At 62.4% G+C, this 56,869-nt stretch carries 52 protein-coding genes, 2 tRNA genes and 3 pseudogenes (1 of these 57 cut by a window edge); 11 read left to right on the top strand and 46 right to left on the bottom strand.

The features are described from left to right. Positions 1-122 precede the first annotated feature (122 nt). From EGJ22_RS07220 to rnr, 8 genes are all read right to left on the bottom strand, one after another. Positions 123-2,426, bottom strand: a complete 2,304-nt coding sequence (locus EGJ22_RS07220; RefSeq protein WP_029887881.1) for a YgiQ family radical SAM protein — start codon at positions 2,424-2,426, stop codon at positions 123-125. 309 nt (positions 2,427-2,735) lie between these two features. Beyond that, complete coding sequence (gene dnaB, locus EGJ22_RS07225; protein WP_009681285.1) at positions 2,736-4,133, bottom strand: replicative DNA helicase; 1,398 nt, start codon at positions 4,131-4,133, stop codon at positions 2,736-2,738. Positions 4,134-4,246: 113 nt separating this feature from the next. After that, positions 4,247-4,693, bottom strand: coding sequence for a 50S ribosomal protein L9 (gene rplI / locus EGJ22_RS07230; RefSeq protein ID WP_003249568.1), 447 nt, complete (start codon positions 4,691-4,693; stop codon positions 4,247-4,249). 20 nt (positions 4,694-4,713) lie between these two features. Continuing rightward, a complete protein-coding gene (locus EGJ22_RS07235; RefSeq protein ID WP_029887882.1) occupies positions 4,714-5,577 on the bottom strand; it encodes a hypothetical protein in 864 nt (287 codons plus the stop codon). Positions 5,578-5,610: 33 nt separating this feature from the next. Continuing rightward, positions 5,611-5,841: a 30S ribosomal protein S18 gene (gene rpsR, locus EGJ22_RS07240; RefSeq protein WP_003249563.1), complete on the bottom strand. Its 231-nt coding sequence runs from the start codon at positions 5,839-5,841 to the stop codon at positions 5,611-5,613. 28 nt (positions 5,842-5,869) lie between these two features. Beyond that, entirely contained in the window at positions 5,870-6,295 is a 426-nt protein-coding gene (gene rpsF / locus EGJ22_RS07245) for a 30S ribosomal protein S6 (protein WP_003249557.1), read from the bottom strand. Positions 6,296-6,603: 308 nt separating this feature from the next. Next, positions 6,604-7,350, bottom strand: coding sequence for a 23S rRNA (guanosine(2251)-2'-O)-methyltransferase RlmB (rlmB, locus tag EGJ22_RS07250; RefSeq protein WP_029887883.1), 747 nt, complete (start codon positions 7,348-7,350; stop codon positions 6,604-6,606). Further along, the gene (gene rnr, locus EGJ22_RS07255; RefSeq protein WP_029887884.1) at positions 7,347-9,926 is read right to left on the bottom strand and encodes a ribonuclease R; all 2,580 of its coding nucleotides are present in this window, start codon (positions 9,924-9,926) and stop codon (positions 7,347-7,349) included. Before rnr ends, rlmB begins: the two co-directional genes overlap by 4 nt. Before the next feature lie 272 nt (positions 9,927-10,198). On the opposite strand from rnr, the gene EGJ22_RS07260 reads away from it, so the two are divergent. The 4 genes from EGJ22_RS07260 to EGJ22_RS07275 all read left to right on the top strand — a co-directional run bounded on the left by EGJ22_RS07260 (position 10,199) and on the right by EGJ22_RS07275 (position 13,210). Further along, positions 10,199-10,285: transfer RNA gene (locus tag EGJ22_RS07260), tRNA-Leu, on the top strand. Positions 10,286-10,372: 87 nt separating this feature from the next. Beyond that, positions 10,373-10,459, top strand: a tRNA-Leu gene (locus tag EGJ22_RS07265). A gap of 172 nt (positions 10,460-10,631) precedes the next feature. After that, the gene (locus tag EGJ22_RS07270; protein ID WP_009681291.1) at positions 10,632-11,645 is read left to right on the top strand and encodes an extracellular solute-binding protein; all 1,014 of its coding nucleotides are present in this window, start codon (positions 10,632-10,634) and stop codon (positions 11,643-11,645) included. Next, a complete protein-coding gene (locus EGJ22_RS07275) occupies positions 11,645-13,210 on the top strand; it encodes an iron ABC transporter permease (RefSeq protein ID WP_029885896.1) in 1,566 nt (521 codons plus the stop codon). Before EGJ22_RS07270 ends, EGJ22_RS07275 begins: the two co-directional genes overlap by 1 nt. A gap of 64 nt (positions 13,211-13,274) precedes the next feature. Here EGJ22_RS07275 and EGJ22_RS07280 read toward each other — a convergent pair whose 3' ends face one another. From EGJ22_RS07280 to EGJ22_RS07380, 22 genes and pseudogenes are all read right to left on the bottom strand, one after another. Next, a complete protein-coding gene (locus tag EGJ22_RS07280; RefSeq protein ID WP_033690019.1) occupies positions 13,275-13,649 on the bottom strand; it encodes a hypothetical protein in 375 nt (124 codons plus the stop codon). Between the two features lie 155 nt (positions 13,650-13,804). Then, the gene (locus EGJ22_RS07285; RefSeq protein ID WP_104148211.1) at positions 13,805-14,182 is read right to left on the bottom strand and encodes a hypothetical protein; all 378 of its coding nucleotides are present in this window, start codon (positions 14,180-14,182) and stop codon (positions 13,805-13,807) included. A gap of 80 nt (positions 14,183-14,262) precedes the next feature. After that, a pseudogene (locus EGJ22_RS07290) lies at positions 14,263-14,616 on the bottom strand (hypothetical protein); the annotation flags it as partial. Between the two features lie 9 nt (positions 14,617-14,625). Further along, positions 14,626-14,952, bottom strand: a pseudogene (locus tag EGJ22_RS07295) (Hcp family type VI secretion system effector); the annotation flags it as partial. Between the two features lie 107 nt (positions 14,953-15,059). Beyond that, complete coding sequence (locus EGJ22_RS07300; protein WP_009681295.1) at positions 15,060-15,434, bottom strand: hypothetical protein; 375 nt, start codon at positions 15,432-15,434, stop codon at positions 15,060-15,062. Positions 15,435-15,664: 230 nt separating this feature from the next. After that, a complete protein-coding gene (locus EGJ22_RS07305) occupies positions 15,665-16,039 on the bottom strand; it encodes a hypothetical protein (RefSeq protein WP_009681296.1) in 375 nt (124 codons plus the stop codon). Then, positions 16,036-17,007 carry a hypothetical protein gene (locus tag EGJ22_RS07310; protein ID WP_029885898.1) on the bottom strand — a complete coding sequence of 324 codons (972 nt, stop codon included), beginning with the start codon at positions 17,005-17,007 and terminating at the stop codon, positions 16,036-16,038. The genes EGJ22_RS07305 and EGJ22_RS07310 overlap by 4 nt, the downstream gene beginning before the upstream one ends. A gap of 9 nt (positions 17,008-17,016) precedes the next feature. Beyond that, complete coding sequence (locus EGJ22_RS07315; protein WP_029885899.1) at positions 17,017-17,505, bottom strand: type VI secretion system tube protein Hcp; 489 nt, start codon at positions 17,503-17,505, stop codon at positions 17,017-17,019. A 249-nt stretch (positions 17,506-17,754) separates the two neighbouring features. Beyond that, a complete protein-coding gene (locus EGJ22_RS07320) occupies positions 17,755-18,207 on the bottom strand; it encodes a DUF2867 domain-containing protein (RefSeq protein WP_009681299.1) in 453 nt (150 codons plus the stop codon). 186 nt (positions 18,208-18,393) lie between these two features. Then, positions 18,394-19,278: a methyl-accepting chemotaxis protein gene (locus EGJ22_RS26875; RefSeq protein ID WP_370593776.1), complete on the bottom strand. Its 885-nt coding sequence runs from the start codon at positions 19,276-19,278 to the stop codon at positions 18,394-18,396. Further along, a pseudogene (locus tag EGJ22_RS26880) lies at positions 19,252-19,992 on the bottom strand (HAMP domain-containing protein); the annotation flags it as partial. The pseudogene EGJ22_RS26880 and the gene EGJ22_RS26875, both read right to left, overlap by 27 nt. Before the next feature lie 585 nt (positions 19,993-20,577). Continuing rightward, positions 20,578-21,870, bottom strand: coding sequence for an adenylosuccinate synthase (locus tag EGJ22_RS07330; protein ID WP_009681301.1), 1,293 nt, complete (start codon positions 21,868-21,870; stop codon positions 20,578-20,580). Between the two features lie 56 nt (positions 21,871-21,926). Beyond that, entirely contained in the window at positions 21,927-23,114 is a 1,188-nt protein-coding gene (locus EGJ22_RS07335; protein ID WP_029887993.1) for an ATP phosphoribosyltransferase regulatory subunit, read from the bottom strand. A gap of 301 nt (positions 23,115-23,415) precedes the next feature. Further along, the gene (gene hflC / locus EGJ22_RS07340) at positions 23,416-24,285 is read right to left on the bottom strand and encodes a protease modulator HflC (protein ID WP_009681303.1); all 870 of its coding nucleotides are present in this window, start codon (positions 24,283-24,285) and stop codon (positions 23,416-23,418) included. Further along, positions 24,285-25,466, bottom strand: a complete 1,182-nt coding sequence (gene hflK, locus EGJ22_RS07345; protein WP_029887992.1) for an FtsH protease activity modulator HflK — start codon at positions 25,464-25,466, stop codon at positions 24,285-24,287. Before hflK ends, hflC begins: the two co-directional genes overlap by 1 nt. 96 nt (positions 25,467-25,562) lie before the next feature. Next, the gene (gene hflX / locus EGJ22_RS07350; protein ID WP_009681305.1) at positions 25,563-26,864 is read right to left on the bottom strand and encodes a ribosome rescue GTPase HflX; all 1,302 of its coding nucleotides are present in this window, start codon (positions 26,862-26,864) and stop codon (positions 25,563-25,565) included. A gap of 12 nt (positions 26,865-26,876) precedes the next feature. Then, positions 26,877-27,137 (bottom strand): RNA chaperone Hfq, encoded by a 261-nt coding sequence (gene hfq / locus EGJ22_RS07355; protein ID WP_003258160.1) that lies wholly within the window; start codon positions 27,135-27,137, stop codon positions 26,877-26,879. Positions 27,138-27,231: 94 nt separating this feature from the next. Further along, entirely contained in the window at positions 27,232-28,203 is a 972-nt protein-coding gene (gene miaA, locus EGJ22_RS07360) for a tRNA (adenosine(37)-N6)-dimethylallyltransferase MiaA (protein WP_029887991.1), read from the bottom strand. 1 nt (position 28,204) lies between these two features. Further along, the gene (mutL, locus tag EGJ22_RS07365; protein ID WP_029887990.1) at positions 28,205-30,103 is read right to left on the bottom strand and encodes a DNA mismatch repair endonuclease MutL; all 1,899 of its coding nucleotides are present in this window, start codon (positions 30,101-30,103) and stop codon (positions 28,205-28,207) included. Beyond that, the gene (locus EGJ22_RS07370) at positions 30,100-31,530 is read right to left on the bottom strand and encodes an N-acetylmuramoyl-L-alanine amidase (protein WP_009681308.1); all 1,431 of its coding nucleotides are present in this window, start codon (positions 31,528-31,530) and stop codon (positions 30,100-30,102) included. Before EGJ22_RS07370 ends, mutL begins: the two co-directional genes overlap by 4 nt. Positions 31,531-31,541: 11 nt before the next feature. Next, on the bottom strand, positions 31,542-32,015 hold the full coding sequence (gene tsaE / locus EGJ22_RS07375) for a tRNA (adenosine(37)-N6)-threonylcarbamoyltransferase complex ATPase subunit type 1 TsaE (protein ID WP_009681309.1): 474 nt from the start codon (positions 32,013-32,015) through the stop codon (positions 31,542-31,544). Continuing rightward, positions 32,003-32,863 carry an NAD(P)H-hydrate dehydratase gene (locus EGJ22_RS07380; protein ID WP_009681310.1) on the bottom strand — a complete coding sequence of 287 codons (861 nt, stop codon included), beginning with the start codon at positions 32,861-32,863 and terminating at the stop codon, positions 32,003-32,005. The genes tsaE and EGJ22_RS07380 overlap by 13 nt, the downstream gene beginning before the upstream one ends. Before the next feature lie 65 nt (positions 32,864-32,928). Between EGJ22_RS07380 and queG the strand changes: the two genes are divergently transcribed. Continuing rightward, positions 32,929-33,993, top strand: a complete 1,065-nt coding sequence (queG, locus tag EGJ22_RS07385) for a tRNA epoxyqueuosine(34) reductase QueG (RefSeq protein WP_064314473.1) — start codon at positions 32,929-32,931, stop codon at positions 33,991-33,993. 123 nt (positions 33,994-34,116) lie between these two features. Here queG and EGJ22_RS07390 read toward each other — a convergent pair whose 3' ends face one another. Together EGJ22_RS07390 and orn are read right to left on the bottom strand one after the other, a co-directional pair. Next, a complete protein-coding gene (locus EGJ22_RS07390) occupies positions 34,117-34,728 on the bottom strand; it encodes a trimeric intracellular cation channel family protein (protein WP_003249516.1) in 612 nt (203 codons plus the stop codon). Between the two features lie 91 nt (positions 34,729-34,819). Then, entirely contained in the window at positions 34,820-35,362 is a 543-nt protein-coding gene (gene orn, locus EGJ22_RS07395) for an oligoribonuclease (RefSeq protein WP_009681312.1), read from the bottom strand. Between the two features lie 152 nt (positions 35,363-35,514). On the opposite strand from orn, the gene rsgA reads away from it, so the two are divergent. Next, on the top strand, positions 35,515-36,546 hold the full coding sequence (gene rsgA / locus EGJ22_RS07400; RefSeq protein ID WP_009681313.1) for a small ribosomal subunit biogenesis GTPase RsgA: 1,032 nt from the start codon (positions 35,515-35,517) through the stop codon (positions 36,544-36,546). Between the two features lie 76 nt (positions 36,547-36,622). On the opposite strand, the gene motB is transcribed toward rsgA, so the two are convergent. After that, positions 36,623-37,633, bottom strand: coding sequence for a flagellar motor protein MotB (gene motB / locus EGJ22_RS07405; protein ID WP_064314475.1), 1,011 nt, complete (start codon positions 37,631-37,633; stop codon positions 36,623-36,625). A gap of 3 nt (positions 37,634-37,636) precedes the next feature. Further along, positions 37,637-38,488: a flagellar motor stator protein MotA gene (motA, locus tag EGJ22_RS07410; protein WP_029887862.1), complete on the bottom strand. Its 852-nt coding sequence runs from the start codon at positions 38,486-38,488 to the stop codon at positions 37,637-37,639. A 130-nt stretch (positions 38,489-38,618) separates the two neighbouring features. Between motA and EGJ22_RS07415 the strand changes: the two genes are divergently transcribed. The 3 genes from EGJ22_RS07415 to asd are packed head-to-tail and all read left to right on the top strand — an operon-like array spanning position 38,619 to position 41,881. Further along, positions 38,619-40,154, top strand: a complete 1,536-nt coding sequence (locus EGJ22_RS07415; RefSeq protein WP_029887863.1) for an HDOD domain-containing protein — start codon at positions 38,619-38,621, stop codon at positions 40,152-40,154. Positions 40,155-40,198: 44 nt separating this feature from the next. Continuing rightward, positions 40,199-41,008, top strand: a complete 810-nt coding sequence (locus EGJ22_RS07420) for a rhodanese-like domain-containing protein (RefSeq protein ID WP_029887864.1) — start codon at positions 40,199-40,201, stop codon at positions 41,006-41,008. A 9-nt stretch (positions 41,009-41,017) separates the two neighbouring features. Beyond that, positions 41,018-41,881 carry an archaetidylserine decarboxylase gene (asd, locus tag EGJ22_RS07425; RefSeq protein ID WP_029887865.1) on the top strand — a complete coding sequence of 288 codons (864 nt, stop codon included), beginning with the start codon at positions 41,018-41,020 and terminating at the stop codon, positions 41,879-41,881. 130 nt (positions 41,882-42,011) lie between these two features. On the opposite strand, the gene serB is transcribed toward asd, so the two are convergent. Beyond that, on the bottom strand, positions 42,012-43,226 hold the full coding sequence (gene serB, locus EGJ22_RS07430; protein WP_009681320.1) for a phosphoserine phosphatase SerB: 1,215 nt from the start codon (positions 43,224-43,226) through the stop codon (positions 42,012-42,014). Between the two features lie 134 nt (positions 43,227-43,360). Here serB and EGJ22_RS07435 point away from each other — a divergent pair, with 134 nt between their 5' ends. Beyond that, on the top strand, positions 43,361-44,827 hold the full coding sequence (locus tag EGJ22_RS07435) for an AhpA/YtjB family protein (protein WP_029887866.1): 1,467 nt from the start codon (positions 43,361-43,363) through the stop codon (positions 44,825-44,827). 147 nt (positions 44,828-44,974) lie between these two features. On the opposite strand, the gene EGJ22_RS07440 is transcribed toward EGJ22_RS07435, so the two are convergent. From EGJ22_RS07440 to EGJ22_RS07480, 9 genes are all read right to left on the bottom strand, one after another. Further along, entirely contained in the window at positions 44,975-45,685 is a 711-nt protein-coding gene (locus tag EGJ22_RS07440; RefSeq protein ID WP_009681322.1) for a membrane integrity-associated transporter subunit PqiC, read from the bottom strand. Between the two features lie 172 nt (positions 45,686-45,857). Further along, positions 45,858-48,116: a DNA topoisomerase IV subunit A gene (gene parC, locus EGJ22_RS07445; protein ID WP_029887867.1), complete on the bottom strand. Its 2,259-nt coding sequence runs from the start codon at positions 48,114-48,116 to the stop codon at positions 45,858-45,860. A 10-nt stretch (positions 48,117-48,126) separates the two neighbouring features. Further along, complete coding sequence (locus EGJ22_RS07450) at positions 48,127-48,645, bottom strand: TIGR02281 family clan AA aspartic protease (protein WP_009681325.1); 519 nt, start codon at positions 48,643-48,645, stop codon at positions 48,127-48,129. Next, the gene (locus tag EGJ22_RS07455) at positions 48,642-49,628 is read right to left on the bottom strand and encodes an esterase-like activity of phytase family protein (protein ID WP_064314478.1); all 987 of its coding nucleotides are present in this window, start codon (positions 49,626-49,628) and stop codon (positions 48,642-48,644) included. Before EGJ22_RS07455 ends, EGJ22_RS07450 begins: the two co-directional genes overlap by 4 nt. After that, positions 49,625-51,529, bottom strand: coding sequence for a DNA topoisomerase IV subunit B (parE, locus tag EGJ22_RS07460; protein WP_009681328.1), 1,905 nt, complete (start codon positions 51,527-51,529; stop codon positions 49,625-49,627). The genes EGJ22_RS07455 and parE overlap by 4 nt, the downstream gene beginning before the upstream one ends. A gap of 35 nt (positions 51,530-51,564) precedes the next feature. Then, positions 51,565-52,173 (bottom strand): YqiA/YcfP family alpha/beta fold hydrolase, encoded by a 609-nt coding sequence (locus tag EGJ22_RS07465; protein ID WP_009681329.1) that lies wholly within the window; start codon positions 52,171-52,173, stop codon positions 51,565-51,567. Between the two features lie 276 nt (positions 52,174-52,449). Continuing rightward, a complete protein-coding gene (cpdA, locus tag EGJ22_RS07470) occupies positions 52,450-53,247 on the bottom strand; it encodes a 3',5'-cyclic-AMP phosphodiesterase (protein WP_029887205.1) in 798 nt (265 codons plus the stop codon). A gap of 1 nt (position 53,248) precedes the next feature. Beyond that, a complete protein-coding gene (locus EGJ22_RS07475) occupies positions 53,249-53,701 on the bottom strand; it encodes a DUF1249 domain-containing protein (protein WP_009681331.1) in 453 nt (150 codons plus the stop codon). Beyond that, the gene (locus tag EGJ22_RS07480) at positions 53,692-54,309 is read right to left on the bottom strand and encodes an NUDIX domain-containing protein (RefSeq protein ID WP_009681332.1); all 618 of its coding nucleotides are present in this window, start codon (positions 54,307-54,309) and stop codon (positions 53,692-53,694) included. Before EGJ22_RS07480 ends, EGJ22_RS07475 begins: the two co-directional genes overlap by 10 nt. A 186-nt stretch (positions 54,310-54,495) precedes the next feature. On the opposite strand from EGJ22_RS07480, the gene EGJ22_RS07485 reads away from it, so the two are divergent. Continuing rightward, entirely contained in the window at positions 54,496-55,242 is a 747-nt protein-coding gene (locus EGJ22_RS07485; RefSeq protein ID WP_009681333.1) for an RsiV family protein, read from the top strand. On the opposite strand, the gene cytX is transcribed toward EGJ22_RS07485, so the two are convergent. Both cytX and thiC read right to left on the bottom strand, forming a co-directional pair. Further along, complete coding sequence (gene cytX / locus EGJ22_RS07490; protein WP_029887206.1) at positions 55,211-56,494, bottom strand: putative hydroxymethylpyrimidine transporter CytX; 1,284 nt, start codon at positions 56,492-56,494, stop codon at positions 55,211-55,213. The two genes, EGJ22_RS07485 and cytX, sit on opposite strands and share 32 nt — an antisense overlap. Positions 56,495-56,631: 137 nt before the next feature. Further along, on the bottom strand, positions 56,632-56,869 hold the end of the coding sequence (gene thiC / locus EGJ22_RS07495) for a phosphomethylpyrimidine synthase ThiC (protein WP_029887207.1). Its footprint extends 1,643 nt past the window's final position; 238 of the gene's 1,881 nt are visible here — the last part of the coding sequence; the start codon falls outside the window, past its right edge — the gene reads right to left on this strand; its stop codon occupies positions 56,632-56,634.

The following is a 56,869-nucleotide window of genomic DNA, read 5'->3' on the forward strand; positions in this document are numbered from 1 at the left end:
CCGCGCGGGCGGCGCTCGCTCTAACAGGCGCTGCATACCTTGTGGCAAACACCTGTCAGCCCTGATGCGATCCCCGTAGGAGCTGGCTTGCCGGCGATTGGGCCGCAAGGCGGCCCCCGAAATCAGCGCGGAATGACTGGCTGGCGCGGCTTCTTGCCCTTGCCGCCACCACCCTTGCCCGCTTCCTTGCGCTCCTTGGCCGCCTGCTGATTACGCGCAAACGCTTCGGCCTTGGCCTTTTCGCGCTTGTCCCACGGCTTGCTGCCATCGCTGCCACGCGGTGGCAGGCCCGTGTGCTGGGTCAGGATTTTCTGATCCTTGCCCACTTTGTGGCTGCCCGACGGGGTCGAGTTCTTGCGGCGCGCGCTCTGGTAGCTGTCGGTCTGCGGCTGGTGCGCCGGAATCAACTGGTGCTTGCCAGGCCCGATCAGGTCGGCGCGGCCCATGCGCTGCAGCGCTTCGCGCAGCATTGGCCAGCCTTTCGGGTCGTGGTAGCGCAAGAATGCCTTGTGCAGACGGCGCTGCTCGTCACTCTTGACGATTTCCACACCTTCGCTCTTGTAGGTCACCTTGCGCAGCGGGTTCTTGCCCGAGTGGTACATGGCGGTGGCCGAGGCCATCGGCGACGGGTAGAACGCCTGTACCTGGTCGGCACGGAACCCATTGCCCTTGAGCCATAGCGCCAGGTTCATCATGTCTTCGTCGGTGGTACCCGGGTGCGCGGCAATGAAGTACGGGATCAGGTACTGCTCTTTACCCGCTTCTTTCGAGAATTTCTCGAACATGCGCTTGAAGCGGTCATAGGTACCAATGCCCGGCTTCATCATCTTGTCCAGCGGGCCACGCTCGGTGTGCTCCGGGGCAATCTTCAGGTAGCCACCTACGTGGTGGGTGACCAGCTCCTTGACGTATTCCGGCGACTCCACGGCCAGGTCGTAGCGCAGGCCCGAGGCAATCAGGATCTTCTTCACCCCTGGCAGGGCGCGAGCCTTGCGGTACAGCTCGATCAGCGAACTGTGGTCGGTGTTGAGGTTCTCGCAGATGCCAGGGAACACGCACGAGGGCTTGCGGCAGTGCTTTTCGATGTCGTGGCTCTTGCACGCGATGCGATACATGTTCGCAGTCGGCCCGCCAAGGTCGGACACCACGCCGGTGAAGCCTGGCACCTTGTCACGCATCTCTTCGATTTCGTGCAGGATCGACTCGTGCGAGCGGTTCTGGATGATGCGGCCTTCGTGCTCGGTGATCGAGCAGAAGGTGCAGCCGCCGAAGCAGCCACGCATGATGTTGACCGAGAAACGGATCATCTCGTAGGCCGGGATACGCGCCTTGCCGTACGCCGGGTGCGGTACACGGGCGTAAGGCATGCCGAACACGTAGTCCATTTCCTCGGTGCTCATCGGAATGGGTGGCGGGTTGAACCACACGTCCACGTCACCGTGTTTCTGCACCAGTGCACGGGCGTTGCCCGGGTTGGTCTCCAGGTGCAGCACGCGGTTGGCGTGGGCATAGAGCACCGGGTCGTTACGCACCTTCTCGAACGATGGCAGGCGGATGACCGACTTTTCCCGCGTGACCGCCGGGCTGTCGAGAATCTGTACTACCTTGGCTTCGTTCGGGTCTTCCTGGTCGCCCTTGGCCTGCTCGATGGCACAGGCCTGGGTGTCCTGGGTGTTCACGTAGGGGTTGATGATCTTGTCGACACGGCCTGGGCGGTCGATGCGGGTCGAGTCGATTTCGTACCAGCCCTGCGGCGTGTCACGGCGCACGAAGGCGGTGCCGCGCACGTCGGTGATGCTTTCGATGCTTTCGCCACTGGACAGGCGCTGGGCCACCTCGACCACCGCCCGCTCGGCGTTGCCGAACAGCAGGATGTCGGCGCTGGCGTCGATCAGGATCGAATGGCGAACCTTGTCCTGCCAGTAGTCGTAGTGGGCAATGCGACGCAACGATGCCTCGATGCCGCCGAGTACGATCGGCACATGCTTATAGGCTTCCTTGCAGCGCTGGCTGTACACCAGGCTGGCGCGGTCTGGTCGGCTACCGGCGAGGCCGCCCGGGGTGTAGGCGTCGTCGGAACGGATTTTCTTGTCCGCGGTATAGCGATTGATCATCGAGTCCATGTTGCCGGCGGCCACGCCGAAGAACAGGTTGGGCTCGCCGAGCTTCATGAAGTCGTCTTTGGACTGCCAGTTCGGCTGGGCAATGATGCCCACGCGGAAACCCTGGGCTTCCAGTAGCCGGCCGATGATGGCCATGCCGAACGAGGGGTGATCGACGTAGGCATCCCCGGTCACGATGATGATGTCGCAGGAATCCCAGCCGAGCAGATCCATCTCCTCCCTGCTCATTGGCAGGAAAGGTGCTGGCCCGAAGCATTCGGCCCAGTACTTGGGATAGTCGTAGAGTGGTTTGGCTGCTTGCATGTCAGTGACCGGTTCTGGTGTGCAGGAAAATCGCGGGCGCGAAATATAGCACAAATTTTGACCAAATCCGACTGGATTCGTGGGGGATTGGTGGGTGGGGTGACGGTTGGCTGACTTGGGGGTTGTAAGGGTGCCAGGTGTTCACCGCAACATTTTCAGCGCCTTGGCCAGCGGGCGCACCGCACACCTTGTAGGAGCGGCCTTGCGTCGCGATGGGCTGCGCAGCAGCCCCAGGATTTCAGTGCAAATGCAAACAGTGTGGGGGCTGCTGCGCAGCCCATCGCGACGCAAGGCCGCTCCTACAGTGAGTTATTCATCATCATCGAAGTTGTACATGCCCGGCGCGAGGTTTTCGAAGCGGGTGTACTTGCCGATAAACGCCAAACGGACAAAGCCGATCGGGCCGTTACGCTGTTTACCGATGATGATTTCCGCCACGCCCTTGTGCTCGGTCTCGGGGTGGTACACCTCGTCGCGGTACACGAACATGATCACGTCGGCGTCCTGCTCGATTGCACCGGACTCACGCAAGTCGGAGTTCACCGGGCGCTTGTTCGGGCGTTGTTCCAGCGAGCGGTTCAGCTGCGACAGGGCGATGACGGGGCAGTTGAATTCCTTTGCCAAGGCTTTGAGCGAGCGGGAAATCTCGGAAATTTCGTTGGTGCGGTTATCACCGGCCGAACCCGGAATCTGCATCAGCTGCAGGTAATCGACCATGATCATGGCGATTTCGCCGTGTTCACGGGCCAGGCGGCGGGTGCGCGCGCGCATTTCCGAGGGGCTGATGCCCGCGGTGTCGTCGATGAACAACTTGCGATCGTTGAGCAGGTTCACCGCCGAAGTCAACCGCGGCCAGTCATCGTCGTCCAGCTGGCCGGAACGGACCTTGGTCTGGTCGATGCGGCCCAGCGACGACAGCATACGCATGATCAGCGACTCACCTGGCATTTCCAGCGAGAACACCAGCACGGCCTTGTCGGTACGCAGTACGGCGTTTTCCACCAGGTTCATGGCAAAGGTGGTCTTGCCCATCGACGGGCGGCCAGCAACGATGATCAAGTCGGCCGCCTGCAGGCCGCTGGTCTTCTCGTCCAGGTCGGTAAAGCCCGTGGATACACCGGTAATGTCGCTGTCGGAGTTGAACAAGGTGTCGATACGGTCGATGGCCATGGTCAACAGCTCGTTGACCCCCACCGGGCCACCGGTTTTCGGCCGGGCCTCGGCAATCTGGAAAATCTGCCGCTCGGCATCGTCGAGGATTTCTTCGGCGTTGCGCCCTTGCGGGTTGAAGGCGTTGTCGGCGATGTCGGTACTGATGCTGATCAGCTGGCGCAACGTGGCGCGCTCGCGAATGATCGCGGCATAAGCCTTGATGTTCGCCACCGACGGCGTGTTCTTGGCCAGTTCTGCCAGGTACGCCAGGCCGCCAACTTGCGAAGACAGGCCTTCCTTGTCCAGTTGCTCGTGCAGGGTAACCACGTCGAATGGCTGGTTGGCGTCGGCCAACTTGTGCACGGCACGGAAGATCAGGCGGTGGTCATGCCGATAGAAATCGCCGTCCGATACCTGATCCAGCACCCGCTCCCAGGCGTTGTTGTCCAGCATCAGGCCACCGAGCACGGCCTGTTCGGCCTCGATGGAATGCGGCGGCACCTTGAGGGCTGCGGTTTGCAGGTCTAGCTGTTCGGAAGTGGTGATCTCGTTCATGGCCACGAAAGAATTCTGGAGGACGAAAAAGACAAAGGGCACGGCCTGTAGAAAACAGGACCGTGCCCGATGTTAACTGCCTGGCTCGCAGGGAGCCAGCCAGTCAGCGCAGCTTAGGCAGCTACGACAACCACACGTACAGTGGCTTCAACGTCGCTGTGCAGGTGCACAGCTACGTCGTATTCGCCAACCTGACGGATAGTGCCGTTCGGCAGACGAACTTCAGCTTTGGCCACTTCAACGCCAGAGGCGGTCAGGGCGTCAGCGATGTCGTGGGTGCCGATCGAACCGAACAGCTTGCCTTCGTCGCCAGCGGTGGCAGTGATGGTCACTTCCAGCTCGGCCAGTTGGGCAGCGCGGCTTTCAGCCGAAGCTTTCTTGTCAGCGGCTGCTTTTTCCAGCTCGGCACGACGCTCTTCGAACGCAGCCAGGTTGGCGGCGTTGGCAACGGTGGCCTTGCCGAATGGCAGCAGGAAGTTACGGCCGTAACCAGCCTTAACTTTTACTTTGTCGCCCAGGTTGCCCAGGTTAGCGACTTTTTCCAGCAGGATCAGTTCCATTTGGTAAAACCTCTTAACTTTTAACCTTCACCGTTCGCGGAGTCATTCCCCTTGGGGGACTTGCGACCGCGAAAATCAATCAGGCTGTCGACAATGGCCAAGACCACCAGCAACGGATAAATCAGCTGCATGATCAGCGGCAACGTCACGTACATGCCCACCAGCCAGAAACCGGCCAGTCGCCCCTGTGCCACCAGCCCGTGCATCAACGCGATGCCGGCCAGCACCAGTACCAGGCTGGAAGCCGATGCCAGAATGATGAACTGCGGACCGATAAACGGCGCCACCACCATCACTGCCACCAAGACCGCCATGGTCTGTTTCGGCAACTTCAGCTCGCGAAACTCGCGACCGAAGCCTCCAGGGTTGTACAACGCTGCTTGCCAATAGCGCGCCAGCATCAACGCCAGCACACTGAACAATTGCACCGTCACTGCTGTGGAGGCGACCAGCACAGGGCGGATCAGCTCACCGGAGAGCACGGGCTCCCCTTCGATTTTCGGCATGGCTTCGGCAAACGCCTTGGCCAGCATATCGAAGGTCTGCGCCAGCGCCAGATCAAGCACGAGGCTGAAAGCCACGGCGAACACGGCACTGGCGAGCAACACCCGGCTCCAGGGATGCTCGGCACGCAACATGGCGGCCAAGGCCAGGGCACCCGCAATCACCAGAAAGGTGATGGGATCGCCCATGACCCACACAGCCAGCCCGGCGAGCAAGCCGCCGACGATGACCGATGTAGCATCCCTGAACCCACGCCGCAGCAGCACAAGGCTGCCGGCAGCGGCACTCAACCAGAACAGCAGCGGCAGTACCGCGCTGATGACCACCACCAGGGTGGCCTGCATACGACCGCGCATGATGAAACTTGCTAACGCTCGCATGCTAATCCCTTACTGCTTGTCGACGACCCGGTCTCAGCGGCCGTGGCTGTCGGTGTAGGGCAGCAGGGCCAGGAAGCGGGCGCGCTTGATAGCGGTAGCCAGCTGACGCTGATAACGAGCTTTGGTACCGGTGATACGGCTTGGAACGATCTTGCCGGTTTCGGATACGTAAGCTTTCAGGGTGTTGAGATCTTTGAAGTCGATCTCTTTCACGTCTTCAGCAGTGAAGCGGCAGAATTTACGACGACGGAAGAAACGTGCCATTTAATAGGCTCCTCTAAAGGTCCGTGGATTACTCGTCAGCGTTATCGCTGGAGTCGCTGTCATTGCTGTCGTCGCCTTCGGCGGAGTCAGCATGCTCAGGACGCTCGCGACGCTCACGGCGCTCGCTGCGGTTCTCTTCAGCCTTCAGCATCTCGGACTGGCCGGTAACGGCTTCGTCACGACGGATGACCAGGTTACGGATCACGGCATCGTTGTAGCGGAAGTTGTCTTCCAGCTCGGCCAGGGCCTTGCCGGTGCACTCAACGTTCAGCATCACATAGTGAGCCTTGTGAACATTGTTGATTGCGTAGGCCAGTTGACGACGGCCCCAGTCTTCCAGGCGGTGGATTTTGCCACCATCTTCTTCGATCAGCTTGGTGTAACGCTCAACCATGCCGCCGACTTGTTCGCTCTGGTCCGGGTGAACCAGGAAGATGATTTCGTAATGACGCATGAATGCTCCTTACGGGTTAGTAGTCTGCCAGTGAATCTGGTCAGACAAGGAGTGAATGACACTGTATGTCTTGCACGGAGGGGAGGCACATGAGCGCCTGCCAGCTCGGCAAGGGGCGCAATTGTAGAGAAGGCGTTGCGCACAAGCAAGGCAATTGGCGAATATTTGAACAGCCTGAAACATATTCACATGGCGTCAAGCCCCCTTCGCGGGCACGCCCGCCCCCCACAGGAAAGCTGCGTTGCCAGAGGCAGCAGCGAACCTGTGGGAGCGGGCATGCCCGCGAAGGGGCCGTTACAGGCTTAAGATCAGCGCTTGGCCTGGCGCTGACGCACGGCCTCAAACAGGCACACGCCCGTGGCGACCGACACGTTAAGGCTGCTGACGCTGCCGCTCATCGGCAACTTCACCAGGAAGTCGCAATGTTCACGGGTGAGGCGGCGCATGCCCTTGCCTTCAGCGCCCATGATCATCACCAGCGGCCCGGTCAGGTCTTGCTGGTAGATCTCCTGCTCGGCCTCACCCGCGGTGCCGACCACCCACAGGCCACGTTGCTGCAATTTCTCCAGCGTACGCGCCAGGTTGGTGACAGCCACCAGCGGAATGACCTCGGCAGCGCCGCAGGCCACCTTGCGCACCACCGGGGTCAGGGTGGCCGACTTGTCCTTGGGCACGATCACTGCCGTGGCGCCGGCCGCATCGGCAGTACGCAGGCAGGCGCCAAGGTTGTGCGGGTCGGTCACACCGTCCAGCACCAGGATCAGCGGCGGGGTTTCCGTGCGCTCGAGCAACTCTTCGAGCATCAGTTCGCCCCACACCTGGCTAGGGCTGACCTCGGCGACAACGCCCTGGTGCACACCCTCGACCCAGGCATCCATTTCGCGGCGCTCGGCCTGGCCAACCGCCACGCGGTTTTCCGCGGCCAGGGCCAACAGCGCCTGCAGGCGTGGCTCGCTGCGCCCTTCCGACAGCCAGATCTGCTTGACCCGCTTCGGATGGTGCTGCAGCAATGCCTGCACGGCGTGCACGCCGTAGATCTTTTCCAGCTGACTCATGACTTGCTCTTGCTCTTGCGTGGCGCACCGGACTTCGGTGGGCCTTTACGGTGCTTGGTCGGTTTGCCGGTGGCCTTGCCACCTTTGTCCGACTTACTGCTGGCGTGGCCGCCCGTGCGCGCCTCGCTCATCAGCGCCTTTTTCATCTCGCGGCTCTTGCGCACTTCGGCATTACGCTGCACCGCGTCTTTCGGGAAGTAGGCTTCGGCAGCCTCGCTTTTGCGGCTGCGCGGCTTTGGCGTGGCCTTCGCCTCGCTCAGCGGCGGCTGCTCGGCCTGGTCAGCTGCTGGCGCGGCGCCGCGCTGCTTGCGACCGATAGGTGCCGCCAGGGTCGACTGGGCCACTTCGAAGTCGATCTTGCGCTCGTCCAGGTCTACCCGCATGACCTTCACTTCGATGGTGTCGCCCAGGCGGAAACTGCGCCCGGTGCGCTCGCCGGACAGGCGGTGGTGCACCGGGTCGAAGTGGTAGTAGTCGCCCGGCAGCGCACTGACGTGCACCAGGCCTTCCACGTAGATGTCGGTCAACTCGACGAACAGGCCGAAGCCGGTCACGGCGGTGATCACACCCGGGAAGGTCTCGCCCACGCGGTCTTTCATGAACTCGCACTTGAGCCAGTTGACCACGTCGCGGGTGGCTTCGTCGGCCCGGCGCTCGGTCATCGAGCACTGCTCACCCAGTTGCTCGAGGGTGTTCTCGTCGTACGGGTAGATGCGCGCCTTGGGAATGCTCATGGCACCAGCCCGCTTGACGTGCGGGGTGTCGACCTTGGAGCGGATGATGCTGCGAATGGCGCGGTGCACCAGCAGGTCCGGGTAACGGCGGATCGGCGAGGTGAAGTGGGTGTAAGCCTCGTAGTTGAGGCCGAAGTGGCCATTGTTCTCGGTGCTGTACACGGCCTGGCTCAGCGAGCGCAGCATCACCGTCTGGATCAGGTGGAAGTCCGGGCGCCCGGCGATGCTCGCCAGCAGGGCCTGGTAATCCTTCGGCGACGGGTCCTTGCCTTTGTGCAGGCTGAGGCCCAGTTCGCCAAGGAAGGCGCGCAGTTTTTCCAGGCGCTCCGGCGGCGGGCCGTCGTGCACACGGTACAGGGCTGGCACGCCGTGCTTCTGCAGGAACTCGGCAGTGGCCACGTTGGCAGCCAGCATGCACTCTTCGATCAGCTTGTGGGCATCGTTGCGCACGGTCGGGCGGATTTCCGCGATCTTGCGCTCGTCACCGAAGATGATGCGGGTTTCCTGGGTCTCGAAGTCGATGGCGCCACGGGTGTGACGCGCCTCCACCAGCACCTTGTACAGGTTGTACAGGTTCTTCAGGTCTGGCACGACCGCCTTGTACTCTTCGCGCAGCGCCTTGCCTTCACGGGTGCGCGAGTGCTCGAGCATGCTGCTGACCTTGTTGTAGGTCAGGCGGGCGTGGGAGTGGATAACGCCTTCGTAGAACTGATAGTCGACCATCTGGCCGGCCTTGTTCATGGTCATTTCGCAGACCATGGCCAGGCGATCAACATGCGGGTTCAGCGAGCACAGGCCGTTGGACAGCTCCTCGGGGAGCATCGGCACCACGCGCTCGGGGAAGTACACCGAGTTGCCGCGCTGCTGCGCTTCGACGTCCAGGGCCGAACCCAGGCGTACATAGCTGGACACGTCGGCAATGGCCACATACAGGCGCCAGCCACCGGAGAACAGGCGCAGCTTGCCCAGCGGCTCGCAATACACGGCGTCGTCGAAGTCGCGGGCGTCTTCACCGTCGATGGTGACGAACGGCAGGTGACGCAGGTCGATGCGCTTCTCTTTGTCCTTGTCTTCGACTTCAGAGCGGAACTTGCGCGCTTCCTTGATCACGTCCTTGGGCCACACATGGGGGATATCGTAGCTGCGCAGGGCAACGTCGATTTCCATGCCGGGGGCCATGTAGTTGCCAATGACCTCCACCACGTCGCCTTGCGGCTGGAAGCGCGGGGTAGGCCAATGGGTGATCTTGATCTCGACGAACTGGCCGATCTTGGCGCCACCGTTGCGCCCCGCAGTCACCAGCACTTCTTGCTGGATCTTGGGGTTGTCGGGGGTCACGTAGCCGATGCCGCCTTCTTCGAAGTAGCGGCCGACCACGCTCTCGTGGGCGCGGGAGATGACCTCGACCAGCACGCCTTCGCGACGGCCGCGGCGGTCCACGCCGGACACGCGCGCCAGGCCGCGGTCACCGTCGAACACCAGGCGCATCTGCGACGGGCTGAGGAACAGGTCTTCGCTGCCGTCATCTGGAATAAGGAAACCGAAGCCGTCGCGGTGGCCAGAGACGCGGCCGCAGATCAGGTCCAGCTTGTCTACCGGGGCATAAGTGCCGCGCCGGGTATAGATAAGCTGGCCATCGCGCTCCATGGCACGCAGACGGCGGCGCAAGGCTTCGATCTGGTCTTCTTCATACAGACCAAATTCTTTCGCCAGCTCCTCGCGTGCGGCGGGCTCGCCACGGTCGGCAAGGCGTTGCAGGATCAGCTCACGGCTGGGAATGGGGTTATCGTATTTTTCCGCTTCGCGAGCGGCCTCGGGATCGAGGGATTGCCAATCGGCCATCAGAAGGGGTTCACCTTGGGGTATATAGATAGGAATTCTGGCATAGGCGTATTGAAACCGGAAATGTCGGCCTTGGACAGCCCCCGCTGCAGTGCGTAAACAGCAGGAATAGGCCAGTGGAATCAACAAGTTGAAATTTTTGAATTTTTTTTTGCCAAGGGGGTTTACAGCCCCCCAAGCCGCCCGTATAGTGCGCACCACAACGACGGACTAGCCCGAAGTTGTAATAGAGATTAGCGGCGCTGTAAAGCACCAAATAATCTCGAATGTGTGCCCAGGTGGCGGAATTGGTAGACGCGCTGGTTTCAGGTATCAGTGACCGCAAGGTCGTGGAAGTTCGAGTCTTCTCCTGGGCACCAAGTATTTCAAGTAACAGATGACCAAGGATCTGTTACTACTGTGTGAAAGCGAACGATAGTCGCCTTCTCCAGATGATGTAAAGCTTTGCCCAGGTGGCGGAATTGGTAGACGCGCTGGTTTCAGGTATCAGTGACTTAACGGTCGTGGAAGTTCGAGTCTTCTCCTGGGCACCATACAAAAACCCACTAGCTTGCTAGTGGGTTTTTTCTTGCCTGCGGTTTTTGTACCCTCCCCCACCCCTTGCACCATGGTCTGACGATGAATTTATCGTCACCCGGCCACATGAGAAACGATTTCGTTTACCATTGTTTCCAAATATGTTGCCGTAAGCGAGGAAGTACCCGCATGACGATCCGCCCGCAACCGCTGATGCGTACCTTGGCCGCCGCCGTGCTGAGCCTGGTCATCGGCGCTCCGGCCGCCATGGCTGACGCACCGGTCACCCTGACCATGTACAACGGTCAGCACAAGGAAATCGGCGAAGCCATCGCCAAGGCCTACGAGGCCAAGACCGGTATCCACATCAATATCCGTAAAGGCAGCAGCAACCAGCTGGCCAGCCAGATCATTGAGGAAGGCGATCGCTCGCCGGCCGACATCATCTACACCGAAGAATCGCCACCGCTGAACAACCTGGGCGAGCTGGGCCTGCTGGCGAAGATCGACGACGCCACGCTGAACATGCTGCCCAAGGAATATGTGGCTGCCAACGGCACCTGGATGGGCGTTACCGCGCGCACCCGCGTGGTGGTCTACAACCCGAAGAAGATCGACGAGAAAGACCTGCCGACCACCGTCATGGACTTCGCCAACCCTGACTGGGAAGGGCGCGTAGGCTATGTACCGACCAGCGGTGCGTTCCAGGAGCAGGCCGTTGCCATCCTGAAGATGCACGGGCGTGAAGCCACCGAAGAATGGCTGACCGGCCTGAAGGCCTTCGGCAAGACCTACACCAACAACATGGTCGCGCTGAAGGCCGTGGAAAAAGGCGAAGTGGCTGCCGTACTGGTGAACAACTATTACTGGTACGCCCTGGAGCGTGAGCGCGGCAAGCTCGATTCGAAACTGTACTACCTGGCCGACGGCGACGCCGGCAATCTGGTGACCATCTCGGGCGCCGCGGCCGTGAAGGCCAGCAAGCACCCGAAAGAGGCCCAGGCCCTGCTCAACTGGATGGCCAGCGAAGAGGGCCAGCGCGTGATCACCCAGACCACCGCGGAGTACCCATTGCACAAAGGCATGGTTTCGGACCGCGGCCTGAAACCGTTCGATGAACTGCGCCCGCCGAAGATTTCGCCAGCTGACCTGGGTAATGCCGAAGAAGCCATCGAGCTGGAACGCGAGGTCGGCCTGCTCTGATGACCGCCGCCCTGTCCACCCCGCTGCCGGTACGCTTCGTACCGCGCCGCAAGCGCCCTTCGATCTGGGTCGTGCTGCCTGTGCTGTTTCTGGTGGCGATGAGCTTGCTGCCTTTGGCCTATGTGGCGATCAAAGCCTGGGAAGCCGGCTGGCACGAAGCCCTGTACCTGCTGTGGCGGCCCTTTGTCTGGGGGCTGATGCGCAATACCCTGCTGCTGATGGTCGGTGTAACGCTGACCTGCATGGTGGTCGGCCTGGCGCTGGCCTGGCTGCTGGAGCGCAGCAACCTAGCCGGTCGCCGGCTGTGGGGGGTGGTGCTGTGCCTGCCGTTTGCCGTACCGTCGTTCGTCAGCAGCTTCACCTGGGTATCGCTGAGCTCGGACTTCGAAGGGTTGGGCGGGGCGATCATGGTCATGGCCCTGTCCAAGTACCCGCTGGTGTTCCTGCCGGTGGCCGCGACCCTGCGCAATCTCGACACCTCCCTGGAGGAGTCGGCGCGCACCCTGGGTTGTAGCCGCTGGGGCGTATTCACCAAGGTGACCCTGCCCCTGCTGTGGCCATCGATGCTTGGCGGTGCCCTGCTGATTGCCCTGCACATGCTGGTGGAGTTCGGTGCGCTGTCGATTCTCGGCCTGCAAACCTTCACCACGGCGATTTACCAGCAGTTCGAACTGGAGTTCAGCAACGCCAACGCGGCCATGTTGTCTGCCGTCCTGTTGGCGATGTGCCTGGTGATGCTGTGGCTGGAGCTGCGCGTGCGCGGCAAGGCCCGCCATGTACGCATCGGCCAGGGCGTGGCACGCCGTGCACAACCGGTGCGGCTGCGTGGTTGGGCGGTGCCGGCGCAGCTGTTCTGCCTGGGCCTGGCAGTGCTGGGCAGCGGCATTCCCCTGGCGATGCTCGGCTACTGGCTTGGCGTAGGTTCGTCAGCGGCATTCCCGGTGTCGGCCATTTCCAAGGCGCTGTTCACCTCACTGTCGGTGTCACTTGGCGGTGCCGGCTTCTGCGTGCTGTTGGCGCTGCCGATCAGCTTCCTGGTGGTGCGCTACAAAGGCCGCCTGGCGATCTGGGCCGAGCGCCTGCCGTACCTGCTGCACGCCCTGCCCGGCCTGGTGATCGCCCTGACCCTGGTGTTCTTCGCCTTGCACTATGTGCCGGCGCTGTACCAGACCACGGCGCTGTTGCTGCTGGCCTATGCACTGCTGTTCCTGCCGTTGGCGCAATCGCCGGTGCGCACCGCGCTGAACAAGGCTTCGCCAACGCTGGAAGAAGCTGCGCGTACGCTGGGTGCGAGCAGTTTTGCCGCGTTCTGCCGGGTGACCCTGCCGATTATCTTCCCGGCCATGGCGGCAGCGTTTGCCCTGGTGTTCCTGGATGCCATGAAAGAGCTTACGGCAACGCTGCTGCTCAGCCCGACCGGCATGACCACCCTGGCGACCGAGGTGTGGGCGCATACGGCAAACGTCGAGTTCGCGGCGGCGGCGCCTTATGCGGCATTGCTGATTGTGGTGTCGGGGTTGCCGGTGTATTTGCTGACTACGCGGATGTATCTGAACAAGGCTTGAAAGCTTGCCCAGGCTGCCATGTGGCCTGGGCACAAGCCTGAGTACTTGAGACTTCATCACAAGTTCACTTTAAAACTCCCACCAGCCAGTTGAAAGCAAAGAACAAGGTCGTCGACACTACAAGCCCCATCCAAGACGGCAACAAAACTCTTTTAATAGGCCTTGGAAAATTCTCGAGATCTGAAACATCTGCCACACCTTTTCGAACAAACAACCCTGGAATCATCAGCATATTTGCCGCCAGGCAAGTACGCATTAATTTTCCAACAAGACCAGCCGCTGAAAAGTTTTCCCTGTTACTCTGAATATACTTGCATTTCGCTAAAGCTTTTTCGATAGCCTCTATAGATCGACAAGCTAAGTAAACCATCACACACACGCTGATTGCCATACAAGCGAGCAGGATAGACGCGATTATCGTCAAAGCTACGGCACTCATTCTCGCGCTCTTCCTTCAGGCCCGGCTGACACTATACCCCGGTGCCTGGCACTGCACTAGTAGGTAACTAACCAAGACTATTGTGCGAAATTCCTTACAAATTTAACGATGAAGACAGCTCGCTTCTGCTCACCGCAGGCTCCAGCCGAAAACTACTAATAGCCTACCAATTTCAACCACACCCAAAGACCAATGAGCGATAAAAAAACAGCCACATGAACAAACCACAAGCCAACTAGCATACGCCGCAAACCACCAGGAAACCTCTTTACATCCTGACGATCCAGAAGGCCTTTACGAATACAAATCGCCCTCATCGACAACATGACGGACGCCGAACCGGTACGCATCACTTTACCTAGCAAGCCGGCGGAGCTAAAAATCCTTTTGTCACCCGAAACCATTGAACTATTAGAAAGTAACGATTCTATGTAATTTACATAACGAACTGAAATATAAATCCACACAAATATGACTATAAACATAGCTACCATCAAAGGAAGACCTAACCACCTCGTGTCGAAGCTAGTCATTGCGGCACCTCATATAACAACTCACCAACCATCTCACCGATATCACCTACGGCCGTACCGCCTATAGCACCACCAACAGCAAGGTATCTGCTCCAGCCGTCGCTCACAGCGCCAGCTCCCATGGAAGCATGGGCGAGCAGGCTTTTCAAAAACTCGTAGTTATCCAGAAGAAAGTCATCTACCCCTGCGCCGTTAATCTCAAGCTGATGATGTATTCCCGCCGCCTTCGCCATCAAGAGTGCTTCATGACCTGTGCACATGGGCGTGCTGGGATCACCAACAATCACAAGCTCCCCGCCGACAACCACACCATTGGCGATATGTGCATTCAGCACATCAAACTTGGCCCGCTGATTGGCCGACATGGGCGTGCCAGCCTTCAGCGACTCATACGATTGCGCCTGAGGATTGATAAAGCTGCGTGCCTCGGACATGGTCGCACCTCACGCGTACTTCTTGTTGTTGATGCGGTCCCAACCCCCAGTGACATTACCGCCGGCGCTGCCATCGAGACGTTTCTGCCGGGTGTAGGTTGTCTTGATGCGGCCGTAGTTCAATTGAATCACTTCTATCGGCACCCCGGCGCTGGCGCTCTGGGCGTAATCGGCGATGATCACTTCTTCGAGAACGACTTCGTAGTACTTGAGCTTTTCGGTACCGGCACGGCACACCACTAGCTTCACTTCCTTCAGGTGCTGGCCGGCACAGCTGGCCTCGAGCAGCTTGCAGCTGGCTCTGTCCAGATACTTGGTGAAGGTGAAATTGCTGAGTACGCAGATTTACTCGAACAAAGCTTGAAATCAAGTCCAGGCTGTTGGTCAGCCTGGACCACCATCAGACTTCACGCTATCTGATTCCCATAGCAACTAATTTGGATTTACTGCAAACTCAGGTACGTCCATGCTCGGAATGCGACCATCATCGAAAAACAGATAATGAGGATTAACACCCCACCTACAATGATCCGCTTCATCCCCACGGGGAAACGCTCGACCTCGCTCAAATCGACTAGCCCCCTGCGGGCATAGGGGCCCGGGAACATCAGTACGCCTCCAATGACGCACGTCCGTAAAACCTTCCCAATCAAGCCCGCCCCGGAAAAAGTAATTTTCATATTTCCAATGTACTTGGAGTTAATCAATAACGCTTCAATCCCATCAGTATGCTTGTGAGCCACGTATATCAGTACCAACATAGCCAGGCAACCCGGCCCTAAGATGGACATCCATACCAGCGCTGGCTCAATACTCATTCCGCCACCCTCCGATACAAATACTCACCAATAACTTCACCTCCTTCTGCTCCAATATTCCCACAAACGACACTACCCATCGCCCCTCCCAAGACTGCGCAGGCAAGCGCACCAGGCCCCGTGGTAACTCCCAACACAAAAGTACAGCCAGCAGTAGCAAGGAAACTCCCCACAGAGCCTCCTATGCTCCCTCCACCCAACCCCAATGCCAAAGGGCTATGGGCTATGGGCTATTGCCAATACAGCAGCCAAGTAAAAAATAGTACGATCAGTGTAATTAGTAGAATCTGAGCAACCCATAAACGCACTAACAATTTCTTCAGATCGACTGGAGTCTTGCGGACGTCTTCGCCATCTAACATTCCTTTACGAACGCTAAAGGATCTCATTGTTAACATTGCTGAAATTGAGCCGAGGCGCATGACCCTTCCAAACAGGCCAGAGCTGCCGTACATCTCCCTATTAACGACCACCATGCGACTATTCGACAAGTATGATTCGATACGACCCAAGCATCGATGCGCAACAAAGGCCAGTACAGCGAACATCAAGAAGGGTGAAATAATCAAAAAAACACCGAGCACAGCCACCTGCTGGCTATTCATCGTACGGCCTCATAAAAAATCTCACCCAAAGTCTCGCCTCCCATTTTTCCTAGCGCCCCACCAGCCATACCACCAGCGGCCCCCCCCAGCACTGCGCACGCGATAGTTGCCGTTCCTCCCGTGGGAATACCGACCGCAACACAGACCATTGGGCCCAATGCTGCCCCAACATATCCAATCGCACCTCCAATCCCCCAGCTAGCGGCCAATGAACTTCGCTCGATATACTTAACTCTTCGACAATCATCCTCTCGACCGAGCATGCAAGCTTGACGAATCGATAACTCCGTTGACGCCAAATCCAGCGCCATGCCCACATACGTCCCCTTTTTAATCCAACTAGCGGCCCTCGCCACACCCGCTATCTTTTCTGAGTAACCGCTAATTTCGCCAGTATGCAAAAAACTTTTTGTAGATATACCAAGCGCCCTCTTGATCTTGCCCCTGCTTCGCAACCCTGACCCATATGCGGCCATGCCATCCAATTGCGCCTCCAACTTCAGAAACAAAGCTGTGCGCATCGCATAAAAATCATTACGCTCTTTCAACGTACCGTGATTCAAATACTCTCTATGAAGCTGCTCAATCTCTTCAAGCGTTTTCTTGATAGCTTCGACGTGCTTACTCCAGGCGTCACTGGCTACGCCTGCGCCTATGGAAGCACGGACCAGCAAACTCTGCAGCAACTCATAGTTCTCCAGTAGGAATCCATCAATTCCCCCTCCGCCCAACTCAATGTCCAGGTGTATTCCAGCCGCCTTCCCCATGAGGAAAGCTTCATGACTGGTGCAGGTCGGAGTGCTTGGGTCACCCAAGATTACAAGCTCGCCAGGGAACACCACACCATTGGCGATATGTGCATTCAGCACATCAAACTTGGCCCGCTGATTGGCCGACATGGGCGTGTCAGCCTTCAGCGACTCATACGATTGCGCCTGAGGATTGATAAAGCTGCGTGCCTCGGACATGGTCGCACCTCACGCATACTTCTTGTTGGCGATGCGGTCCCAGCCGCCGGTCACGTTGCCGCCCGCGCTGCCGTCGCGGCGTTTCTGCCGCGTATAGGTGGTCTTGATGCGGCCGTAGTTCAATTGAATCACTTCTATCGGCACCCCGGCGCTGGCGCTCTGGGCGTAATCGGCGATGATCACTTCTTCGAGAACGACTTCGTAGTACTTGAGCTTTTCGGTACCGGCACGGCACACCACTAGCTTCACTTCCTTCAGGTGCTGCCCGGCACAGCTAGCCTCCAGCAGCTTGCAGCTAGCACTGTCCAGGTATTTGGTGAAGGTAAAGTTGGTGAGTGTGGTGCGGCCTGATGATGCGCCACCCGCTGAGCTTGCGGTGGCAGAGGTGCTCTGATTGGCACCGAACTTGTAGCCGATGATTTCGATCCAGTTGGCGTACTGCTCGTCCAGTGCTTCGCCAGTGATTTCCGCGATTTGAATATAGGCATCGAAAGCCATGCTTACCTCTCCTTGGTAAAAATTGGGCTGATAACGACGATGTTCCGACATCGCCGTACTGAGGTTGTTCCTGAAGAAAGCGGCGAAGTTTGCCGAGCGCCTTCAGGCAAGATCGACACTAGCTCCCTGCGTCTAGCGCTGCAACAGCAAACATTCTAACGAGACCTATTTGGGAAATACCCTACAATTTTGAGGAAGATGCAGACTTGATCACGTAAATGAATGTTTCACCTTCATATTCAGCGCTGTCTACAAATTCGCCAACATCCGACGCACGATCAGGCCATGTACCTGGCCAACCGGCAGCATGTACAGCCGGCCAAAGGCATTGAAACACCGCACCGACGTGGTCACTTTCAAGCGCTGCCCATTCACATCCATGCAGACCATCACCGCCAAGTGCGTATCGCGCGACGTCAGCACCAGTTGCTGGTCGCTGATGGCCTCGACAGTGAAGAAGTCCAGATGCTCGCCGTCGGCTGGCACATGCCCAGGATTCTGGGGAGTGAAGCCATGGATATCGGCGACATTGAATCGACGCGAGATGAAGTCACGAATGCGGAAGGCCTTGGCCAGCCAGGCGGGAACATCCGAGGTCATGGCGCAGTAGGCTTGCAGGGCGGTCATCGGGGCAGTGAGCTGTATGCTGGCACTGTGGAGAAAATCGAGGTCTGCCTGGGCGGCGACCAATTGGGCGGACATGAGCAACTCCCTTTGTCATGTGTCGCTGACAGCATAGCAACATGACTTGCTGTAGGAGCGGCCTTGTGTCGCGAAAGGGCCGCGAAGCGGCCCCAGCAATAGATGTGTTTACGCGAATATCCTGGGACCGCTTTGCGGTCCTTTCGCGACGCAAGGCCGCTCCCACAAGAAGAGACTGCGCAGGATTCAGGCCCGGAACTGGCCCAGGCTGGCGCGTAGCTGAGCCGCCAAGTCATCCAGCACCTTGCTGCTGGCCGTGGTCTGCATCACCACCTCAGCCGAGCGTTCGGCCTGGGCATGGATGTTCTCCACCCGCCCCCGCACCGCCTGTGCGCCATGGGCCTGTTGTTCGGCAGCGCGAGTCGCCAAACCAATGGCCGCGTGAACTTGCTCCACCGCAGCCTGCACCGACTGCTGGCGACGTTCGTTGTCGCGCAGCACCAACAGGCCTTCACTGGCCTTGAGCCCGGCCTGGCTGATAGTAGCCACGGCCTCCTTGGCGCCCTTCTGTAACGCGGCGATGTGCGACTGTATATCGCCAGTGGAGCTTTGTGTCTTGCTCGCCAGCGCCCGCACCTCATCGGCCACCACGGCAAACCCGCGCCCGGTCTCGCCTGCCCGGGCCGCCTCGATGGCGGCGTTCAAGGCCAGCAGGTTGGTCTGCTCGGCGATGCCGTGAATAACCGTCAGCACCACTTCGATCTGCTCACTCTGCTTGGCCAGGCGCTCGATCACCTGGGAGCCCGTCTCCACTTGGCCGGCCAGGTTCTCGATCAAGCTCGCCAGCTGGGTCGAGCTGCGGCTGTTCTCGTCGGTGGCCTGGCGAATATCCACCACCTGCTGCAGAGCCGCCTGCATCGCATGGCTTTCGGCCTGGGCTTCGTCAGCCATGCTCGACAGGTCGCGCAGGCTGGCTGCCACTTCATCACGCTGCAGCGCGGCAGCAGCATCGGCGCCGGCATTGCGCTGGGCCATCGCGCCTATTTCTACGCCGGTACGCTGCGCCACTTCGCCCGCCTCCCGCACGATTGGCTGCAGCTTGTCGACAAAACGGTTCACCGCCGAGGCCATGTCGCCAATTTCATCGCGGCTGTCGAGCGACACGCGCTTGGTCAGGTCGCCCTCGCCGGCCGCAAGGTCATTCAGGGCAGTTATCAACAGGCGCAACTTGCTCAGCACCCGGCGCCCCAGCACCACGGCCACGACCAGCAATACACCTAGCCCCACCACCGCCAAGCCCAGACCGATGCGCCAACGCAGCTCGGCAGCGGCATCGCGTACGGTCTGCGCGGTATTGGCCTGCATTGCCGCTGCACTGCCCTGTGCTTTCTCCAGACGTTCGCGCAGGGTGTTGCCGCTGTCGGCGGCAGCACCGTTCAGGCTGTCGCCAACCAACTGCTCACCACTGGCAATCAGCGCCGAAAAGCGCTGGTCAAGGGCCTTGAGTTCCTGGTCGATGCCTGCGGTGGAAACCCCCATGACCACTTTGCCGATTTCCGCACCATTGGGGTTGATCGGCGCTTCCACGAAGTACACCGCCGGGTCGCGCCGGGCGGCGTCGATCACCTTGTCCAGCGCGCGCTCGCCTTGGCCTTTCTCCATCAACGCCTGGTTGATCGGGTTTTGCCGGTTCAGGTAGCGGGTCAGGTGCTGCCCCTGGGCGTCGTCGTAGATCACGAACAGCACATTGGGATTGCGCTGGGCGCGGCGGGCGAAGTCGGAGAGTACCGGCACGTCGTTATCCCAGATCGCCCGCGGGGCGACCGAGGCCAGTAACTCGGCCATGTCGCTGGCCGAATCCTTGAGGTTCTTCTCCAGGGTGCTGCGCAGTTGCTGCTGCTCGCTTTGCAGGCGCGTCGCCAACCCCGCGCTGAGGCGCTGGCGAGTGCTGCTGGACAGGCCGTCGAGGCCCGAACGTACATCCTGCCCGGCTTGCTCCAGCTCGCTGGCGAGTTGGCGGCTGTCATTACCCAGGCGCTCGCCAAGGTCGGCCTCAAGGGCAGTCACCGTGCTGCGGGTGAGGGCAACGGCAACCAGTACCTGCACCAAAAGCGCGATACCAAGGGCAACAAACACAGGCCGCAGAAGGCGGCTTCGTAACAGTGAGAGGATGGCAGACACGTTGTAACCCTCGTGTTTTCTGGCGCCACTATTTTGATGGCATCGTCAGATGTTTCTTACAGCAAGGGTTGTGCCGGGGGGAGCAGGGATATGCGCCAAGGTTGAGCAACGGGGTTGCCTGGGCTGGTCCTATCGCCGGCAAGCCAGCTTCCATAGAAAGCCCACAGCGCTCAAGGCAGGCATACGCCACAAACAAAAACGCCGCAGCCCCTTTCAGGACCACGGCGTCAGATCAGCCTAAAGGGCAGATCAGGCGAACGGATGGCGCAGGACGATGGTCTCGTTGCGGTCCGGGCCGGTCGAAATGATGTCGATCGGGGCGCCGACCAACTCTTCGATGCGCTTGATGTAGTTACGTGCAGCCTGCGGCAGCTCTTCCAGGGTTTTGACGCCCAGGGTCGACTCGCTCCAGCCTGGCATCGCTTCGTACACCGGCTCCAGGCCGATGTAGCTGTCGGCATCGGAAGGTGCATCGATGACGGCACCGTTCTCGTTCTTGTAGCCAACGCAGATGTTGATGGTTTCCAGGCCGTCGAGCACGTCCAGCTTGGTCAGGCAGATGCCCGAGATGCTGTTGACGTCGATGGCGCGACGCAGGATCACGGCGTCGAACCAGCCGCAACGGCGAGCACGGCCGGTGGTGGAGCCGAATTCGTGGCCACGCTTGGCCAGGGTTGCGCCGGTTTCGTCGAACAGCTCGGTCGGGAACGGACCGGAACCCACGCGCGTGGTGTAGGCCTTGGTGATGCCCAGGATGTAGTCCAGGTACATCGGGCCCACGCCGGAACCGGTGGAGATACCACCAGCCGTGGTATTGGAGCTGGTGACGTACGGGTAGGTACCGTGGTCGATGTCCAGCAGCGAACCCTGGGCGCCCTCGAACATGATGTCCTTGCCGGCGCGGCGCAGGTTGTGCAGCTCGGCAGTGACGTCGAGCATCATCGGCTTGAGCTGTTCGGCGTAGGCCATGCACTCGTCCAGGGTCTGCTGGAAGTCGATGGCCGGCTCTTTGTAGTAGTTCACCAGCTGGAAGTTGTGGTAATCCAGCAGCTCACCGAGCTTGGCAGCGAAACGCTCGCGGTGGAACAGGTCACCCACGCGCAGGCCGCGGCGGGCGACCTTGTCTTCATAGGCTGGGCCGATGCCGCGGCCAGTGGTGCCGATCTTGGCTTCGCCACGGGCTTTTTCACGGGCCTGGTCCAGGGCCACGTGGTACGACAGGATCAGCGGCGCTGCCGGGGAGATGCGCAGGCGCTCGCGCACCGGTACGCCCTTCTCTTCCAGCTTGGTGATTTCACGCATCAGCGCATCCGGGGCAACGACCACGCCGTTGCCGATCAGGCACTGTACGCCTTCACGCAGGATGCCGGACGGAATCAGGTGCAGAACGGTTTTTTCACCGTTGATCACCAGGGTGTGGCCCGCATTGTGGCCACCCTGGTAGCGCACTACGGCGGCAGCATGTTCGGTCAGCAGATCGACGATCTTGCCTTTGCCCTCATCACCCCACTGGGTGCCCAGGACGACGACATTCTTACCCATTACATTGGTCCTCATTCACGCAAACTTGGTTGCCGGCCTGTTGCCGACGCAGAAACTCACTGGGCCAGCGGCAGAACCTGCCAGCGCCCATCTTGCTGAATCAATTGCCGATCACAATCCGCCTCGAGAGCAGCACTCAACGGCTGGCCAGGCAGAGCCTGGACCACACGCTGGCCCTCGCTGCGCAACTGGCAGACTTGCTGCCAGAGGGCCGCATCGCCACTGTCGGGCATCCAGATGCCGCCAGTTGGCAATACGACCTCCGCTCGCCCCAGTGTGACCAGGGTCTTCAAATCCGTGGAGAAACCTGTGGCTGGGCGTGCCCGGCCAAAATCGGCGCCGATGTCGTCATAGCGCCCGCCCTGGGCAATGGACTGCCCCTCGCCCGGCACGAACACGGCGAACACCACACCGGTGTGGTAGTGGTAACCGCGCAGCTCACCGAGGTCGAAGTACAGCGGCAGTTCCGGGTAGCGCGACGCCAGCCGGTCCGCGATCGCCAGCAGGTCGTCCAGCGCGGCCAGCACGCTGGCCGGGGCGCGCCCCAGGCGCACGCGCGCTTCGTTAAGCACTTCACGGCCGCCGCACAGCTCGACCAGCGCACGCAACATGTTGCCCAGGTCCTTGGGCAGGTCGGCAGTCAAGGCTTGCACCTCATCGACCGACTTGCGTTGCAGCGCGTCGAACAACTGCTGCTCCACTGCCCCGGACAGGCCGGCCGCCCGGGCCAGGCCGCGGTAGATGCCGACGTGGCCAAGGTCCATGTGTACGTCCGGCACGTCAGCCAGTTGCAGCGTGGCAAGCATCAGGCTGATGACTTCGACGTCGCTGGTAGGGCTGGCATCGCCATACAACTCGGCACCCAGCTGGATCGGGCTGCGCGAGGTGGACAGTGCGCGCGGTTGGGCGTGCAGCACGCTACCGGCATAGCACAACCGGCTTGGGCCTTCACGGCGCAAGGTGTGCGCGTCGATACGGGCCACCTGCGGGGTGAAGTCGGCGCGGAAGCCCATCAGGCGGCCGGACTGCGGGTCCACCACCTTGAAGGTGCGCTGGTCCAGGTCCTGGCCGGCGCCGGTCAGCAGCGACTCCAGGTACTCGATATGCGGGGTGACGACCAGTTGGTAGCCCCAACCCTGGAACAGGTCCAACACCTGGCGGCGCGCGATCTCGATACGCGCAGCCTCAGGTGGCAGTACTTCCTCGATGCCATCTGGCAGCAGCCAGCGGTCTACCGTTGCCATTACGCCATTTCCCCTCTGGTCCGGGCGGCTTGCCAGCAGGCGAGCCGTCAGTAAAGCCGGTATCGCGCACAGCAGCGGGCAGCACTGATCCCAGCGCAGCCACCGTACCCGATACCCTCGAATTGCCTTGCGAGCTGAGCAAACCGTCAACCGGCGCTGTGCCAATCAACCTTGCAGACGCAAAAAAGCCGGGAAATTTCCCGGCTGCCTCATGATACACCCCTTTTCATTCAGGATGCACCCCGCCTGGTGTTTTAGCTGCCAGGCGGAGCGCTGCCGCATGAAAATCAGGGCCTGAGTATTACGGCTTGCTCTTGTCCAGGAAGCGGAAGAACTCGTTCTTCGGATCCAGGACCAGCACGTCGCTCTTGCTCGAGAAGCTTTCGCGGTACGCCTGCAGGCTACGGTAGAACGCATAGAAGTCCGCGTCCTGGGTGTAGGCCTTGGCATAGATGGCGGCCGCCTGGGCGTCGCCGTCACCGCGGGTTTCTTCCGCTTCGCGGTACGCTTCGGCCAGCAGCACACGGCGCTGGCGGTCGGCGTCGGCACGAATACCTTCGGCCAGCTCGTTACCCTTGGCGCGGTGCTCGCGGGCTTCACGCTCACGCTCGGTACTCATGCGGTCGAACACGCTGCGGTTGACTTCCTTCGGCAGGTCGATGGCCTTGACACGCACATCGATCACCTCGATGCCCAGCTCCTTGTTGGCCATGCGGTTCAGCGATGCGGTGATGTCAGCCATCAGCGCGTCGCGTTCACCGGAAACCACCTCGTGCAGGGTACGTTTACCGAACTGGTCACGCAGGCCACTTTCCAGGCGACGCGAAAGCCGCTCGTCGGCGATCTGCTTCATGCCCGACGTGGCGGTATAGAAGCGCTCGGCGTCCTTGACGCGCCACTTGGCGTAGGCGTCGACCATCACCGCTTTCTTCTCCAGGGTCAGGAACCGCTGGGTCGGGGCGTCGAGGGTCATGAGGCGGGCGTCGAACTTGCGTACCTGGTTCACGTACGGGATCTTCACGTGCAGGCCTGGCTGAACATCAGCCTGGACCACCTTACCGAAGCGCAGCAGCACTGCACGCTCGGTCTGGGACACGATGTAGAAGCTGTTCCAGGCCACGATGGCCAGGACCACGGCGGCGATCAGGGCGATCAGCGATCTGTTGCTCATCAGCGGCTCTCCCTAGTGCGCAGCGGCTGCTGTTGCTGTTGCATGTCCTGCGCCGCACGCGCGGCCGCATCGTTGGCCGATGGCGATACGATGGTGGTTGGCGCGGACGCGTTGCGGCTGCCTTCGACCATTTTGTCCAGCGGCAGGTAGAGCAGGTTGTTCTGCCCATCCTTGGTTGCCACCATGACCTTGCTCGAATTGCTGTAGACCTCTTGCATGGTCTCCAGGTACAGACGCTGGCGTGTCACGTCAGGTGCCTTGCGGTACTCGCCGAGCAACTTGCTGAAGCGATCGGCCTCACCCTTGGCGCGGGCGATGACTTCGTCGCGGTAGCCGTTGGCGTCTTCGATGATGCGCTGCGCCTGACCACGGGCTTCCGGCACCACGCCATTGGCATAGGACTCGGCCTGGTTGCGGGCGCGCTGCTCGTCTTCGCGGGCACGGATCACGTCATCGAAGGCTTCCTGCACTTCACGCGGGGCTGCCGCGCTCTGTACGTTGACCTGGGTAACGGTGATACCCGTGCGGTAGTTGTCGAGGAAGCGCTGCAGGCGCTCGCGGATATCCACGGCCATCTGCTCACGGCCTTCGGTCAGTACCTGGTCCATCGAGGTGGAACCCACCACGTGGCGCAAGGCACTGTCGGTGGCGTGCTGCAAGCTCACCTCAGGCTGGTCGACGTTGAGCACGAAGTCCTGCAGGTTGCTGATCTTGTACTGCACGGTCAGCGGCACCTCGACGATGTTCTCGTCTTCGGTCAGCATCTGGCCCTGCTTGGTGTAGGCACGCTCACGCGTGACGTTCTCCATGTACTTGCGATCGATTGGCGGGAAGTAGATGTTCAGGCCGGGACCGACCGTTTCATAGTACTTGCCGAAGCGCAGCACCACGGCCTGCTCCTGCTCGTCGACCACATACACGGCGTTGTACAGCCAGATGGCAGCCAGCACCGCCAGGCCGATGCCCAGCAGACCGAAGCCACCGCCCTTGCCGATGTTGCGGTCACCGCCGCCACGTTTCTTCTTGCCGCCGAACATGCCATTGAGGCTGTCCTGCAGTTTGCGGAAGGCCTCGTCCAGATCCGGCGGACCTTTCTTGTCACCACCGCCGCCACCGCCACCACGGCGGCCGCCCCAGGGATCCTGATTGTTCGAGTTGCCACCCGGCTCGTTCCAAGCCATAGCGCTCTCCATCTGATAAAGCAAAGACGCGCCCACGGCGCGCCGTCCAATGCTACAGAATGCCTGTCACTGCTGCCCGGCGACCTCGACGGGCATTTATTGCAAAGTGTGTTGCTCGACAAACACTTGCGGCTCCATGCCTTCGCGGCTGACCAGGCGATTCAGTTCGACCATGGGCAGTCGCACGCTCAGCAGGCTGCGCCCTTCTTCATCATGCTCTTCACTCTGCACCGCACCCAAGGCAAAGAATTGCGCGCGCAAGCGGGCAAAACGCTGCTCCAGGCAAAGGGTACCGACAAACAGATCTTCCCCCAGCAACTCGGCAATCGCCTGGCCGACCAGCTCCAGGCCACGCCCATCGCGTGCCGATACCCAGACCCGTTCCGGCTTGCCATCGGCATTGCGCTGGATCTGCGGCTCGACATCTTCGAGCAGGTCGAGTTTGTTATACACCTCGAGGATCGGCAAGCCTTCGGCGCCAATCTCGCCCAAAACCGCCAGCACTTGCTCGATCTGTTCCATGCGCTCGGGCTCATGGGCATCGATCACATGCAGCAACAGGTCGGAGTTGCTCGACTCTTCGAGCGTAGCGCGAAATGCCTCGACCAGCTTGTGCGGCAAATGGCGAATGAAGCCCACGGTGTCGGCCAGCACGATCGGGCCAAGGTCGTTGAGCTCGAGCCGGCGCAAGGTCGGGTCGAGGGTAGCGAACAGCTGGTCCGCGGCGTACACCTCGGATTCGGTCAGGGCGTTGAACAGCGTGGACTTGCCGGCGTTGGTGTAACCCACCAGCGACACCGAAGGGATGTCTGCACGCTTGCGCCCGCGCCGTGCCTGCTCGCGCTGGCTACGGACCTTTTCCAGGCGCGACTTGATTTGGCGGATGCGCACGCGCAACAGGCGCCGGTCGGTTTCCAGCTGGGTTTCACCCGGGCCGCGCAGGCCGATACCCCCTTTTTGCCGCTCCAGGTGAGTCCAGCCACGCACCAACCGCGTGCTCATGTGCTCCAGCTGGGCCAGTTCGACCTGCAGCTTGCCTTCATGGGTACGCGCCCGTTGGGCGAAGATATCGAGGATCAGCCCGGTGCGGTCGAGCACACGACACTCGAACACACGTTCAAGGTTGCGCTCCTGGCTGGGCGTGAGGGTGTGATTGAAAATCACCAGGTCTACCTGTTCGGCATGGACCAGGTCGTGCAGCTCTTCGACCTTGCCACTGCCAATCAGGTATTTGGCGGAAGGCTGATGCCTTGTCACCGTGACCAGCGAAATGATGTCGGCACCGGCCGACAATGCCAGTTCCTGAAACTCCTGCGGGTCTTCGCGCGCCTCAGGGTTCTGACCTTCCAAGTGAACGAGCAACGCCCGCTCACCACCACCGTGGCGCTCAAAGAACAATGCAGGCTCCTATCAGGCGTTGCCTGGCTCGCTGTCACCGTGCTCGGAATCGGACGGGCTTGGCAGGCGAACCGGACGGGCTGGCACCACGGTCGAAATGGCGTGCTTGTAGACCATCTGGCTCACGGTGTTCTTCAGCAGTACCACGAACTGGTCGAACGACTCGATCGAACCCTGCAGTTTGATGCCGTTGACCAGGTAAATGGAAACCGGGACCTTCTCTTTTCTCAAAGTGTTCAGGTAAGGGTCTTGTAGCGAATGCCCTTTTGACATATGCCGCACTCCTGTAAGGATAAATAATAGAAAATCAATGAAATCGATAAATTAGGCCGCCCCTTCGCAAGAATAGACGGCAATCAGCAGGGACTCAGCTCAATATGGAGATGGGCCCCAGGTATTTCAAGGTGCGGGACAGATTGTCGCAGGCCAGGCTGTCTAGCCAGTGTACGTCAGGCCAGCCACGCAACCAGGTGAACTGCCGTTTGGCCAGCTGCCGGGTCGCGATGATACCGCGTTCACGCATTTCACTCTCTGACAGCTTGCCGTCCAGGTAATCCCAGACTTGCCGATACCCCACTGCCCGTATAGACGGTAACCCGGCGTGCAAGTCACTTCTGGCTCGCAGTGATCGGACCTCGTCGATAAAGCCCTGTTCCAGCATCTGCGAAAATCGTAACGCAATTCGCTGATGCAAAATGTGACGATCTGTAGGAGCAATCGCCAAGCTGGCGACAGTATAGGGCAAATGCCCGCCTGCGCCTGCGTCTGCGCCGCGACTTTCAGCGAATTGACGTTGCCGGTGGGCCGTCATGCTCTCACCGCTCACCCGGTAGACCTCCAGGGCGCGGATCAACCGCTGCGGGTCGTTGGGGTGAATGCGCGCCGCCGACACCGGGTCGACCTCGGCCAGTTGGCGGTGCAACTCGCCCAGCCCCAAGGCCGCCGCCTGGGCTTCAAGCTCGGCACGCACGCCCGCATCGGCCGCTGGCATGTCGGCAAGGCCGTCGACCAACGCCTTGTAATACAGCATGGTACCGCCGACCAGCAGCGGGATTTTACCGCGCCCGCTGATCTCGGCCATGGCCTGCAGGGCGTCGGCGCGAAACTGCGCGGCCGAGTAGCTTTCGGCCGGGTCGCGGATGTCGATCAAGCGATGCGGGTGGGCGGCAAGGACCGCTTTCGACGGTTTGGCCGAGCCGATGTCCATGCCGCGGTAGATCAGCGCCGAATCAACGCTGATCAGCTCGCACGGCAGCACTTTGGTCAGTTCGATGGCCAGGTCGGTCTTGCCGGCGGCCGTCGGACCCATGAGGAATATCGCTGGGGGCTTGCCGCTCATTTCATCGACCGCGCAGGAAAAGTTTGTCCAGGTCGTCCAGGCCCATCTGGGTCCAGGTGGGACGGCCGTGGTTGCACTGGCCGCTGCGCTCGGTGTTTTCCATATCGCGCAGCAGGGCGTTCATCTCGGGAATGGCCAGGCGCCGGTTGGCGCGTACCGCGCCGTGGCAGGCCATGGTGCCGAGCAGCTCGTTGAGGTGGGCCTGAATACGGTCGCTGGTGCCGTATTCCATCAGGTCGGCCAGCACATCCTGCACCAGGCGGTTGGCCTCGGCCTGCTTGAGCAAGGCCGGGATCTGGCGGATGGCCAGGGTTTCCGGGCCCAGGCGCTGCAGTTCGAAGCCCAGGCGCTGGAACCACTGCGCGTGCTCCTCGGCGCAGTCGGCTTCGCGCTGGCTCAGGGCCAGGGTTTCCGGCACCAGCAGCGGCTGGCCGCTGAGGCCCTCGCTGGCCATTGCTACCTTCAGGCGCTCGTACATGATGCGCTCGTGGGCGGCGTGCATGTCGACCAGCACCAGGCCGACAGCGTTCTCGGCCAGGATGTAGATACCCTTCAGCTGCGCCAGCGCGTAACCCAGCGGCGGAATGTCGCCCTGGCTTTCCGGCAGGGTGGCTGCCGGGGCGGCGCCATTGTCCAGCGGCTTGTAAAACTCGCGGTACACCGCCTGCGCCTCGGCCGCTGGCAGCGGTGGCGAGGGCCGCGGGGTGTACTGGTACTGGTAACCGGCACCACTGCCGGCATTGCTGGCGGTGTGTTGCGGCGCACGTGGCTGCTCGAGCACAGGCGAAGCCAGGCGCATTTCCCCCTGCGGGCCGAACTCACCGGCCTGCTGGCCAGTGGCGCGAACCGCTTCAGGCACCGCAGCCGGGGCGGCCAGCTGGTCTTCCGGGCGCACATCGGCCAGGGCCCGGTGCAGGGTGCCGTACAAGAAGTCGTGCACCGAACGCCCTTCGCGGAAGCGCACTTCATGCTTGGTCGGGTGCACGTTGACATCGACGCCATTGGGTTCCAGTTCAAGGAACAGCACAAAGGTCGGGTGCCGGCCGTTGAACAGCACGTCACGGTAGGCCTGGCGCACGGCGTGGGCCACCAGCTTGTCGCGCACCGCACGACCGTTGACGAAGAAGTACTGCAGGTCGGCCTGGCTGCGCGAGAAGGTCGGCAACCCAACCCAGCCCCACAGGCGCAGGCCGTTGCGCTCGACGTCGATCGGCAGCGCCTGCTCCATGAAGCCAGGGCCGCAGATAGCACCCACCCGCCGCGCACGCGCCACTTCATCATAGGCCTCGTGCAGGCTGAGGATGCTCTTGCCGTTGTGGCGCAAGTGGAAGCCGACGTCGAAACGCGCCAACGCCAGGCGCCGGATGACCTCCTGCAGGTGATCGAACTCTGTTTTCTCGGCCTTGAGGAACTTGCGCCGCGCCGGGGTATTGAAGAACAGGTCACGCACTTCGACCGAAGTACCCACCGGGTGGGCCGCCGGCTGCACCCGCGGGAGCATGTCGCGGCCTTCGGTTTCAACCTGCCAGGCTTCTGTGGCACTGGCGGTACGCGAGGTCAGGGTCAGGCGCGCCACCGAACTGATCGAGGCCAGGGCTTCGCCACGGAACCCCAGGCTCAATACACCTTCAAGGTCTTCCAGCTCACGGATTTTGCTGGTGGCATGACGGGCCAGCGCCAGCGGCAGGTCGTCGGCAGAAATGCCGCTGCCATCATCCCGCACCTTCAGTAGCTTGACGCCGCCCTGCTCCACTTCCACATCGATGCGCCGGGCACCGGAGTCCAGGCTGTTTTCCAGCAGTTCCTTGGCTACCGAGGCCGGCCGCTCGACCACCTCGCCAGCGGCGATCTGGTTGGCCAGCCGCGGGCTGAGCAGCTGGATTCGCGAACCACCACTCATTGCGAAGCCAATGTGGTGGCAGGGATATCCAGACGCTGGCCGACCTTCAGCTCATCGGACTTCAGGCTGTTGGTGTTGCGCAAGCTGGCCACACTGACCTGGTAGCGCACCGCCAGCATTGCCAGGGTCTCGCCTGGGCGCACCGTGTGCTCACGTGGGCCGGCGGCAATCTTGCCGGTGTCACGCAGCCAGGCGATATAGGTGCCAGGCGGCGGGTTCTGCTGGAAGAACTGGCGCACCCCGGTATGAATCGACCGCGCAAGCGCTTGCTGATGGCTGCGACTGGCCAGCTTGGCCGCCTCGCTGGCGTTGGAGATAAACCCGGTCTCGACCAGGATCGACGGAATGTCGGGCGACTTCAGCACCATGAAGCCAGCCTGCTCCACACGCTGCTTGTGCAGCGAGGTGATGCGGCCCATGTTGCCCAGCACTTTCTGCCCGACATTCAGGCTGGAGCTGAGCGTGGCCGTCATCGACAGGTCGAGCAGCACACCCGCGAGCATGCGGTCCTTGTCGTCGAGGCTGACGTTGCCGGCGCCCCCGATCAGGTCGGAACGGTTTTCCGTGTCTGCCAGCCAGCGTGCGGTTTCGGAAGTAGCGCCACGGTCGGACAGGGCAAACACCGATGCGCCGAACGCAGCCTTGGACGGCGCGGCGTCGGCGTGGATCGAAACGAACAGGTCGGCGCCCTTCTTGCGGGCGATTTCGGTGCGTTTGCGCAGCGGAATGAAATAGTCACCGGTGCGTGTCAGCTCGGCGCGGAAGCCCTTTTCCGTGTTGATCTGGCGCTGCAGCTCCTGGGCGATCTGCAGCACGATGTCTTTTTCATGCTGGCCGCGCGAGCCGGAAGCACCCGGGTCCTCGCCGCCATGACCGGCGTCGATGGCAATGACGATGTCGCGCTTGCCGCTAGGTACCGGCGGCAGCTTGATGGCTGGCTGGGTCGGCGTGACCGGGACCGCTGGCGTGGTGGCAGGCGTTTGCACCGGGGTCGGTGGTGGGGTTGGCGCCGTGGCTGCAATGGCATCGGCTTCCTGGTCGTACAGGTCGACCACCAGGCGGTTGCCGTACTGGGCATTGGGTGCCAGGGTAAAGCTCTTGGGGGTGACCGACTTCTTCAGGTCAACGACCACACGCAGGTCGGTCGGCGTGCGCTGGGCCGAACGCACACTGCTGATCGGCGTGTTGGAAGTCGCCACTTTCAATGGCGCCGCCAAGGTCGCGCCATTGATGTCGATAACCAGGCGATCCGGTGCGCTCAAGGTGAAGACGCTGTGCTGCACGGGGCCAGACAGGTCGAAGACCAGCCGCGTGTTGTCTGGCGCGCGCCACAGGCGCACGCTCTTGACTTGAGTGACGGCCAGAGCGTCAACGGTCACCGTTGTCAGCAGCAGCCCAACGATGGCGACCAGTGCGCGTATGCGCATACCTACCCCACTTACTGTTTATAGTGTTTGGCCAGTGCCACGCACCAGGCCTCGCCGCGAGCCCCCTGCGGCGACAGGTTCAGCGAGCGTCCGCCCGCTTGGGGGCTTATGGTAATGGTCAGGTCGGGCTTTGGCAAAACGCCCGCACCCTTTTGTGGCCACTCGAACAGGCACAACGGGTCGCCCTCGAAATAGTCACGAATCCCCATGAACTCCAGCTCCTCCGGATCGACCAGGCGATACAGGTCGAAGTGAAAAGCTCGGACAGCGCCGATCTCGTAGGGTTCGACCACGGTGAACGTCGGGCTTTTCACTGCACCAGTATGGCCCAGGCCACGGATCAGGCCACGCGAGAGCGTGGTTTTACCCGCCCCCAGGTCGCCTTCCAGGAAAATGACACCGCGACCACCGGTCACTTCGGCCATTTTTGCACCAAAGTCGACTGTAGCCGCTTCATCGGCCAGAAACAGATTTAAGCCACACACGCAGAATGCTCCTCCAACAACGCTCGAATGACCGGCGCCAGGTCGCTGGCCGCCAGGCCCCTGCCTTCAACCCCCAGACGCTCACCGGCACAGGCGTGAAGCCAGGTACCCAGGCAGCCGGCACTCCAGGCGTCCAGCCCCTGGGCCAGCAACGCCGCCAGCACCCCGGTCAGCACATCGCCCAAGCCCGCGCCGGCCATCGCCGGGTGCCCGCGCTCGCACAGCATCAACTGGCCGGACGGGTGCGCCACCAGGGTACCCGCCCCTTTGAGCAGGCACACACTGTTGTAGCGCCGCGCCAGCTTGCGCGCAGCGCCCGGCCGGTCGGCCTGCACCGCTTCGGTGGAAATGCCCAGCAGCCGCGCCGCTTCCCCGGGGTGAGGGGTGAGAATGCTACCGCTGGGCAGGGCCAATGGGGTGCCTGCCAGCAAATTCAGGGCGTCGGCGTCCCATACCTGCGGGCGCTCGGCGTTCGCCACTGCCGACAACAGGCTCCGGCCCCAGGCAGCCTGCCCAAGGCCAGGGCCCACCACCAGTACCGTGGCGCGCTCCAGCACGCCGACCAACTGGTTGGCCGACTGTACCCCCAGGCACATCACCTCAGGCAGGCGGGCCAGGCTCGCGGGTAGATGTTCGGGCCGGGTCGCCACGCTGACCAGGCCGGCGCCGCAGCGCAAGGCGGCTTCGGCGCTGAGCAGCACAGCGCCACCGGTGCCCAGGTCGCCGCCCACTACCAGCACATGGCCGAAGTCGCCTTTGTGCGCATGCGGGTGCCGTGCCGGCAGGTGTGCGACAGTCACGCTGCTGAGCAGTTGTAGGGTGTTGCCAGGGTGTTTGGTCTGCGGCATGGGGTCAAAGGCTCCAATGTCTGGCAGAATTATACGCACCTGAGCCCGTATTGCCTTGCCCATCCATGCCTGCCTCTACACCTGACCTCGCCCAACTGGCCCAATCGATCAAGATATGGGGCCAGGAACTCGGTTTTGCCCACGTCGGCATCGCCGGGGTCTACCTTGGCGAACACGAACAGCACCTGCAACGCTGGCTAGACGCCGGTTACCAGGGCGAAATGGAGTACCTGGGTGCCCATGGCAGCAAACGGGCGCACCCCGACCAACTGATTCCCGGCACGGTACGCGTGGTCTCGCTGCGCATGGACTACCTGCCCGGCGATACGCAGATGGCGCAACGCCTGGCGCAACCGGAAAAAGCCTACGTGTCACGCTACGCCCTGGGCCGTGACTACCACAAGCTGGTGCGCAAGCGCGTGCAATTCCTGGCAGACCGTATCCAGCAAGCCATCGGCCCGTTCGGCTACCGCGCCTTCGTCGACAGTGCCCCAGTGCTGGAGAAGGCCCTGGCCGAGCAGGCCGGGCTGGGCTGGATCGGCAAGAACACCCTGCTGCTCAACCGCAAGGCCGGCAGTTACTTCTTCCTCGCCGAACTGTTCGTTGACCTGCCGTTGCCGGTGGACGAAGCCACCACCAGTGAACACTGCGGGCGTTGCCAGGCGTGCCTGGACATCTGCCCGACCCAGGCGTTCGTCGGGCCCTATGTGCTGGACGCGCGGCGTTGCATCTCGTACCTGACCATCGAGCTGAGAGGGCCGATTCCTGTCGAACTGCGCTCGATGATGGGTAACCGTGTATTCGGTTGCGACGACTGCCAGATCGTCTGCCCGTGGAACCGCTTCGCCAAGCACAGCCAGGAGCAGGATTTCCAGCCGCGGCATGGGTTGGAGAATGCCGAGCTGGCCGAGATGTTCCTGTGGGATGAGCGTACTTTCCTGCGCAAGACCGAGGGCGGGCCGCTACGCCGGGCAGGCTATGAGCGGTTCTTGCGCAACCTGGCGGTGGGCTTGGGCAATGCGCCGCCGACGATACCGGTGATCGAGGCGCTGAAGGCGCGGCGCGAGGATGCGTCGGAGCTGGTGCGCGAGCATGTCGAGTGGGCGCTGGCCCGGCACGGCATTCAATAGCTACATGGCCCACTGTGGGAGCGGGCGCGCCCGCGAAGCAGGCAACTCGGTGGATGCACCGGCTGCGCCGGTGTTCGCGGGCATGCCCGCTCCTACAGGGACCGCGCCGGGCCTGGGGCAGGTTTACTGCTGGTCGTTGTAGTGGAACTTGGGCATTTCCCAATGGAAACGAATCGCCAGCAAGCGCACCAGGAACCCACCAAAGAGGGTCAGCAGCATCGCCTGCTCCGCCGGCACCTTGAAATACACGCAGCCCAGGTAGAACCACGCCGCGGCGAACGACACGCTGGCGTACAGCTCGCGGCGGAACACCAGCGGGATGTCGTTGCAGAAGATATCGCGCAAGATCCCACCGAACACCCCCGTGATCACCCCGCTGATCGAAGCCACCAGCATGCCCTGCCCCATTTCCAGCGCCGTCATGCAGCCAATCAGGGTAAACGCCACCAGCCCCAGTGCGTCTAGCACCAGGAACAGCGAGCGCAGGCGGCGCATCATTGGCGCGATGAAAATGGTCAAAAGAGCAGCAAAGCTGGTCAACACCAGGTACTCAGGGTGTTTCACCCAGGTCAGCGGGTAGTGCCCGAGCAACACATCGCGCACCGACCCGCCACCCAGGGCGGTAACACAGGCGATCAGCACCACGCCGAACCAGTCCATGCCGCGACGCCCCGCAGACAACGCACCGGTCATGGCTTCGGCAGTGATGGCAATGAGGTAGAGCATCAGCAACATGGTGCGGGTCCGTGCGGGAAAGGCGCGCAGTCTAACCAGTTGCCCAAGGCACCAAAAGGGGGCGCAGCCAGAATATCTGCGCCGTAACGGTTCACACCTTGATGAAATGCTCGCGGTAGTGGCGCAACTCGGCAATCGATTCGCGAATGTCGTCCAGTGCCAGGTGCGTATTGCCCTTCTTGAAGCTGTCACGCACGTCCGGCGCCCAGCGCGCTGCCAGTTCTTTCAGCGTCGAGACATCCAGGTTGCGGTAGTGGAAGTAGTTTTCCAGGTTGCGCATGTGCCGGTAGAGGAAGCGACGGTCCTGGCAGATGCTGTTGCCGCAGATCGGCGATTTGCCTTTGGGCACCCACTGTTCGAGGAATGCAATGGTCTGGGCCTCGGCCTCGGCCATGCCGACCTTGCTGTCGCGCACACGCTGGGTCAGGCCAGACGCGCCATGGGTGCGGGTGTTCCACTCGTCCATGCGGGCCAGTACTTCATCGCTGTGGTGGATGGCGATCACCGGGCCTTCGGCCAGGGTGTTCAGCTCGCTGTCGGTGACAATGGTGGCCATTTCGATGATGACGTCGCTGTCCGGATCGAGGCCGGTCATTTCCAGGTCGATCCAGATCAGGTTCTGTGGGTTTTGCATGCAGAAGCTCCTCATATAGCCCGTCATATTAGCCTAGTGGCCCAGCCGCGCCCATTCACCGCCACAAGGTAAGGGCAATGGTGCAACGCCTGGCGTGCTAAACTGCCTGCCGTTTTCAATGCCCTGACCCGGGCCCTTCTCACGGAATGTTCATGGCCAAACGCCAGCTCAATCGCCGCCAGAACTGGCGCATCGAAAAAATCCAGGGCGAGCGTGCTGCTCGCGCGGCCAAACGCGAGCAGCATGTGCTGCAGGAACTGGAAGGTGGCGACCTGGGGCCGGAACAACTTGGCCTGGTGATTGCCCACTTTGGCGTGCAGGTCGAGGTGGAGGCCCAGGATGGCGACGTTGCAGGCCAGGTGTTCCGCTGCCACTTGCGCGCCAACCTGCCAGCACTGGTCACTGGCGACCGCGTGGTATGGCGTGCAGGCAACCAGGGCATAGGCGTGATCGTGGCGCAGATGCCACGCAGCACCGAACTGTGCCGGCCAAACAACCATGGCCAGTTGAAACCGGTCGCAGCCAACGTCGACCTCATCGTGATCGTGTTTGCCCCGGCCCCGGAACCGCACCCGAACCTGATCGACCGTTACCTGGTCGCTGCCGAGCATGCAGGCCTGCGCCCGCTGCTGCTGCTGAACAAGGCCGACCTGATCAACGCCGAGAACGGCCCCGGCCTGCAGGCGCTGCTGGAGGTCTACCGCGAGCTGGGCTACCCGCTGCTGGAGGTATCTGCCCACCACGGTGATGGCATGCAACGCCTGCAGCAGCAACTTGACGGGCACATCAGCGTGTTCGTCGGCCAGTCGGGTGTGGGCAAGTCTTCGCTGGTCAACAGCCTGCTGCCAGAGGCCGGCACCCGCGTCGGCGACCTGTCGGAATGGTCGGGCCAGGGCACCCACACCACCACCACCGCGCGGCTGTACCATTTCCCCAATGGCGGCGACCTTATCGACTCGCCGGGCATCCGCGAATTCGGCCTTGGCCACGTCAGCCGCAGCGATGTGGAGGATGGCTTCATCGAGTTCCGCGACCTGTTCGGCACCTGCCGCTTCCGCGATTGCAAACATGACCGCGAGCCAGGCTGCGCGTTGCTCAAGGCGCTGGACGATGGCCGGATCTCGCAGCAACGCATGAACAGCTACCGCTCGATCATCGCCAGCCTGACGGAAGACAGCTACTGACCGGGCTGTAAGCCTTCCTCCGCGCTGAGGCCCACCTGCACGGCCCTGCAAAACGCCGTGCAAGGTTCCGCGGGGCCTACTGCTCCTTGCTCTCGTCCATCTTCAGCGTGCCATCCTCGAAGATGTTCAGCTTCTGGCGCAGTTCACGTGGTTGCATCGGCGCCTGATCGGCCCCGGCACCGGGCGCCGCGCCACTGGCAGGCGGGGCTGCCGGCGCTTGCGGTGCACCCTGTTCGCCCTGCTCACCCTCGATGTTGCGCTGGGCCTTCTTGGTCAGCACGATGATGTCGATGCGGCGGTTTACCGGGTTGAACGGGTTCTTGCGGTCGAACAGCGATGACGATGCATACCCCACCACCCGAGCCACCTGGCCGTCCGGGTACCCACCTGCCACCAATGCCCGGCGTGCGGCATTGGCGCGGTTGGCCGACAGCTCCCAGTTGCCGAACTCGCCAGTGCCGGCATACGGTTTGGCGTCGGTGTGGCCGCTGATGCTGATCTTGTTGGGCACTGCCTTGATGGTATCGGCCATGGCCAACAGAATGTCTTCGAAATATGGCTGCAGGCGCGCACTGCCGATATCGAACATCGGACGGTTCTCGGCGTCCATGATCTGGATACGCAGGCCATCCTGGGTGATCTCGAACAGGATCTGGTCCTTGAACTTCTGCAGTTGCGGGTTCTCTTCGACCTTGTTCTGCAACTCCTGCAACAGCAATTCAAGGCGCTCGCGCTCGACCTGCTCGGCCATGGTCTCCACTTGGTCCTTGTCCAGCTGGGTAGGCGACGGCTGCGTGGGCTCGGTTTTCACTTCCGGGTTGATGGTTTTGTCCGGCGCCATTTCGGGGGAACCACCCAGGTCGATGACGTAGGGCGTACCACTTTCGGAGAACCCGATCGGGTCCTGGAAGTAACCGGCAATGGCGATCTTCTGCTCAGGCGTGGCCGTGGACAACAGCCACAGCACCAGGAAGAACGCCATCATCGCCGTGGCGAAGTCGGCAAAGGCGATTTTCCAGGCGCCACCGTGGTGGCCGCCGCCAAAGCGCTTGACGCGCTTGACGATGATGGGCTGATTGTTCTCCATGAATCAGCGACCGCGAACCGCTTGTTCCAGCTCGGCGAAGCTTGGGCGGTGCTTGGGGTACAGCACCTTGCGCCCGAACTCGACCGCCAGCGACGGTGGCATGCCCGAAGCCGAGGCCACCAGCGATGCCTTGATCGACTCGTACAGGTTCAGCTCTTCCTTGGCGTCGTGCTCCAGGCACTTGGCCAGCGGGCCGAAGAAGCCGTAGGCCGCGAGAATACCGAAGAACGTACCGACCAGCGCCGCACCCACGTGCATGCCGATGGCCGCCTGGTCCCCATCGCCCAGCGAGGCCATGGTCACCACGATACCCAGCACCGCCGCTACGATACCGAAGCCGGGCATGCCATCGGCGATACCGGTCACCGCATGGGACGGGTGCTCAAGCTCTTCCTTCATGCTCAGCAGCTCCATGTCGAACAGGCCCTCGAGCTCGTGCGGGGCCATGTTGCCGGTAGACATGATGCGCAGGTAGTCGCAGACGAACGCGGTCATGCGCTCATCGGCCAGTACCGTGGGGTACTTGGCGAAAATCGGGCTGGCGGCGGCGTCTTCGATGTCGGCCTCGATGGCCATCATGCCTTCGCGACGGCTCTTGTTGAGGATTTCGTACACAAGCCCCAGCACTTCAAGGTAGAACGTATGGCTGAAGCGCGAACCGAACATCTTCATCGACTTCTTGATGACGTGCATGGTCATGTAGCCAGGGTTGGCCTGCAGGAATGCACCGAAGGCCGCACCGCCGATGATCAGTACTTCGAACGGCTGGATCAGCGCCGCGATCTTGCCGTGGGAAAGCACGTAGCCGCCGAGCACGCTCGCGAATACGACGATGATGCCGATAATTTTAGCCATAGGTTCAAAGCACTTGCTGTCGTGGTCAGGGGAAGAGACGAGAGCTGTAAAACTCTTCTTCTACTTATCGGCAGAACTGCGCCAGACTATAGCCACACAATGCGAAAAGCCAGTTCGGACTGATGTCAAAATGCCAATTGAAACCAAGGTGCCCGCTCAGGCTCCGCGAACGCTAGAGGCCTGGGTCAAGCTGCTCGAGAGTGTTCGCATCCCGGTGCCGAAGCACAGCTACGACCGGGTCATGGCGGCCATCCACGATAGCCGCCGCTCGCTGCGCGACATCGCCGAACTGATGCAAGATAGCCCGGCGCTGGTGTTGTCGGTGATGCGTGAGGCCAACCACGCCACCAACGCCAGCATGGCCGAACCGGCCGAAAGCCTTGAAGTGGCCCTCAACCGGCTCGGCCTGGAGCGCAGCGAGCTGTTGCTCAAGCGCCTGCCGGCAGTGCCTGTTGAAGAAATCCCGCCGGTTCTGTGCCAGTTCCAGATGATCAGCCAGCACGCAGCGCAGCAGGCCAGCGGCCTGTTCGCCAGCCGCCTGGCGCGGCTGTGGCAGGAAATCCACTGGGGTAGCCTGCTGTTCCTGTCGCCCCTCTGGCCGCTGGCACTGGCCTACCCGAAGCTACTCGACACCTGGGAGCTGCGGGTGATCCACAAGGGTGAAGAGGCCGCCCATGTCGAGGAAGAACTGTTTGGCGTGCGCATAATGGCGCTGTGCCAGACCATGGCCGAATACTGGCGCCTGCCGCAATGGGTGACCCAGGGTTACCGCCTGCTGCTGGAAGAGCGCGAGCAACTGGCCCAGGTGCTGAGCATCGCCCGCGATGAAGACCTGCTCAGCCAGCAACACCGCCTGGACGCAGAGCCCGGCCTGCGGCGCTGGTTCAACCAGCCGGCCAATACCGTATTGCTGGCCAACAACCTGGCCCTGGCGGCGCAGGTCGGCTGGGACAACCCGCACTTGTTACGCTGGCAGCTGCTGACCGCCCTGTACCTGCAGACTTCGCTGGAAGACGTGCAGCAGCAAGTTCACCAGCAGGCGGCCGCCAGCGCCCGTCGCCATGCCCGGCATGCACTGTTCCACCCGGCCGAGGCGCTGATATGGCCGTGGCACCAGCGCCGCCCGCACCCGGACATGCTGGCGGTGCCACCGCCCAGCAGTGAAGAGCTGGCGCGCTGGCGCACACTGTGCCAGCACCTGCTGGCGCAACCCAGCCCGTTCACCAATACCGTGCACCTGGCCACCCAGGCACAAGAGGCCCTGCTGGCCTGCGGCATGCAACGCATCATGCTGCTGAGCCTGGACAAGAGCACCGACACCCTGCGCGTGCAGCAGACCGCTGGTTTGCCCAAGGAAGCCGGGGGCCTGGCCCTGCAAGTGGCGCAGAACAAACTGCTGCAAAAACTGATGAGCCAGGCCGGGCAGCTGCGCATCACCCCGCAGAACCACAGCCAGTTCGCCGCGCTGCTGCCAGCCCCGCTGCGCGCCCTGTTCCGCAGTGAGCACGTGCTGCTGCGCTCGCTGGCGGTGAACGATCAGGTGCTCATGCTGCTGGTGGCCGACCAGGCTTGCAGGCCCATGGCCGACATCAGCGTGCAAGCCTTCGGCAAAACCGTGCAATGCATCGAGCGGGCACTGTCGCTGTTCGCCAACCGCAAAGCCTGAGCCTTGCGCTACAATCGCTCCTCTTTCCACTCTGGAGACCGTGGATGACCGACTTTTCCGGCCTGCCCTTGGTGATCGAAGCTGCAGACCTGCTGCCGCGCCTGGATTCACCGCAGTTGATCCTGGTCGACATGAGCAGCGCCAACCGCTATGTCAGCGGGCATATCCCCGGCGCCCGCTTTGTCGAGGGCAAGCGTACCCAGCTCGGCCAGCCACCCGCCCCTGGTCTGCTGCCGCTCCTGGGCGAACTGGAAAAACTGTTCAGCGAACTCGGCCACCGTGATGATGCCGTCTACGTGGTGTATGACGATGAAGGCGGTGGTTGGGCGGGGCGCTTCATCTGGCTGCTCGACGTGATCGGCCATACGCGCTACCACTACCTCAATGGCGGTATCCAGGCCTGGCCAGCCGACAAGCTGTCCACCGAAGTGCCTGCACCCAGTACCGCCCCGGTGCACCTGCACCTCGACACTGCACCTACAGCCACCCGCGAGTACCTGCAAAGCCGCCTGGGCGCCGATGACCTGGTGATCTGGGACGCCCGCGCCCCACAGGAATTCAACGGCGAAAAAGTGTTGTCGGCCAAAGGCGGTCACATCCCTGGTGCGGTCAACTTCGAGTGGACCGCCGGCATGGACCTCAACGACCACCTGCGCATCCGCAAGGATATCGCCGAAGTGTTGCAAAGCCTGGGCATCACCCCCGACAAGGAGGTGGTTACCCATTGCCAGTCCCACCGCCGCTCCGGTTTCACCTATTTGGTGGCCAAAGCCCTCGGCTACCCACGCGTCAAGGCTTATGCCGGCTCGTGGAGCGAATGGGGCAACCACCCGGACACGCCTGTAGAAGTTTAAGGAACCTGCATGAAATCCCGTCTGTTCATCATCAGCCAGTACCTACTGCCGCACCACCTGCTGTCGCGGTTGGCCGGCTGCGTCGCCGAGTGCCGCGTGCGCTGGTTCAAGAACGCCTTCACCGCCTGGTTCGCCAAGCGCTACCAGGTCGACATGAGCCAGGCGCTGGTCGAAGACCTGAGCGCCTACGAGCACTTCAACGCATTCTTCACCCGCGCCCTGAAGCCGGGCGCCCGCCCGCTGGATGAAACCCCGGGCGCCATCCTGTGCCCCGCCGACGGCGCCGTGAGCCAGCTTGGCCCGATCGAGCATGGCCGCATCTTCCAGGCGAAAGGCCACGGTTTCAGCGCGCAGGAGCTGCTGGGCGGTGACCCGGCGCTGGCCGCCCCGTTCATGGGCGGTGAGTTCGCCACCATCTACTTGTCGCCCAAGGACTACCACCGCGTGCACATGCCGCTGGCCGGCACCCTGCGCGAGATGGTCTACGTGCCGGGCCGGCTGTTCTCGGTGAACCAGACCACTGCTGAAAACGTGCCTGAGCTGTTCGCCCGCAACGAGCGGGTGGTCTGCCTGTTCGACACCGAACGCGGGCCGATGGCCGTGGTGCTGGTGGGTGCGATGATCGTTGCTTCGATCGAGACCGTGTGGGCCGGCCTGGTGACGCCGCCCAAGCGCGAGCTGAAGACCTTCCGCTACGACGACGCCAGCCGTGCGCCGATCCACCTGGAGAAAGGTGCCGAGCTGGGGCGCTTCAAGCTGGGTTCGACGGCTATCGTGTTGTTCGGGCCGCAGCAGGTGAAGTGGGCCGAAAGCCTCGGTGCCGGCTCTGCCGTGCGCATGGGGCAGCAGCTGGCGGCGCCTGTGCAGGCTTGATGGCCTTATAAAACCTGGGCCGCTTTGCGGCCCTTCGCGGGCATGCCCGCTCCCACAGAGTGAGGTCGCGTTCAACCTGTGGGAGCGGGCATGCCCGCGAAGGGCTGCAAAGCAGCCCCAAATTTCCGGATCAGCCGCGCGCGTCGCGGTCGCGCAAGCCCAACAGGTACAACACGCCATCCAGGCCCAGGGTAGAAATCGCCTGCTTGGCCGACTGGCGCACCAGCGGCTTGGCGCGGAATGCCACGCCCAGGCCGGCGAGTGCCAGCATTGGCAGGTCGTTGGCGCCATCGCCCACGGCAATGGTCTGTTCCAGTTGCAAGCCCTCATCGCTGGCCAGTTTCTGCAGCAGTTCGGCCTTGCGCTGGGCATCGACGATCGGCTCGACCGCCACACCAGTCACCTTGCCATCCACCACTTCCAGCTCGTTGGCGAACACATAGTCGATACCCAGGCGCGCCTGCACCTGGCGGGCAAAATAGGTAAACCCACCGGACAGGATGGCAGTCTTGTAACCCAGGCGCTTGAGCTCGGCGAACAGGTTTTCCGCGCCTTCGGTCAGGCGCAGCGAGGCGCCGATTTCGTCCAGCACGCCCACATCCAAGCCCTTGAGCAGCGCCATGCGCTCCTTGAAACTGGCGCGGAAGTCCAGCTCGCCACGCATGGCGCGTTCGGTGATCGCTGCCACCTGCTCACCCACGCCAGCCGCCTTGGCCAGCTCGTCGATGACTTCGGCCTCGATCAGCGTCGAATCCATGTCGAATACCGCCAGGCGGCGGTTGCGGCGGAACAGGTCGTCTTTCTGGAAGGCAATGTCGACGCTCAGCGCCTGCGCCAGAGCGAAGAAATCGGCACGCAGGGCCTGGGCATCGCTCGGCACCCCACGCACGGATATCTCGACCGCCGCCTTGCCCTTGTCGGTGTCGGCGTCCAGCGCCACCCGGGCCGACAGCCGCTCGATGCGTTCGATCGTCAGGCCGTACTGGCTGATCACCGCACTGACCCGCTGCAGTTGCTCGGGGGTGATCTTGCGGCTGAGCAGGGTCACCACATGGCGCGCCTCACCATGGCCGTCGGCCCAGTGCTGGTAGTCCGCCTCGGAAATCGGCGTATAACGGGCCTGCAGGTTCAGCTCGTGGGCCTTGGCTTGCACACCCTGCAGCAGGGCCGTTGCCACTTCGTTGTCAGGGATATCGACCAGGATGCCGAACGACAGGGTGCCGTGCATGACCGCCAGGCCGATGTCGAGGATACTCACACCGCCCTGCAGCAGGACGCCGGTGATTGCCGCAGTGAGACCGGGACGGTCCTCACCGGTGATGTTGATCAGGACGATTTCGCGCACAACCTGGCTCCGACTTCGATGAAAAATGCGCATTCTACCGACTTTCCATGACCATCGGGCGCCAACGATACTTTGCCGACAAAACCCGGCTCGCTATACTCCCCCCACTTTCTTGCCATTAAGAGCCGAGCTCTGTGAACCGGCCCACGCCCGTCAAACCAGACAACTTCTTCCTGATGATCTATCGTGCCCTGAGTCAACGTCGCGTGCCGCTGGCACTGCGCATCGCCTGCACCAACATCTTCCTGGTGGCGCTGGCACTGGTGATCTACGCCTGTGTGATGGGCCTGCAGTTCAAGCAGGCCATGCACGAGCAGGCCGACGCCCTCGGCCAGAGCCTGACCACGCAAACGGCCACTTCGGCGACCGAACTGCTGGTAGCCAACGATATCCTCAGCCTCAACGTGCTGCTGGGCAACCTGGTGAAAAACCCGCTGGTGGCCCACGCGGCCATCTACAGCGTGGACAACCGCATCCTCGCCGAAGCCGGGCAACGCCCGCGCAATAGCCTGCTGGGCGAGGCCGAAGGCGTGTACCAGACCAAGATCAGCTTCCAGGACGTGGCTGCCGGGCAACTGCGCATCAGCCTGGACATGAGCCAATTCCAGCAGCCCATGCTGATCAGCCTGCAAAGCATGGGCATTCTGGCGGCCATCCTGCTGGCGCTGGCCTTGGCCCTCAGCTTGCGCCAGGGCCGCTACATCACCCTGCCATTGCTGCAGTTGCGGGTATGGCTGCGCGACCCGCAGTACTACACCCCGGCCACCGACCGCCAGGATGAAATCGGCGACATCGCCCGCCAGCTGCATGCGCGCCTGGCGCCACCGCCGCCACCAGAGCCGGAGCCAGAGCCTGAGGAAGACGACGATGAACCGTTCGACGACCCGCAGCACGCCAGCCCGGCACCCAAGGCCGCGCCGCGCGCCAAGGTCGCCGCAGTGCCAGACGAGGAAGATGACGAAGCGTTCGCCGGCCTGCTCGACGACGACACTGCACCAAGAACCGCAGTGGTAGACGAGTCCGACGAACCGCACTTCAGCGCCATCCTCGCGGTGCAGCTGGGCTCCCAGGAGCAACTGCGCCGTCTGCCGCGTACCCGCCTGACCGAACTGACCGAGCGTTACCGTGACTGCCTGGAGCATGCGGCATCGCTGTACGACGGCGAAACGCACACACTCAACGATGGCAGCACCCTGGTGCTGTTCCACAGCCGCGTATGTGGTGAGGACTACCTGACCAATGCAATCTGCTGCGGCGAGCTGTTGCGCGCCCTGGGCCATGCCCTGCAGATCGAAGTGGCCGACAGCGGCATCACCTTGCAATTGCAGCTGGGCCTGGTATTGGGCAACGATCTGCACGGGCTGGAGCTGGTAGACGTGTTGATCGCCGAAAAAGCCCAGGATGCCCTGGCGCTGTCGCAGCACAGCCGCAACCTGTTGCTGGTGGAGCGGCAGATTAGCGATGACGCACTGATTCGCCAGCGCGCACGCATTCGCCCGATTGCCAGCCCTGAGGGCGCCTGCTGCGTGGAGCGCCTGCTGGAACCGTACCCTTCGATGCTGGAACGGCAACTGGCGCGCATGCACGAGCGTCGGGCCTGACAGGCTGCGCTGGGCTCTGGGGCTGCCGCGCAGCCCCTTCGCAACGCCAGGCCGCGCCTACAGGGCCCGGGCCCAGCCTCGCAATGGTTTGACGCAGACATGAAAAAGCCCGCAGCATCGCGGGCTTTTTTGCACCTGGCGGTTAGGTCAGAACCGATAGACTTCCATATCGGTGCGGATCGGCGAGGCCATCGGGATCCTGGACTTTTCCGGCGCCTTCTTCACCTGCACCGGTGCAGCCGGCTTTTTCGGCGTTTCTTCAGCGATTGCCGGCTGGTTGGCCAGCGGCTTCACCGCCGTGCTCAGCTGCTCGGCCAGCTTCTGCAGCAATTGGCCCTGGGCCTGTACCTGCGACGACTCGCTGCCCTCATGTGGCTGTTCGAGGTGCACGATACGGTTGTCACGTACACGGCCACGGCGGTCCAGCAGGCGCCACTGGGCGTCGAGGATGGCCGGTTGGTCTTTGCCCGAGTCCAGGCGGGTAATCGACAGCAGCACCTGTACATCCGGCGTGAAACCGGCCGTTGCCGGGGCCAGTACCACACGCTGGCTGTCCAGGCGCCAGGCCAGCTGGCGCACCAGCAACTGGTCGATGTCCGACGACAGGCTACCCGCCCAACGACCGTCGGTCGCCGCGCTCAGGCTGCCATCGGCCTGGCGCTGCAGGAACGTCTCGCGCTGCAGGTAATCGGCCACCGATACCGGCCCGAGTACAACGGCCATGCCCGCACTCTGCGACGGCTGGCCAGGATCACCACTGTCGAGCTGGTACAAGGCGACAGGCTGGTGCATGGTGCACCCGCCCAGCCCCAGCAGGCCAGTCATCAACAGCGCAAGTGGAAGGCGCAGAAATTTCATCATCCCATCCAGGCGGCTGCCTACAGGCACACCGCAGTGATACATATAAATTCAAACGGGCACACGACCACGCCGGCGCCGCAAGGGCCATATCATCCGCGAAATAACCGTCCGACTCCAGTGTTTCTGCCCGGAACGGCGGTGTAATTGCCGTTCCAGACATTTCCACCGGTTACGCCGGCACTTCCACCTGCAAGCTATCGACGCGCTGGAACCCACGCGGCAGCTTGCTGCCACGCCGGCCACGCTCGCCCTTGTAGTGTTCCAGGTCGTCGGGCTTCAGAGACAGGGTACGCTTGCCGGCCTGCAATACAAGGGTCGCCCCGTCGGCGATCACGGCCAGGTCGGTGACGAACTCTTCGCGGCTGGCGACCCGGTCGCCGGGTACACCAATGATCTTGTTGCCCTTGCCTTTACCCAGCTGTGGCAAGTCACTGACCTTGAACACCAGCAGGCGGCCTTCGGTGGTCACCGCCGCCAGCCAGTCCTGTTCACGGTTGGCCACCGGGCGCGGCGTCATGACCTTGGCGCCGTTGGGCAGGCTGAGCAAACCCTTGCCGGCCTTGTTCTTGGCCTGCAGGTCTTCACCCTTGACCACGAAGCCGTAGCCGGCGTCGGACGCGACCACGTACAGCGCATCGTCGTCTGGCAGCAGCACGCAATCGAAGGTGGCCCCAGGCGGAGGCGTCAGGCGCCCCGTCAGCGGCTCACCCTGGCCACGCGCCGAAGGCAGGCTGTGGGCGGCCAGCGAGTAGCTGCGCCCGGTCGAGTCGATCAGCACGGCAAACTGGTTGGAGCGGCCAGCAGCAGCGGCCTTGAAGCCGTCGCCTGCCTTGTACGACAAGCCGGTCGCGTCGATGTCGTGGCCCTTGGCACAGCGTATCCAGCCTTTTTCCGACAGCACCACGGTGACCGGCTCGGTCGGCATCAGCTCGTTTTCCGACAGCGCCTTGGCTTCGGCGCGCTCGACGATTGGCGAGCGGCGGTCGTCGCCATAGGTTTCGGCATCCTTGATCAGCTCGCTGCGCACCAGCTTGCGCAGTTTGGCTTCGCTGCCCAGCAGCGCCTGCAACTTGGCTTGCTCTTTCAGCAGTTCGTCCTGCTCGCCGCGGATTTTCATCTCTTCCAAACGCGCCAACTGCCGCAGGCGGGTCTCGAGGATGTAGTCGGCCTGGATTTCGGACAGGCCGAAGCGTGCGATCAGCGCCTGTTTGGGGTGGTCCTCGGTGCGGATGATGTGGATCACTTCATCCAGGTTGAGGAACGCCGTGAGCAAACCGTCCAGCAGGTGCAGGCGCTTCTCGACCTTGTCCAGGCGGTGCTGCAGCCGGCGGCGAACGGTATGGGTACGAAACTCCAGCCATTCCACCAGGATCGTGCGCAGGTTCTTCAGCTGCGGCCGGCCGTCGAGGCCGATGATGTTGATGTTGACCCGGTAGCTGCTTTCCAGGTCGGTGGTGGCGAACAGGTGCTGCATCAGCTCGTCGGCATCCACACGATTGGACCGCGGGATGATGACGATGCGGCAAGGGTTCTCGTGATCCGATTCGTCGCGCAGGTCGGCTACCATCGGCAACTTCTTGGCCTGCATCTGCGCGGCGATCTGCTCCAGCACCTTGGCCCCCGACACCTGGTGGGGCAACGCGGTTACAACGATGTCGCCGTCCTCGACGCGGTACACGGCGCGCATGCGGATCGAGCCACGGCCACTTTCGTACATCTTGAGGATTTCGGCCCGCGGCGTGACGATTTCGGCCTCGGTCGGGTAGTCCGGCCCTTGAATATGCTCGCACAACTGCTCGATGGTGGCCTTGGGCTCGTCGAGCAGGCGCACGCAGGCGCTGGCCACTTCACGCAGGTTGTGCGGCGGCACATCGGTGGCCATGCCCACGGCGATACCGGTGGTGCCGTTGAGCAGAATGTTGGGCAGGCGTGCCGGCAACACGGCGGGCTCCTGCAAGGTGCCGTCGAAGTTGAGCACCCAGTCGACGGTGCCCTGGCCGACTTCGCTGAGCAGCACTTCGGCATAGCGGGACAACCGCGCCTCGGTGTAGCGCATCGCCGCGAACGACTTCGGATCGTCCGGCGCACCCCAGTTGCCCTGGCCATCGACCAGTGTGTAGCGGTAGCTGAACGGCTGCGCCATCAGCACCATGGCTTCATAGCAGGCCGAGTCGCCATGGGGGTGGAACTTGCCGAGCACGTCACCGACGGTACGCGCCGACTTCTTGTGCTTGGCATCGGCATCGAGCCCCAACTCGCTCATGGCGTAGACAATGCGCCGCTGCACTGGCTTGAGGCCATCGCCGATATGCGGCAGGGCGCGGTCCATGATCACGTACATGGAGTAGTTGAGGTAGGCCTGTTCGGTGAAGTCAGCCAGTGAGCGGCGTTCTACGCCGTCCAGGCTGAGTTCCAGTGAGTCGCTCATGCGGGCCTCGTCATTTCAGGTTCTGGCGCAGCAGCATGGTGCCACCGCGCTGGGTAAATTCAAGTTGTTGCAGGGCACTCATGCCCAGTAGCACGGTGGGGCCATCCAGGCCCGGCACGACGATGGCGCGTACGTTCTGCAGGTGGATGTCGCCCAGTTGCAGGCTGGCCAGCCGCGTGCGGTAGCCCTCGGTGCGGCCATTGGCGGTACTCAGCAGCACCGGGCTGCCACGCGCCAGGTTCAGGTCGCGGGCCAGCCCTTCGGGGATCGCGACGTCGGTGGCCCCGGTGTCCAGCATGAAGTGCACCACTTGGCCATTGATCGCGCCATCCACCACGAAATGCCCCTGGCCATTACTCAGCAGGCGCACCTCGATGAAACCTTGGCCGTGCTCCGACTGCACCTGGCGGTTGGGGTTACGTTGGCTGTCTTCCCACTGGCCGAAAAAGCGCGTGGCCAGAAACAGCGCAGCCGCCCAGGCAAGCACCATCAGCACCCGCCCTGCGCGCTTGCCCGGTGCCTGGCTCACGGTTTGGCGCCCCAGCCGCCCTGAGGCGCCTCGAAGCGCCATACGATCGGGCGCCGCTCGCCGTCGGCACGGTCAGCATTGTTGTTGTCCAACCCGACCCAGGCGCCTTTGCCGTCGATCACCAGCGCCTCGGCCAAGCCGAACGGCTGATCGTAGCGGCGCATGGGCTCCAGCGCCTCGGCGGCGAACGACCAGCAGCGCTCGACCTCGCCGCTGTTGGCGTCCCGCCGGCATATCCGGTAGGCGTTGCGCTCAAGGGTGAACAGCTTGCCCTCGAACCAGGCGAGGTCGGAAAAGTCGCGCGACAGGGCCCGAGCCTCTGGCATTTGCGGCGGCTGCATCTCGACCCCGGCCTCGCTCAGCAGCACGCAACCGCGCCCGCAGGTCCATACCGACTGCTGCCGTTCGATGGCCACCAGGCCACGCCGCTCGCGCTCGGCCGCCAGCCACAGGCGGTCACCCGCCGGGTTGATTGCCAGCCCTTCGAACAGCGCATTGAAGTTCAGCAGCATGCCACTGGCCCGCGCCTGACGGACCATGGCCGGGTCGATCTTGAGCCAGTCGGGCTCACCTTCGGGCGGCAGTTGCAGCACCGCAGCGTGTGCCTCGCTGACCAGGTACAGGTTGTTTGCCTGGTCGCAGGTGATGCCTTCGAAGTCCAGCGCGCCGCCGCGAATGTACGACGCCGCCCAGTTGCGTGACTTCAGGCCCCACGGCAGGCCGCTTTCCGGCACCGGCGGCGCAGTGAAGACAAGCGCCTGCGCGCGCCAGGTAGCGCTCTGCTGGTCGAAGCGGTAGATGCGGTCATCGTCGCGGTCGGACACACCCCACAACGCCCCCCGGCAGAATGCCAGGCCAGACAGGTTGCCACCGCGCATACCGTCTATCGGGTGCTCGGCAGTCATCTTTAGCTCTGGCCAGTCGCCCGCCAGGCCCGGCAGCGCAACCAGCGCCAGCCAGGCCGCCAGAAGCAGACGAATCAAACCATGACCTCGGCGAGGTTACCTTTGGTTTCCAGCCAGTTCTTGCGGTCACCGGCGCGCTTTTTGGCCAGCAGCTTGTCCATCAGCTCGCAAGTCGCCTGCACGTCGTCCAGGGTCAGTTGCACCAGGCGCCGGGTATTCGGGTCCATGGTGGTTTCACGCAGTTGTGGCGGGTTCATTTCGCCCAAACCCTTGAAGCGGGTGACTTGGGGTTTGCCGCGCTTCTTCTCGGCCACCAGGCGGTCGAGAATGCCATCACGCTCGGCTTCGTCGAGGGCATAGTAGATTTCCTTGCCCAGGTCGATGCGGTACAGCGGCGGCATGGCCACATACACGTGCCCGGCCTCGACCAGTGCACGGAAGTGCTGCACGAACAGCGCGCACAACAGCGTGGCAATGTGCAGGCCGTCGGAGTCGGCGTCGGCGAGGATGCAGATTTTGCCATAGCGCAGTTGCGCCAGGTCGGTGGCACCGGGGTCGACGCCGATGGCCACGGCAATGTTGTGCACTTCCTGGCTGGCCAGGACTTCGCCGCCGTCCACTTCCCAGGTGTTGAGGATCTTGCCGCGCAGCGGCAGGATGGCCTGGAATTCCTTGTCCCGGGCCTGCTTGGCCGAGCCACCGGCCGAGTCACCCTCGACCAGGAACAGCTCGGCACGCATCGGGTCCTGGCCGGCGCAGTCGGCCAGCTTGCCGGGCAATGCCGGGCCCTGAGTGATGCGCTTGCGCTCGACCTTCTTGCTGGCCTTGAGGCGGCGGCCGGCATTGCTGATGGCCAGCTCCGCCAGTTGCATGCCCAGTTCAGGGTGGGCGTTGAGCCACAGGCTGAAGGCATCCTTGACCACGCCAGAGACGAATGCCGCCGCCTCGCGTGAAGACAGCCGCTCTTTGGTCTGCCCGGAGAACTGCGGGTCCTGCATCTTCATCGAGAGGACGAAAGTAATGCGCTCCCAAACGTCTTCCGGTGCCAGCTTGACCCCGCGCGGCAGCAGGTTGCGGAATTCGCAGAACTCGCGCATGGCATCCAGCAAGCCCTGGCGCAGGCCATTGACGTGGGTACCACCCTGGGCGGTAGGGATCAGGTTGACGTAGCTTTCCTGGATGCTGTCGCCGCCTTCGGGCAGCCACAGCAAGGCCCAGTCCACCGCTTCCTTGTTACCGGCCAGGCTACCGCAGAACGGCTCATCGGGCAGGCGCTGGAACTCGTTGACCGAATCGACCAGGTAGGAACGCAGGCCATCCTCGTAGTGCCATTCGACCTTTTCGCCGCTGGCCTTGTCCTCGAAGCTGACCAGCAGGCCTGGGCACAGCACGGCCTTGGCCTTGAGCACGTGCTTGAGACGGCTGATGGAGAATTTCGGCGAATCGAAATACTTGGGGTCGGGGCTGAAATACACGCTGGTGCCGGTGTTGCGCTTGCCGACCGAACCCACAACTTCCAGCTCGCTGGCCTTGAAGCCGTCGGCGAAGGTCATCTGGTACTCGTTGCCGTCGCGTTTGACACGCACGCGCACCTGGGTCGACAGGGCGTTGACCACCGAGATGCCAACACCGTGCAAGCCACCGGAGAACTGGTAGTTCTTGTTGGAGAACTTGCCGCCGGCGTGCAGCTTGGTCAGGATCAGCTCGACACCGGACACGCCCTCTTCGGGGTGAATGTCCACCGGCATGCCACGACCGTCGTCGCTGACTTCCAGCGAGTGGTCGGCATGCAGAATGACCTGCACGGAGCGGGCATGCCCGGCCAGGGCTTCGTCGACACTGTTGTCGATCACTTCCTGGGCCAGGTGGTTGGGGCGGCTGGTGTCGGTGTACATGCCCGGCCGCTTGCGGACCGGGTCAAGGCCCGAGAGGACTTCGATGGCGTCTGCGTTATAGGCGCTAGCGCTGGGATTGGCCATAGGGTCTCGTCGTCAGTCTGGTGAGTGCAAAAAAGTCAAAATACAGAAAAATCGAGCGCTGCATACTGCCCACGCGCAATACCGGCAAACGCCAGCAGGGCCGGCAGGCGCTCGGCAAAACCCTGGAAACTGTGGTCACCACCGGCCTGGATGCGCAGGGCACAAGCACGGTAATAACGTTCGGCATGGCGGTAATCCAGGGTTTCGTCGGCGGTTTGCAGCCACACCTGATAGCGGCTGGCATCGACCGGCGCTGGCACTTCCAGCTCGGCCAGGGCCTGCACGTGGTCCAGGGTCAGCTCCCAGGTTTCATCGGTGTAGTGGTTGCGCTGGGTACCCAGGTAGCCGTCAAAGTGCTTGTGCGGGGTAACCGCCGGGTTGACCAGCAAGGCCTTGAGGCCATGGCGCTCCGCCAGACAGGTGGCATAGTAGCCGCCGAGCGAACTGCCCACCAGTAATGGCGCGCCCAGTTCGGCGATGGCCGCCTCAAGCTGGGCGATGGCCTGGCGTGGGTGATGGTGCAAGGCGGGCACCCGCAGTTGGTCGGCCAGGCCGAGCTGCTGCATGACCGCTTCGAGCTGGCGCGCCTTGGTGGAAAGCGGCGAGCTGTTGAAGCCATGGATATAGAGGATGGAACCCGACATGCTGCCCCCGGAATCTGTGGCTTCGCGCCTGATGATGCGGGCGCAGGGACGCGCAGTGTAGCGCGTTCGCCGGGTTTTGACGCAGTGTCACGGGTTTCGCAACAATTTCTTCACCATAGCCCGCTGCAACAGGGCAGCGCTGTAGGAGCGGCCTTGTGTCGCGAAAAGGGGTGCGAAGCGCCCCCCAGAATTTCAGCTTCGCCGCAGACATTGCCGGGGCCGCTTTGCGGCCCTTTCGCGACACAAGGCCGCTCCTACAGTTGAACGCGCAACCCGCTAATAACCTGGGCTATCGAAGTCGAGCTTCACTTCAAAGTCCCACGCCCGCTCCACCCCGGTCTCCAGCCGCCCGTCGGCATGCAGGCGCAGCCAGCGGTACCCAGGCTGCTCTTCGCTCACCTTGAAGTCCTCGCTGCGGGCCGCGAACTGAATGCAGGTCGAAGGCGTAGCCAGCAGGCGCCGACCATCGCGCACTTCATCCCACTCCTGATGAACATGCCCCCACAGCAATGCCCGCACCTGTGGGTAACCTTCAATGATGTCAAACAGCGCCTGGGCATTGCGCAAGCCGATCGGGGCGATCCAGGCGCAGCCGATGTCTACCGGTTGATGGTGGAAACACACCAGGCAATGGCGCCCGCCCGCCCCTTTCAGCGCGGCCTCCAGCACTGCCAGCTGGTCATCCCCCAGCAAGCCATGTGTGGCGCCGTGCACCGCCGTGTTGAGCATCACAATACGCCAGGCGCCGATATCGGTTACTGCCTGTACCAACTCCGGCGCCACTTCGGCCATGATCCGGGCCTCATCATGGTTGCCCGGCAGCCAACGGCTTTGTACGCCAAACGGCGCAGTCAGCTCACGAAAAGCTTCATAAGAAGCAACGCTGGCATCCTGGGACAAGTCGCCCGTGCACAACAGCAAGTCGACAAGCGGTTGCTCGCGCCGCACCTGGGCTACCACATGGCCCAAACTTTCACGGGTCTTGAGGCCCAGCATGCTGCCGGCCGGGTCGGCGAAAAGATGGGCGTCGGTCAGTTGCACCACATGTACTGGGCGCGGGTGGTCTGCATGCATGTCAGCGAACGCTTGCCAGTTCGTGGCCACAGGCCAGGCAGTGACTCAGCCATTCACCGAGGAACAGGTTGAGCTGGGCCTTTTCGTCTGGCTGGTGCATGGCCTCGTTCGGGTAGGGGTAGATGCTGCGCAGGCGCCGGGCATGTTCGGCGCTGATCACTTCGGCCATGCGCGCATCGTGATACACCTGCACCTCCAGGTGCGGCACCGGCAGCCACGGCAAGCTGTGCTCCTGACGTATATGCAGGGTGGTGGTGTACGGGCAGGCCAGCACCACGTCGAGCACCAGCACGCCAAGCATCTGGTCGCCCTGGGTCATACCGATGCGGCGCGAGCTCTGGGTGGTACGCATGTCCGGCAGCAAGCGCATCAGCCGGGCATAGTTGGCCTCACAGGCAGCCTGCAGCCCGGCCAGGTCGACTCGATAGCGCTCGCGCAGCAGGTTCACTTCCACATACCTCGTACTTCGTCACGGTTCAGCGCCAGCCATTGCAAGCCGATGATGGTCGCCGCGTTGCAGATGCGCCCATCGCGCACGGCCTGCAAGGCATCTTCGAACGACCAGACCCGCACGCGAATGTCTTCACCCTCGGCCTCCAGGCCATGCAGCCCCCCTGCCCCTTCGCTGCTGCAGTGGCCAAGGAACAAGTGCACATACTCATCGCTGCCGCCTGGCGACGGGAAGTAGCGGGTCATCGGCCACAGGGCACTGAAAGTCAGGCCCGCTTCTTCTTCGGCTTCGCGGTGGGCGACTTCCTCGGGTTGCTCGTCCTTGTCGATCAGCCCGGCGACCATTTCGATCAGCCAGGGGTTTTCGGCCTTGCCCATTGCACCGACGCGGAACTGTTCGATCAGCACCACTTCATCGCGCAGCGGGTCGTAGGGTAGTACACACACCGCATCGTGACGCACGAACAGTTCACGGCTGATCTCGCGCCCCATGCCGCCCGCAAACAGCTCGTGGCGCAAGTGCACCTTGTCGAGCTTGTAGAAGCCCTGGAAGCAGTTTTCCCGCTTGACGATCTCGACCGCCCTGGGCACTGAGTTCAACGTGTCTGACATGGAAATCCTCGCTACCTCAATCACAGCATCGCGCCATCCTACTCCGCACGCCAGCGCGTTTCACCCCTTTCCAGCAACCATTCGCACAGTCGGGACAGCACGTGCGCACTCTGTTAGCTTAGTGGCGAACCGAAGGCCGCGCAGACGGTCAAAGGCCGACTTTTCCCTGTTTTTGCAAGGATCATCATGACCATTGTCAAACTGACTTCCGTGGCCGTGCTGGCACTCGCTCTGGGCGCCTGCCAGAGCCTGTTCACGCCCAACTACCGGACCCCGCTAGAGGTCAAACGCGACGCCTGGGAGCATGTAAAACCCGGTTGCAGCGAAAGCGATTGCCCGCTGGTGAACATCGACATGGTGCACTTCCCGGCCCTGCCCAAGCTTGACGGCATCGTCGAAAAGCGCTTGCTGCAACTGACCGAAGACAATCAGCATGGCACCGCGCCGGCCACCCTGCAGGCCTATGAACAGCAATACCTGGCCAGTGCCGACAAACGTAACAGCAGCTACCTGCAAGCCAAGGTACGCGAGCAGCATGACGGCCTGGTGATCATCGAACTGTCCAGCTACCTGGACAGCGGTGGCGCACACGGCATGCCTGGGCGTGGTTTCATCAACTACTCCCGCAAGCTGGACAAGGTGCTGACCCTGCAGGACATGCTGCTGCCTGGCCAGGAAGAGACGTTCTGGAAAACCGTCGAAGAGTCGCACCGCGCCTGGCTGATGAGCGTGGGCATGGACAAGGACGCCGAGTTCGTCAAGACCTGGCCGTTCAAGAAGTCGCCGCACATCGCCCTGACGTACGGCGCACTGGTGGTCAAGTACGAGGTCTATGCCATCGCGCCCTATTCCATGGGCCACGTGGAACTGAAGATCCCCTACCCGCGCCTCAATGGCGTGCTCAAGCCGGAACTGTTCCCCGGCCGCGGCTGAGGCTCAACAGCCCGTGCAGCACACCTGCCAGCAGCAATGCTGGCAGGGTGGCGCCCAGCTCGGGTGCATTGGCGGCAATCAGGTGGTAGGCCGCCACCCCTACGAACCAGGCCAGTAGCGCCTGCCAGTGCAAACCCTTGACCTGTACCGGCAGGCCACGGCGACGCACGACATAGTGGTCCACCAGCACTACGCCGAACAGCGGCGCAAACACCGAACCGATCAGCAACAGGAAGTTCTCGTACTGAGCCAATGGCGCCAGCAAGGCGATCAGGGTGCACAGCACGCCGATGGCCAGTGCCAGGTGCTCCACCTTCAACGGCAGCAGCACCCCGGTGGAGACCGCCGCCGAGTGGATGTCGGCGAATGCCTTTTCCGACTCGTCGAGCAGAATCAGCAGCAACGGAACCCCCATGCCGGCGCCAGCCAAGGCCAGCAACAACGCATTGACTTCGCCACTGGCGGCGAAGGCCAGGGTGTAGGCCACGCCCAGGCTCATCAGCCAGGTATTGCCGATGAAGTAGCCCAGCACGGTACCGCCGAACACGTGCCTGCCATTGCGGGCGAAACGTGAATAGTCGGCGATCAGCGGCAGCCACGACAGCGGCATGGCAATGACGATGTCGAAGCCTACTGCCAGCGACATCGAGCCATCCCCGGCGCGCCCCCACAACTCAGCCAGGTCGGCCTTGGCGAACAAGTTCCAGGTCAGCCAGACGCAGGCCCCCAGCAGCAACCAGATACCCCAGGCGCGCAACACCTTGCGCACGAACGCCAGTGGCCCGCTCACCGCCAGCAAGGTCGCCAGGGCACCAAAGCACAGGGTCCACAGCATCGGGCTGTTCCAGGCGCTGTGCTCACCGAACGCACGTGCGCCCAGCAGGCTGGCGGCATCGCGCATGACGATGATCTCGAACGCCCCCCAGCCCACCAGTTGCAGCAAATTGAGCACCGCCGGCAAGCGCGTGCCATGGCTGCCCAGGCTGAGCCTCAGGGTGCCCATGGCCGACAGCCCGGTGTCACTGCCGATGACCCCGGCGGCGCCCAGCAACAGCACGCCCACGCCGGTGCCCAGGGCAATGGCCAGTACGGCGCCAGCAAGGCCCAGGCCCGGCGCGAGCATGGCGCCGACTTGCAGCACCATCAGGCCGATGCCCAGGGAAAACCAGAGGGAGAACAGGTCACGCGCGCCGAAGATGCGCTGGTGGGTGGGGACCGGGTGGTCGGGGGAGAACGGGCTGGGTGATGTCATGGTGGGCGCTCGCCGGCAATGTTGTTGGTGTTCCTGGCGAGGACTTTGTCCTCGTATCGCGACACAAGGCCGCTCCCACAAAAAACGCGCTGGCCTTGAGCCTGGCGCGGTTTCTGTGGGAGCCGGCCCCTGCGTTCTTAGACTTTGTGGTACAGCTGGCTGCCTTCCTGGCGGAACCGCTCGGCCTGCTCACGCATGCCTTGCTCGACCGTGACGTCCACGGTTTCGATCTTGGCGGCGTACTCCCGCACTTCCTGGGTGATCTTCATCGAGCAGAACTTCGGCCCGCACATCGAGCAGAAGTGCGCGACCTTGGCCGACTCCTTGGGCAGCGTCTCGTCGTGGTAGGCGCGGGCAGTGTCAGGGTCGAGGCCG

Source organism: Pseudomonas sp. p99-361 (assembly GCF_003935475.1).
In the GTDB taxonomy this organism is placed as follows: domain Bacteria; phylum Pseudomonadota; class Gammaproteobacteria; order Pseudomonadales; family Pseudomonadaceae; genus Aquipseudomonas; species Aquipseudomonas juntendi.

What these genes read in the sequence shown, in the direction of transcription:
- cpdA (WP_029887205.1), bottom strand. Translation starts at nt 53,247, where the DNA reads ATGCATGCAGACCACCCGCGCCCAGTACATGTGGTGCAACTGACCGAC.
- EGJ22_RS07480 (WP_009681332.1), bottom strand. Translation starts at nt 54,309, where the DNA reads ATGTCAGACACGTTGAACTCAGTGCCCAGGGCGGTCGAGATCGTCAAG.
- EGJ22_RS07270 (WP_009681291.1), top strand. Translation starts at nt 10,632, where the DNA reads ATGACGATCCGCCCGCAACCGCTGATGCGTACCTTGGCCGCCGCCGTG.
- EGJ22_RS07285 (WP_104148211.1), bottom strand. Translation starts at nt 14,182, where the DNA reads ATGACTAGCTTCGACACGAGGTGGTTAGGTCTTCCTTTGATGGTAGCT.
- hflK (WP_029887992.1), bottom strand. Translation starts at nt 25,466, where the DNA reads ATGGCTTGGAACGAGCCGGGTGGCAACTCGAACAATCAGGATCCCTGG.
- EGJ22_RS07380 (WP_009681310.1), bottom strand. Translation starts at nt 32,863, where the DNA reads ATGCCGCAGACCAAACACCCTGGCAACACCCTACAACTGCTCAGCAGC.
- asd (WP_029887865.1), top strand. Translation starts at nt 41,018, where the DNA reads ATGAAATCCCGTCTGTTCATCATCAGCCAGTACCTACTGCCGCACCAC.
- EGJ22_RS07315 (WP_029885899.1), bottom strand. Translation starts at nt 17,505, where the DNA reads ATGGCTTTCGATGCCTATATTCAAATCGCGGAAATCACTGGCGAAGCA.
- EGJ22_RS07420 (WP_029887864.1), top strand. Translation starts at nt 40,199, where the DNA reads ATGACCGACTTTTCCGGCCTGCCCTTGGTGATCGAAGCTGCAGACCTG.
- cytX (WP_029887206.1), bottom strand. Translation starts at nt 56,494, where the DNA reads ATGACATCACCCAGCCCGTTCTCCCCCGACCACCCGGTCCCCACCCAC.
- motA (WP_029887862.1), bottom strand. Translation starts at nt 38,488, where the DNA reads ATGGCTAAAATTATCGGCATCATCGTCGTATTCGCGAGCGTGCTCGGC.
- EGJ22_RS07320 (WP_009681299.1), bottom strand. Translation starts at nt 18,207, where the DNA reads ATGTCCGCCCAATTGGTCGCCGCCCAGGCAGACCTCGATTTTCTCCAC.
- parC (WP_029887867.1), bottom strand. Translation starts at nt 48,116, where the DNA reads ATGAGCGACTCACTGGAACTCAGCCTGGACGGCGTAGAACGCCGCTCA.
- hfq (WP_003258160.1), bottom strand. Translation starts at nt 27,137, where the DNA reads ATGTCAAAAGGGCATTCGCTACAAGACCCTTACCTGAACACTTTGAGA.
- EGJ22_RS07390 (WP_003249516.1), bottom strand. Translation starts at nt 34,728, where the DNA reads ATGTTGCTGATGCTCTACCTCATTGCCATCACTGCCGAAGCCATGACC.
- EGJ22_RS07330 (WP_009681301.1), bottom strand. Translation starts at nt 21,870, where the DNA reads ATGGGTAAGAATGTCGTCGTCCTGGGCACCCAGTGGGGTGATGAGGGC.
- mutL (WP_029887990.1), bottom strand. Translation starts at nt 30,103, where the DNA reads ATGAGTGGTGGTTCGCGAATCCAGCTGCTCAGCCCGCGGCTGGCCAAC.
- EGJ22_RS07275 (WP_029885896.1), top strand. Translation starts at nt 11,645, where the DNA reads ATGACCGCCGCCCTGTCCACCCCGCTGCCGGTACGCTTCGTACCGCGC.
- orn (WP_009681312.1), bottom strand. Translation starts at nt 35,362, where the DNA reads ATGCAAAACCCACAGAACCTGATCTGGATCGACCTGGAAATGACCGGC.
- rlmB (WP_029887883.1), bottom strand. Translation starts at nt 7,350, where the DNA reads ATGAGTCAGCTGGAAAAGATCTACGGCGTGCACGCCGTGCAGGCATTG.
- EGJ22_RS07415 (WP_029887863.1), top strand. Translation starts at nt 38,619, where the DNA reads ATGCCAATTGAAACCAAGGTGCCCGCTCAGGCTCCGCGAACGCTAGAG.
- rnr (WP_029887884.1), bottom strand. Translation starts at nt 9,926, where the DNA reads ATGGCCGATTGGCAATCCCTCGATCCCGAGGCCGCTCGCGAAGCGGAA.
- EGJ22_RS07370 (WP_009681308.1), bottom strand. Translation starts at nt 31,530, where the DNA reads ATGCGCATACGCGCACTGGTCGCCATCGTTGGGCTGCTGCTGACAACG.
- hflC (WP_009681303.1), bottom strand. Translation starts at nt 24,285, where the DNA reads ATGAGCAACAGATCGCTGATCGCCCTGATCGCCGCCGTGGTCCTGGCC.
- motB (WP_064314475.1), bottom strand. Translation starts at nt 37,633, where the DNA reads ATGGAGAACAATCAGCCCATCATCGTCAAGCGCGTCAAGCGCTTTGGC.
- EGJ22_RS07235 (WP_029887882.1), bottom strand. Translation starts at nt 5,577, where the DNA reads ATGCGAGCGTTAGCAAGTTTCATCATGCGCGGTCGTATGCAGGCCACC.
- queG (WP_064314473.1), top strand. Translation starts at nt 32,929, where the DNA reads ATGCCTGCCTCTACACCTGACCTCGCCCAACTGGCCCAATCGATCAAG.
- EGJ22_RS07335 (WP_029887993.1), bottom strand. Translation starts at nt 23,114, where the DNA reads ATGGCAACGGTAGACCGCTGGCTGCTGCCAGATGGCATCGAGGAAGTA.
- EGJ22_RS07440 (WP_009681322.1), bottom strand. Translation starts at nt 45,685, where the DNA reads ATGAAATTTCTGCGCCTTCCACTTGCGCTGTTGATGACTGGCCTGCTG.
- EGJ22_RS26875 (WP_370593776.1), bottom strand. Translation starts at nt 19,278, where the DNA reads ATGGCCTCGGCGGTGAACCGTTTTGTCGACAAGCTGCAGCCAATCGTG.
- EGJ22_RS07220 (WP_029887881.1), bottom strand. Translation starts at nt 2,426, where the DNA reads ATGCAAGCAGCCAAACCACTCTACGACTATCCCAAGTACTGGGCCGAA.
- EGJ22_RS07305 (WP_009681296.1), bottom strand. Translation starts at nt 16,039, where the DNA reads ATGAATAGCCAGCAGGTGGCTGTGCTCGGTGTTTTTTTGATTATTTCA.
- rplI (WP_003249568.1), bottom strand. Translation starts at nt 4,693, where the DNA reads ATGGAACTGATCCTGCTGGAAAAAGTCGCTAACCTGGGCAACCTGGGC.
- rpsR (WP_003249563.1), bottom strand. Translation starts at nt 5,841, where the DNA reads ATGGCACGTTTCTTCCGTCGTCGTAAATTCTGCCGCTTCACTGCTGAA.
- EGJ22_RS07485 (WP_009681333.1), top strand. Translation starts at nt 54,496, where the DNA reads ATGACCATTGTCAAACTGACTTCCGTGGCCGTGCTGGCACTCGCTCTG.
- rpsF (WP_003249557.1), bottom strand. Translation starts at nt 6,295, where the DNA reads ATGCGTCATTACGAAATCATCTTCCTGGTTCACCCGGACCAGAGCGAA.
- rsgA (WP_009681313.1), top strand. Translation starts at nt 35,515, where the DNA reads ATGGCCAAACGCCAGCTCAATCGCCGCCAGAACTGGCGCATCGAAAAA.
- dnaB (WP_009681285.1), bottom strand. Translation starts at nt 4,133, where the DNA reads ATGAACGAGATCACCACTTCCGAACAGCTAGACCTGCAAACCGCAGCC.
- EGJ22_RS07465 (WP_009681329.1), bottom strand. Translation starts at nt 52,173, where the DNA reads ATGTCGGGTTCCATCCTCTATATCCATGGCTTCAACAGCTCGCCGCTT.
- EGJ22_RS07280 (WP_033690019.1), bottom strand. Translation starts at nt 13,649, where the DNA reads ATGAGTGCCGTAGCTTTGACGATAATCGCGTCTATCCTGCTCGCTTGT.
- EGJ22_RS07310 (WP_029885898.1), bottom strand. Translation starts at nt 17,007, where the DNA reads ATGTCCGAGGCACGCAGCTTTATCAATCCTCAGGCGCAATCGTATGAG.
- EGJ22_RS07300 (WP_009681295.1), bottom strand. Translation starts at nt 15,434, where the DNA reads ATGAGTATTGAGCCAGCGCTGGTATGGATGTCCATCTTAGGGCCGGGT.
- parE (WP_009681328.1), bottom strand. Translation starts at nt 51,529, where the DNA reads ATGGCCAATCCCAGCGCTAGCGCCTATAACGCAGACGCCATCGAAGTC.
- miaA (WP_029887991.1), bottom strand. Translation starts at nt 28,203, where the DNA reads ATGAGCGGCAAGCCCCCAGCGATATTCCTCATGGGTCCGACGGCCGCC.